Raw genomic sequence first — 57,671 nt, forward strand, 5'->3', positions numbered from 1 at the left:
GATCGCGGGACTTTACTGCGTTGGAGACAGCACATTTCCAGGGCAGGGTTTAAATGCCGTTGCCTTTTCAGGCTTTGCCTGTGCCCATCGCATTGCTGTGGATTTGGGATTAGAGCCAGGATTTTTGTCGCTCTAATCAGAGATGCTTAACAACTGCTGCTGAAATCACCCCTTTGGCAGCTAGAATTCCTGCGTTTGGATGAGGCTTCTGTTTCTCTGTAGCTAGACAATCAACCCATGAGAAATGAACACCGTTGTCTTATGACTGCGGAAAGATGTCATTGATTCAAAAAATGCTTAATTCTTGCGAGGGTTGAGATAGCTCTTTCTTTTGTATCAGTTTGTATCAGAAATTGCTTTCTAACCATACGGCATTTCTCAGGCGAACCCTCACAGAAAGCGACGCCCTTTCTCCCCATTTCCACTACAACCTTAGTTCGAGCTATGTTCAAACGATTTAAGTTTCTATTGACAGTCCTCTTCTCCACACTGTTAACCATTTCGGTGATGACTGCCTGTAATGCTAACCAAAATGCAGGAAGCGGCAGCGGCAGCAGAACGGTAACAATGGCAACTTCTGCAGACTATCCTCCCTATGAGTATGTTGATTCGAGTTCGGGAAGTCAGGAAATTATCGGTTTTGATGTTGACATTGCAAAGGAAATTACCAGCAGGCTGGGCTACGATCTGCAAATTCAAAATATTGATTTCAACGGTTTAGTTTCGGCACTGCAAACAAAGCGAGCCGACTTTGTGATGGCAGGCATGACTCCGACCCCAGAGCGCAAGCAAAGCGTTGATTTTTCTCGCATCTACTACGAAGCGAAAAACACGATCGTCGCCAGACAGGGCAGCAATTTCAGAACGACTGATGCGTTGAAAGGCAAGACCGTTGCCGTCCAGCTTGGTACGATTCAAGAAGGAGTTGCGAAAGATCTCAACGAAGAGAAAAACTTGGGCCTCAACATTAAGCCGCTTAACCGAATTAATGAAATTATTCAGGAATTAAAGGCAGGGCGAATCGAAGCAGCGATTGTTGAAGACACCGTTGCAAAGGGCTATGTTGAGTCCAATCCTGACCTGGAATTCAACACAATTCCCAACGCAGGAGAAGCAGGTTCAGCAATTGCTTTCCCGAAAGGGTCTGAGCTGACGGCTGAATTCGATCGCGTTCTGGGCGAAATGATTGAGAACGGCAAAGTAGAAGAGCTCGTAAGCAAGTGGTTTAGCACTTCTGTACCGGCAGCAAAATAGTGGAACTGGAGCAGGAGATCGATCGAAGGATTAGATTGAGGAAATTAAACATCGTCAACTCCGATGTAATTCTGAAAGTCTAAAGGAATGTTTGAAGAGTGTTCTCGGTTCTAAATTGCCCCTTAGACTTCCCAATCCTGGAGGACTTTGAGGACTTCTAGAAAACTTTTAGAGAGCTAGATTTCTTCCAGAATTGGCCTGTTAAGGGAGTAATTCGCAATCAGCACTGTTCAAACATTCCTGTTCAAACCTTCTTTGATTCTGGCGATCGGTTCCTGCGCTTTTAGTATCTAATTACTCGCTTTTTTGAGCCGATTTATTGGATTGTTTAGAAGTTATTTCTTGATAACGATTATTTGACAATGGAAATATCATCAGTCGATTGGACGGCTGGCATCCTCAACGCTTTTCAAATTGAAACTGCTGCCAGCATTTTTGGGCAAGCCGCTCCAACTAAATTTAGCCTTGATTTCTCCAGGATTGTTCCTAACATTCCATTTATTCTTCAAGGGATTGGAGTGACACTGGGGTTTACGCTGGTTTCTGCGGTGATTGGGTTTACCTGGGGAACGATTCTTTCGATTTTTAAAATTTCTACGTTTAAACCATTGCGCTGGTTTGCTGATTTTTATACTTCTGTCTTTCGCGGTACACCACTGATTTTGCAGCTTGCGATTATTTACTTCTCGACACCTCAGCTAATTGGCTATTCGATTCCTGCCTTCCAGGCAGGGGTAATTACGTTTTCACTCAATTCTGCTGCCTATAGCTCGGAAACGATTCGCGGTGGCATTATGGCAGTTGATAAAGGGCAGCGCGAAGCCGCAATGTCGATGGGTGTTGCCTACCCGCTTATGATGTGGGATATTATCTTGCCTCAGGCATTTAAAAACATTTTGCCTGCGCTAGTAAATGAAAGTATTGCCTTGCTGAAAGACTCGTCTCTGGTGTCTACGGTCGGTGCGCTAGACTTAATGCGGCGCGGACAAATTGTTGCGGCTGAAAAGTTTATTTTTTTTGAACCGTTAATTCTGGTTGGTTTGGTTTACTACGTGATGGTGATGGGCTTTACCGTGCTATCGCGCCGCTTAGAACGGAGGATGCGGAAAAGTGATTAGGACAGAATTTTTATCAAAATCATTCGGCAAGTTGAACGTTCTAAAAGATATTTCAACTGAGATCAAAAAGGGTCAGGTGGTTGCGATTATTGGCCCTTCAGGATGCGGTAAGTCAACCTTTTTGCGCTGTCTGAATTTGCTCGAAATGCCAACACGCGGACGCATTTATATCGACAATCAAGATATTACTTCTCCTAAAGTTGATATCAAAGATGTGCGTCAAAATATCGGCATGGTGTTTCAGCACTTTAATCTGTTTCCACACATGACTGTGCTGGACAATTTGACCTACGCGCCGACTAAGGTCAGAAAACTGCCCAAAGCTCAGGCACGGGAAAAAGCAATGGAGTTGCTGCATCGAGTCGGGCTATCAGAAAAAGCTGAAGTGTATCCTTCTCGTCTTTCGGGTGGACAAAAGCAGCGGGTTGCGATCGCCCGATCGCTGGCAATGGAACCTCAAGTGATGCTGTTTGACGAGCCCACTTCTGCGCTAGACCCGGAGATGGTGAAAGAAGTGCTGGACGTGATGAAGGCACTGGCACAAACCCAAATCACAATGGCGATCGTGACGCATGAAATGGGCTTTGCGCGAGAAGTTGCCGACCGCATTATCTTCCTTGATAACGGCAATATTGCTGAAGATGCGCCGCCGGATGTGTTCTTCTCTAATCCTAAGAGCGAACGCGCCTGTCAGTTTCTAGAGAAGGTGCTGTAGAGAAAGTGCTGTAGGGTTCGATTTGCCCTATCTCGTGATTAGGACAGTTTCCCACACCGGAGAGGGACGGCGATTACGGCGATCGAAAGATTAAACGCTGCTTTATATTCCGTTACGATGAGGGCATTGTTGGTTCCTGCTTGGCAGGAGGTCAGAACACATGAACGGTAATCTACGGATCGGTAGCCTGTTTGGAATTCCTTTTTTCGTCAACGCATCCTGGTTTTTGGTCTTCTCGCTTGTGACCTGGGACTATGGCAGTCAGTTAGGCGCGGCTTTTCCGCAGCTCGGCGTGTCTGCTGGGGTGCTGGGGCTGGTGACGGCTCTGCTGCTGTTTGCTTCGGTGCTGGCACACGAGTTAGGACATAGCCTGGTAGCCATGCGGCAGGGAATTCCGGTCAAGTCCATTACGCTGTTTATCTTTGGTGGACTGGCAAGTTTGGGTGAAGAATCGAAGACTCCGGCAGAGGCGTTCTGGGTTGCCGTTGCAGGGCCGCTGGTGAGTTTTGCGCTGTTTGGCATTTTTACAGCTCTAAATATCTTCACTGCTCTCCCCGCTCCACTAATGGTGGTGGTCGGTGTCCTTGCCTCGATTAATCTGGCATTAGGCATTTTTAACCTACTGCCCGGTTTACCTCTAGATGGCGGAAACGTGGTGAAGGCGCTCGTTTGGAAACTGACGGGTAAGCCCTACAAGGGAATTGCATTTGCCAGCCGTATTGGTCGCTTTCTGGGCTGGTTGGGGATTGGCATCGGTGGCTTGTCGGTGCTGGGCTTTATCCAATTCGGTAGTTTTTGGACGCTGCTGGTGGGCTGGTTCTTACTGCAAAATGCCGATCGCTATGCCCAGGCTGCTGCGGTGCAAGAACAGTTGAGCGGTCTAACTGCCGAAGATGCGGTGATTCCTAATAGCCCGATCGTCTCGTCTGAGATTTCGCTGCGGGAATTTGCAAATCAGTACATCATTGGCAATCCGGCAAACTGGCGGAGGTATCTGGTGACGGATACAAACGGTCAGCTTGTGGGTCAGGTCGAAGTGGATGCTATGAAGATGATCCCGACGAATGACTGGTGGGATATCTCGGTGCGGCAAATTATGCAGCCTATCACTCAACTAGAAACGATCGCCTCTGATCAGCCGCTGCTAGATGTAGTGAACCTGATCGAAGAGAAAAACTTGCCTGAATTAGTGGTGCTTAAGGAAGATAAGAAGCCTGCAGGTTTACTGGAGAAGTCCTCCATCATCCAACTTCTGCAAGACCGTGCTGCTGCAAAATCAGCTCCCCCTCAACCGATTCCGTCTCAGGCATAAGCGGACTTGCTCCGTAACCTTAATACTCACATCGCGCACTAATTGCGATCGCCCCTGTCTCTTTAGGCGGGGGATTTTTTATAGTCAATCCCTGATAGGGTTTTGATTTGGTTGAAATGACGGGTTGCTGAAAGCTTTGATTTATGGAGTTTTCGAGGTTCGATTGTACGAATTGACCGGGTTGTAGCATTTCTATAGTGGATGGCAAGAAATTTCATTTTGAATCCTGTCCCAAATCGAGACGGGTCAAGAGTTTGGTGGTTGCGCGGAAGGGAATTGGGGTTCAAATGGTGGAAAGGGCTGTCTTGCAAGAACTTCCGCCCTTGATGCAGGAATGCCACTCAAAACACCCACCTGTCCGCGCACCGTACCTGAAAACCCCAGTTCAGGGATTGCCTGCGATCGCTCCCCAAGCCTGCACGATCGTCAGCAGATCGGGAGGAAGCTGAGCGGCGACAAAATCAACGTATTGCGTTGTGCTGGTTTGGCTGCTGAGCGTGATGGTAATTGTGTCTGCGGTTGGTTGGCTGGGAGTATAGCTGAGGCGATCGAATAAGTGAAAGCCTTGCAGCAGCTTTTCAAATTCTTGGACTTGCGCCTGCGATATCTGATGAATGTGGGGCGGAAACGAGGACTGGTCTGCCCGCAGCAGCGATCGCATCACCTGACCGCTTTTCAGCAGAATGGTTTCATAGGTGTGTCCGGCAATGCCGCCGCTGGCGATCGAGCGAAACAAAACCTGCTCTTCGAGGGGAGTAGCCACTTCCGACAAAAACCGGACTCCCTCCAGGCTGGCAGTCGCAAAGCGATTTAAGCGAACCTGCGAGCCATCGTTGTTAGAGTGATAGACCCAGCTTTTGCCGTTTCCAGACACAACAACACGCCAGCCGAAGATAGCAATCTGGGAACATATTGCAGTCCCGGTTTCAATACCCAGACAGCCATCCCAGTTTTTTTGCTCAGCCTGAGTAATTTGCAGTTGATCGAGCGGAATTCCCGACTCCTGCGAAGCTGCCGATAAGATTCGATCGTTGACCTGCTGAGGTAAGGCACTCGATCCCGTGTGGCTTTCCTGCCGGATGGCTTGACCTGTGCTGTCGGTGCGGTAGATCCAGGTTTGCGATCGGTCTGTCACGGTGATGCGCCAACCCTGCACCAGTGCCAATAAGCAACTTTCCGCAGGTCCGCCCAAGCCCAGACAGCCATCCTGCCAGGTTTCTTTGGTAGCAGCAACCACTCGCAGACGCGAAGCCGGAATGCCAGTCTCACGGGCGATCGTCCGCCGTACCCGAATGCGAACCGATCGCGGAGCCTGTTCCTGAACACTGGGGCTGCTGGAGTTTTGGCCAGTGGGCAGTCCCGCTCTGATCGAGGGAAACGAAAATGCAGAAGCAAGCTCTGATGAAGTCGTCAGGAGTACGGCGGTTAAGCAGGCGATCGAAACCAGACGTGATGCAGATGAATGACGCATAACGGTTAAGCCTCTAGAAGGTGAAATCAGCAAGGTGAAATCAGCAAGGTGAGATCATCACAAAGTTTGACACTTGCTACCGTAAATCAGGTTCCACGCTTTGGCAAAAGCGGTTACAGAAATTGAATCAACCCATGCCAGCATTGGCCAAAAAAATTGCGATGATCGGGCACATCCGCCAGCTCCCTCCGTCTAAGGGGGTACAGGACAGGACTGAGACGCTCACCATTCGCAAAATTGGCAAGCCGCAGTCTGCCGGGTGCAATACCGCCGCTTGTAGAGCCTCTGTTTCTCTACGGCTTATTTTCGCTGCTCATGCGCGCAATGGCGCAACTACTCGGTATACAGAACACGGGGAACAGGTATGTCAAGCTTTGCTGGAGTCAATCTAAAACAGGCTAGACCCATTGCAGTAGACACTCAAACTCGCATTGCCACCAATCTCAGCGAGACTGGTGAGGGGATGCCGAATCAACTTTATCGGTTTCGTTTAAACCAACGCAGCAATCTTAATCTGCGAGTAAACAATGCAGAAGCAGGCGTAGAACTGTTGCAGGATAAAAATCGGAATGGCAAAGTCGATCGCAACGAGATTTTAGGGCGATCGGTTCAGACCCAAAAATTGCAGCAGCAGGCGAACGATTCTAGAAACGGAAAGTTAAAGCAGGAATTAAACCAGGGGACATACTTTATCCGCGTTTTGGGAAACGGTGAAGCGGATCAAAGTTATCGCTTTATGCTGTCGGCGATGCCCGTTCAGTCGAGGGGCAATTTAGCTCAATCAGGAACTCAATCAGGGTTTAATACCTGGTCAGCCACCCGCAACCAGAGCCGCCTGCGGCAATCTACCCCGGTTCCTTATCGTCTGCAAAGCAACGAAGCCGGACAGGTCTTTGTGCAACCCGACCCCAGCACCCGCAGCTTATCCCGCAACACTGCTGAGAGAGCAAACAATCTGCGCCCGGTACAGGCTTCTCCCGATCGCTGGAATGCCAGCTTTATTAACCGCACGCGCAGCAACGTCGCCAACTACCGCACCTATAACTTCAATCGGGCGGATTTCAAAACCGACTTAGGCAGTCAGGGCAACAATGGCACGGTCATCGCCCGACTCCGGCAGGATTACGGCATGGGCAGCCCCAACAAAAGCATTCGGACGCGGCATTTTGCGATGCAAGCTTGGACAAGGGTTCAGCTGGAAGAAGGCAAATTCTACAAAATTACCAGCCAGTCCGATGACGGCACTCGCTTCTTGTTTAAAAAGCCCGGCAACGACCAAACCGTTACTGAAATTGGCGGCGACTGGCGCAACCGCACTACGAAATCCGCGCCTTGGTCACAAACAATGGTGGCAGGCGAGGGCGGCAGCTATGACTTTTATGTGCAGTACTACGAGCGCGTCGGAGCTTCCACAATTAACATCACGCTGGAACAAGTTCAAGCCAGCAGCCGCGTCACTGCCAATTCTGCAATCAATCTCCGCAGCCAGCCCTCTACGGTAGGCAATACGCCGATCGGAAGCCTCGAAACAGGAACCAGCTTTTCTGTGGTGCGGCAGGTGCGTTCTGCTACCGATGCCAGCTATCCCAACTGGTATGAAATCACCACCAGCGACGGCAAACGCGGCTATGTGGCAGCCGACAGCAGCTTGATCGAGCTTGTGGGCAATAGCAATCTGGCGACGATCGGCACAGGTGCGCCCCCAACCAACAATCCTACGATTCCCGGTGGGCCCTTGCCTCCTCAGTCCCCCATTCCTCAACCTCCACTACCGGGCGGCGTTGGCGGAACCGATCGCAAAACGTTTAACTTCTCGACTACGTATCCCAGCAGTTATTCCTACTTTAAGCAGGATCTTGCAGAGATTAATAGCCCCAGCTATTACTCCGGCAGCTACAAGCCCATGATCGAAGAGCTGGCACTTCGCTATGACTGGCTCCAGCCTTCGGTTATTGCAGCGATCGGTTCGCGTGAGTCTGCTTGGGGCTTGCTGCTGGCTCCGAAAGGTCCGAGCGGCACAGGCGACGGCGGATATGGACGCGGTATTATGCAGATCGACGCTGAATTCCATCCAGAATTTATTAGCACAGGCAAATGGCGGGACCCCAAGGAAAACCTGACCTACGGCATCGAGAAAGTGCTGCGCCCCTACTACGACTACCTCGATCGTAATACCAACCTTCAGGGCATGGAACTGTTGCGGGCTGCGCTGGCTTCGTACAATGCCGGGCCGGGTAACGTGATGGCTGCCTACAATGCTGGACTCGACGTGGATTACTACACCACAGGTCGAGACTACGGAAAGGATGTACTCGATCGGGCGGGCTGGTTCCAGCTTCAGGGATGGGTATAGAGTAGACTTCCCGCATAAAGGCTCGCGCCCTTACCCTAAATCCCTCTCCCAAACGGGTAGAGGGATTCCCGATCCAGCTCTCCTTCCCTCAATCGCGCAACCCCTTACACCTCAACGGCAGCTTCGTTGACTGTCCGTGCTGCTTTGCCATTCATCGTTTCCTGAATGGGCGATTGTCCTGTATTGGGCTGAAGTACGAGAACGGCACAAGGGGCACGGTGCATTACATAATTGCTGACGCTGCCCAAAATTGCTTCAGTAAGTCCTGATCTGCCGCGCCGCCTCATGACGATCAAATCTGCGCCCCACTGTTTTGCTGCCTGACACAGCCCTTCTCCCGGTTCTGTAATGCGGTACTCAGAGGTGACGGAAACGTCAGCCTGCCGCGCGATTTGACAGTAGTGATATAGCAGCTCTTGCACCTGACGAGTTTGCTCAGAGAGGCGCAGCGATTCGACCTGATAGCTCTGGTGCATGATTTCGGGGGAAACGCCCATCTCGCCAGGGAGCGGCGGCACAAGCGTCATCACATCGGCAGTCACACAGTGAAACAGCATCAGCTTCGCCTGGTTTTGTCTAGCTAATTCCAGCGCATGGTCAAAGGCACTCTGGCTCAATAACGAATGATCGATCGCCACTAAAATTCGCTTGAAACTCATTTCGCGTCCCCCTTAGCAATAACTCAGAGCGATAACTGTTAGAGCAATAACTGATAGAGCAATAACTTGAACGACAAACGGCTTCCTTTACTCAAACCCTAGCGCAAGTGAAATCGCGACGATCGCCATTGTTACAAGGCTTATCAGGGCAGGGCTGATCAGAAACAGGGCTAAGAACGCCGGACGCTAAGAAGCCCGATTGCTCCCAGCAGCAGCAGTGCCCCCAATGCGCTCAACCCGCCAAAGGCTTCCCGAAACACCACGACTCCCAAAAGCGTTGCTGTCAACGGTTCCAGTAAAACAGCGATTCCCGCAACCGTTGCCTGAGTTCGGCGCAGACCGATCATATAGATCGCGTAGGCAATCCCGGTAGGAACCAGTCCCAGATACAGTAAAAACGGCATTCCCGCCGCCAGAGCAGGCAGCGACGGCGTGAGCAAAATTGCCGGGGTCAGCAAAATGGCAGCGATCGTAAAGCTCACCGCAGCAACCTGTAACGGCTCCAGCGTCGCCACTCCCACCTTGGCAATAATTGAGCCGATCGCGTAGGAAAGCCCGGCGCCCAGTGCCAGCAGTGCCCCCATCAAAAAGCGGCTGCCGTTCACTGTGAATGCTTCAGGGTTTGCCACCAGCAGCGCAGTCCCGATCAATCCCAGCACCAGAGCTACGCTGAGCTGTTTTGTCAGCCGCTCTCCCAGCCGCGTCACTGCCAGAATCGTGATAAACAGGGGCGAAGAGCAGATTGCCACCAGAGCCGTCACCGCTACTCCCGCCAGCGAAACGCCCCAAAAATAGCACACCTGATAAATTGCCATCGTCAGCCCCAGTCCGGCATAGGTCAAAAACTCAGACCTCGATCGCCAGCCCCGCAGCTTTCCCTGTTGACGCGCCAGCAGCAGCAAAAAAGGAGACGCGATCGCTAATCGCCAAAACCCTACCACTAAAGGGCTAAGCTGAGTCACGCTGGAGAGCAGCACCATCGTTGCGCCCGTTGTGCCCCAGGAAAGGGCGGCAAGGCAGATCAGCAGTAAGCCAAAGTTCATGAGCGATTGGCGAATATCAGCTCATTTATCTTAAAAAGAAACTCCCCAGGTAAACCAGGAGAAGATAGGCTTAATCGATCGATGCAAGGGAAATTGTTACCTCACTCCGTCACTTTGCCCTATCATTTCGCCCTGCCACTCAATCACCCAGCTAGACTTCTATTTTCGGCATTGCTGAATTGGAGTATGATTAGCCCCCCCAATTTTGGAGGAAACTGATCCTCAAAGTCCCCCAACCTTGGGGGATTTAGGGGGCGATGCAGGGTCTCAAGTTGTGTCTTCATCCTTCGATTCAGCAACGCCCTATTTTCAAAGCGGGTCTTTTCAAAGAGAAGCAAATCTTTTCAAAGCGGGTCTTTTCAAAACGGGTCTTTTTCACAGCAGATCTAATGCTAAGCGCAGATCTTAATGTTAGGCAGAGTTGCCCACTACACATAAAAAACAAAGGAGCGATCCGGATCGCTCCCTGTCTGAGTTTGAAAAACCAGGATTTGAAAAACCGAATCGTTGAGGAGATTGGCGAGTCAACTGGCTCAAGCCGCTTGCCCTATTCGACCTCGGCAGCCCCTTCCTGATTGGAGTTATCCCGCTCCATTTCATCATTCTCCTGCGAACCGCCACCCATGCGTCGTCTACCAAACCGTCCTGAATTGGTGCGCTTGCGAAACTTACGGGCGTAAGCCAAATTACGGAGTGCTTTTTCTTTTTTTTGATTTCGGCGTTTAGCCATTCTCAACCTCGTGGAATAACAACGATGTGAAGACCTAGGGTGTGAAGACTCAAAACGGGCTGAGTTTGATTTCGAACTGCCCGATCGAACTGCTGCTAAAAGTCTCCACAAAGAGTCCATTCTACCATAAGCTGACAGGGCTAGTCGATTTGCCCATCAGTTCCGGCAAGCGGCATGGGCGCGACTTCGCCAAGGAGAACGGCTTCACATTCCAGCTTCATCCTCAGCATTTGCAGCAATCTCCTTAGACACCCACCTCCTCAGACACCTGCCCCCTCAGACACCCACTGTGCTGCAAAGGCAAGAGCCTCTTCACGACTCGCAATTTTGCCTTCTGCCCGCGCCATCTGAAGCATCTCGAGCAGTTTGCCGATCTGGGGTCCGGCAGGAAGGTGCAGGGTCGTCATCAGATCCCGCCCGGTAACGATCGAGCTAGGGTGGGCGATCGGGTCATCGGGGGTTAGAAACCGTTGGATCAGGGGGGCGATCGTCTCTTGTGGAATTCCAGAGGCAACTGCTAAAACTGCCAGAGCCGGAAACGCTGCGCCAATACTGCGAAACAGCACATACTGATCGCGCTTTAACAGGTGAGCCAACCGATCGGGCTGGATCGAGTCTGGGTGGATCAGGGCAAAACTCTTGAGGACTGCCAGCACCGACTGCACCTCGGCTCGGCTGTATTTGAGCTGCCAGAGCTCCTGCTCGGCAAGTTCTAGGTCAGGGGCAACCAGGCATGCCAACTTTGCAATCTTGAGCCAGCTTCGCCCCGTGCCCGACAACCGCTGCTGATCTCGAAACCAGCCCAGCACTTCTAGACCCTGATCTGCCCAGCGCCGATCGAGTTCGATCGCGGCACGGTCGATTTGGGTGATCCATGCCAACCCCCGCCCCGTCGCGTGCGGCAACCAGGAGGAAAGCAGCCCATCCTGCCAGACCCGCACCAGCAGAGCAGTGCCTTTTGCGGTGCTGAGCAGATAGCTTAGCTCTGCCTGAACGCGCTCAGCAGCGATCGTTCCCAGTAAATCGGCAAGCTGCTGGATCGTTTGTTCGGTTTCGGGTTCTAGCGTGAAGTCGAGCTGTGCTGCCTGACGATATGCCCGCAAAAGACGCAGGGGGTCTTCCTTCAGGTTTTCGGGAGCCACCATGCGAATTAGATGACGCTGAAGATCTGCAAATCCGTGCAGGGGATCAAGCAATTGCTCGGTGTAGGGATTGTAGGCGATCGCATTGACCGTAAAGTCACGTCGTTGCAAGTCATCTTCTAGCCGATCTCCCACCTGCTGCGCGAAATCAACCGTTGCCTGATCGAACACGACCCGCGCAATGTGCCGATCGGCATCCAGCAAAACAAAACCCGCATGGTAGTGCTTAGCGATCGCTTTTGCCGTTTGGACTGCTCCTTCGGGCATGACAAAATCCAGATCTAGATACTCCACCTGGCGACCAAGCAGCGCGTCACGCACATTGCCGCCAACGAGATAGGTGGACGCAGGAAGCCATTCGAGGCTAAAGGGCCAGGTTTGAGGCGATAAAACAGATGCCGTCACAGGGAAAGATTGCTGAAGCAGGCTGGGCGAAAGTTCTAAGTAATTCAAAAATGGGTCAATCCAAACAACTAGACATCAAAAACAGGAGCAAGACAGATAGGGAAACGAAGGGCGATCGATCTCAGCAAAAACTGCTCGAAAAGACAGCGTGCTGCTAAAACTCCTCCTTTTCATTTTGAAACATCCGTCTTAAATCGCATCGGTTTTCTAGCAACTTGAGCTAGAGTAGCAGAAAAGGAGATTCAACCTGTATCCTGCTGCCGAAGGGAGGGAAGGGCGATGTGTATTTGCGTTAACTGCCACTATGTCGATCGCTGCATTACCTATCATGCGGTAGAAGAGGCGCATCAGCAGCCCCACCTGACTGAGTCTCCTGATTTTGATCCCATCAACCCGGAAATTAACGCTAACATTAACCCGCCTGAAGTGCGAATAGAAGGCGATCGCATTGTTCAGGATGGTGACTTTGGCTTTGAGTATGATGTGGTAGGATGCGCCAGCTTTAAGCGAGAAATGGGCAAATGGTCGCGCCTGCGCCCCGGTGAGCTTGTGCCAACGTGACTTAAGTTTATTTCTCCGATCGGATTTCCGCTTGCACGCGCTACGGCTCCACGCTGTTGGTTTCAATGGGCAGATGAATAGGATAGAGAAAGCGTCTCCCGTGATCCTTAGCTGAATGAGCTATTGCCTGAACTTTGCCTGCCCCAATGCTGAAACTGCTGGAACTAATCGCTTTTGCCAAAATTGCGGCAAACCGCTGCTTCTGGGCGACCGATTTCGTGCACTGCGGGTAATTGGACAGGGCGGATTTGGGCGAACCCTGCTAGCAATTGATGAATCCCTACCTCAGTCGGCTTCAGAGCAGCCTGAGCAGTTGGCGCAATGCGTCATCAAACAGCTTCTTCCCGAATCCCGGCAGTCGATCGAGCTGTTTCGTCAGGAGGCTGAGCGGCTGCGATCGCTGGGACAGCATCCCCAAATTCCGGCACTGCTGGCGCATTTTGAGCAAGCCGACGCGCTGTATCTGGTTCAGGAATTGATCGATGGACAAACGCTGGAGCAAGTCCTGAAAACCGAAGGGACTTTTGCAGAAGCGCAGGTTCGATCGCTGCTGGCGGAAATTTTGCCCGTGCTGCGGTTTATTCACGATCGCCAAGTGATTCACCGCGACATCAAGCCCAGCAATATTATCCGTCCCTCTGATGATCCGTATGATGAAAAGAATTCAGTTCAGAAGCAGCTATTTCTGGTAGATTTTGGTGCCTCCAAGCTGAACGCAGGCGATCGAAGCAAGCAAACCGGTACGCTGATCGGCAGTGCGGGTTATGCGGCTCCAGAGCAAGCAATGGGTAAAGCCGAGTTTTCCAGCGATTTGTATAGTCTGGGCGTGACTTGTGTGCATTTGTTAACCGGACTACACCCATTTGATCTGTATTCGGTGAGCGAAGATGCGTGGGTGTGGCGATCGTATTTGCCGAAGCCGATCAGCCTGGAACTACGGCGCGTGCTGGATAAACTGCTGCAAAAGGCAACTCGTCAACGTTATCGCCATGCCAGCGAAGTTTTACAGGACTTAAGAATAGAGGCAAATCCTTCTGCAAAGCCTGCTGCAACCCGGACCCTTCAGCCCGATCGCCAGCGATGGAACTGTGTGCAGATGCTCGAAGGACACGAAGGCGAACTGACTGCCTTGGCGATTGATCCCTCTGGGACTCTGCTCGCAACAGGCAGCAGCGATCGGGCGATTTATCTGTGGAATTTAGCGACGGGCAAACGGCTGTACAGCTTTTTGGGGCGATCGTTCTGGTCTGGTGTGGGACACCGCGATCGCATCACCGATCTGGTGTTTCATCCCGATGGGCAGACCCTGATCAGCAGCAGTGATGACGGCACGATTCACTTCTGGGCTCTGGAAACCCTGCGCCTGCTCGACACCCTGCCCGGACACGGTTGGGGAATTACAGCACTGCACTTGAGTCCCGATGGTTTAACGCTGGTGAGCGGCGATCGAGATGGGCTGATTCAGCTCTGGGATCTGGAGCGATGGCGATTGATCAGTCAGTTTCAGCAGCAGCGAGGGCAAATTAGCGGCTTTGTCCTAACGCCCGACGAGCGAATTTTGATCAGCAGCAGCGACGACAAAACCCTGTGTTTCTGGGACTTTGAAACCGACGAACTGCTGAAAAAGATTCGGGGTCATGCCGATCGCATTACTGCCCTTGCCCTCTCTCCCACGGGAAACACTTTGATCAGCGGCAGCAGCGATCGCACAATCAAGCTTTGGAATCGCCATTCCGCGGAACAGGTGAAGGTCATTGCTGCCCATCGCGCCAAGCTCAATGACTTGCAGGTCCATCCCGGCGGAGCCATGTTTGCCAGCGGCAGCGAGGATAGCACCGTGAAACTTTGGGACATTCGCACAGGCGATCGACTGGCAACGTTATCCCATCCGTGGTCGGTGAATGCGATCGGCTTTACGCCAGACGGAGCGTTGCTGGTGAGCGGAAGTGCGGATGAGGTGGCGAGGGTGTGGGAAAGGAGTGGGTAAGTAGGTGAGTGGATAAGTGAGTTAGGTGGGGAGGTAGATTCTGAAGGTGCTGCCTTTGCTAGGGATGGACTCAACCATGATTTTGCCGCTATGTGCTTCAATAATGCGTCGGGATAGATACAGTCCTAGCCCACTGCCCGCCCGCTTGTGTTCGCCCTGACGGAAGCGTTGGAACAGAGTTTCCTGGTCCGCTTCAGAAATGCCAGAGCCACTGTCGGAAACTTCAATTGCCAGATAGTGTTTCGTCTGAGGTTCACTCGGTAACAGGGGAACGTCTTGAACCTCATACTCACCTGGGTCGATCGGGTCTTCGGGCAGGGCAAGTTCTCCCGCATCGAGTAGGCGAATGCCGACAAAGCCCTGGTCGGTAAATTTGATTGCATTTCCCACCAGATTAGTGAGGACGCGCTGTAGCTCTAGACGATCGGCAGAAACCACACTGGAGCCAGGCGGCAGCGAATCGATATCGAGCTGGAATTTCAGCCCCCGATCTTCTGCCAAGGGTTTTAGCTCTTGTGCCACTTCCTGAATGAGCGGTTTTAAGTCGATCGAGGTGAAAATTAACGCTTTTTGTCCAGCTTCATGGCGATACACTTCCAGCAGCGTGTTGACCATTTGCAGCAGGTTTTTGTTGCTGCGGATCATGATCGATACTGCGTCTACCATGTCATTCGAGACGGTTCCAAAGGCTTCATCTTTCATCAGGTTCAGCATTCGATCAGCAGCCACTAACGGCGTTCTGAGATCGTGCGTCAGACGAGAGACAAAATCTTCGCGCTGGCGCACCATTTGTTCGCGTTCATCAATACTGTGCTTGAGGCGAAGCAGCGATCGAACCCGTGCTAGCAGTTCGTCCACGTCCACAGGCTTACGAATAAAGTCGTCGGCTCCAGCGTCCAATCCTTCCACCACGCTGGACTGTTCGTGAGCCGTAATCAGCAGGATCGGGATAAAGCGTGTGTTGCGCCGAACGCGCCGAGTAACTTCGTAGCCATCCATTCCCGGCATCATCACATCCAGCAGAATTAGATCGGGCGGCGACTTTGCGATCATCTCCAGGGCAGTTCGCCCATCTTCCGCCAGACTAATTTCATATCCTCGATCTTCCAGAATCGTCTGAACCAGAAACAGGTTGTCTTGAGAGTCGTCCACTGCCAGGATGCGATCGATTCTAGAAGGCTGCGTTCGTGACATGGTAGCTCTTGTACTAAATGATAAAGACACAACAAAATTTTCTTATCAGTAGCAATATTAAACAACTGACCAGAATTGTGCCTAGTTGCCTATTCTGGATTGGCTACTTAACCTTATAAGACAATTTTTAAGGCAATTTGTTAAGCGGGCTGCATCTCAAGTAAACGCATAAGCTCGTAAAGATTCACCCACAAATGCCTTAGAAATTCATCCGCATCAAGATAGAGAACCAGGCTTATCTCTTTTGAATCTGTCTTTTGGCATAGGCTTTTAGTTAGATCGCTCGAGGTTAGGTGTCAAGATGGGGCGGGAAGGTTGCGTTTGGAAGTTAAGTTTATTTGCGAATCTTGTTTTACTCCTTTAAAGCAACTCGCTCTGCTCTTAATCTTGCTTATTACTATCTTATAGTTTCATTCAAAATGGTTAGAGTTTTCTCTATCTTCGGAAGGAACGGGATTCAATGAATCAGAGATGATATTAATCTTCCAATCGAAGTGAGAAGCAGATTGAGAATTGGAATGATAAGCATAATCTACTTTTAGATTGATTCTCCCTGAGATTAATTCTATTTAAGAACAGTAAGAACAGTGAGTATCCTAAAGCGTGTTTCGCTTCGCCAGCAGGCTCTAAGCGTATGATTGTCCATCCGTCAGGATTCTGTTGTCATCAACTATTTCTTTTGAAGCGTCTTTTCAGGCTTTATTGGAACAACAGACTGGGCGATCGCTTCTTGCTGGGGCATTGCTCGCTCGGTAGAGTAGATCGGGCTAATCGTTCTGGGAAGATCAACCTGAAAGATTGACCCTTTATCTTCTTTGCTTTCAACCGTAATGTTTCCCTGCATCATTTGCACAAGGGAATGGGTAATCGCTAAGCCCAATCCCGTGCCCGAATGTTTGCGGCTAATCGTTTGCTCAACCTGCCGAAATGGTTCAAAAATATGTTCAAGATCGGCGCGTGCAATTCCAATTCCGGTATCGCTAACGGCAATAAAAATTCGTTCTGCTGCCGAATAATTTGCAGATTGACTGGCGAATCCATCGGATAATTCCTTTGGTGTGACACCAGATCTTCTAATTTCAGACCTTTCAGTTCCAGATTTTTTAATTTCAGATCTTTCAATTATCGCGCCGCCCTCCACCTGCACCTGCACCTCCCCCGCGGGTGTGAATTTGATCGCGTTTGAAAGCAGATTGCTGAGAATTTGCCGCAAACGAACCCGATCGTTCACAATTCGACAATTCGCTAGATCAATCTCAACCGTGATATTGAGTTGCTTTGTTTGTGCCAGCGATCGTAGCTCGGCAACCACTTCATGAACCACTTCTGCTAAATCGAATTCTTCTGCATGAAGTTCAAGTCGTCCTGACTCAAAGCGAGAAAAATCAAGGATTTCGTTAATTAGGGAGAGGAGATGCTTTGCATTACTGAGAATGCGCTTGGTCATGTCAGTTTGCTGAGCAGTGAGCGTTCCTTTGCTTCCTCGCAGCAGCATTTGCGAAAAGCCAATCACGGCATTCATAGGCGTTCGCAGTTCATGAGACAGGGTTGCGAGAAACTGCGATTTTAGCCGTGACGCTTCTAAAAGCTGTAGGTTTTGCAGTTGAATTTGCTGCTGCTGCCGCTCTAGTCTAAAATTTTGACGCAATAAAATCTCGTTGCTTTCTCGAAGCTGTTGATAAGCTAAAGCTGCCTCCATTTCGGCACGATAAATCCGAATTGCACTGCGAAGAATATGGGATAGTCTTTCAGGGGAAATTTGAGATTTTGCGAGATAGTCTGACGCGCCAGCTTTCATCAACTCGACTGCAATTTGTTCATCGCCCTGTCCAGTCAGCACAATTAAAGGAATTTTGATGCCCGCCTGACGAATTTCTTGAATCAGGGTCAGTCCATCTCGATCGGGCAGGCGAAAGTCTAGAAAGACGCAGTCAAACGGCTGAGCTTGAAGGGCGGTAAGAGTGCTAACACAGTCTAAAACTTCTACGATTTCTGCTGCTAAACCTGCTTTTTTGAGGGCACGTCGCACAGCCATTCGATCGACTTCATCGTCGTCAACAATTAAAATTTTAAGAGCATCATCCATAGCCTGTATTCCGCCAGCCTCTATGTTGTCCAGAGCGCTATCTTTTGTAGCAAAACTGCTCAAAAAAAGCTCGTTAACTCCTGAATCACCGCTCTTTAACCTGTAACTCAGAGCAGTTCGCAGAGTGCCCAGTATTTACTGAGCGCGATCATTGTTTCTGCAAAATTGACAAACGTTACAGGCTTGAGAATGTATCCTGCAACATTGAGATTGTATGCTTCAACGCGATCGCGATCTTGATTTGATGTCGTTAATACAATAACGGACAGTGGACGTAGTGCTGGATCAGACCCTAGCTCGTGCAGAAACTCGATACCTCCCATCTTGGGCATATTTAAATCCAGTAGAATCAGTCGTCGTTTTAGCGGAATTGCCAAAGGCTGATCGCCATTTTCACGCAGCATTGCCAAAGCTTCGATTCCATCCCCAGCGACATAAAGTGGATTAGTGATATTGTGCTTTTTAAAAGCGCGCTTAACGTTCATTACGTCCACTTCGTCATCTTCTACAAGCAGGATGTTCAGCAGGCGATCGTACATTTTGCGCTTGCTTTAGGATTATTTGAAGGAGAATATAAATTTTTGTAACTGGCTTAAGAATAGCCACAGCAGGCGATCCCCGGCTTCAACCACAGGAGTGAGTTTTTCCACTAATGAAAGTAAACTTAGGAAGTTCAAACTGTCGCAGCTCATATTTACACCCGAGCGGGCAGTAGCGCGCTGAAGAGCGTTAGACAGAATCATTAGACAGACCAGTTGCCTGACTCAAAGCGAGAAACGCTATATTTCCCCGAGAATAGGGTTTATCCTCATCGCAGAAAATATTACCTCTCCTGATGGACGCAAACTCCAGTTCCATCGTCCATACTGGTGATTATTCAGATTATTCAATAGAACTTTTGACGCATCGTAACGGGTACTAGCAATGAGTGAAATTTCTGTCGCTCTGGTTGAAGATCACGATCTTACTCGTGTGGGTCTCAGAACTGCCCTTCAACGTTATGAAGGCATTCGAGTGATTGGTGAAGCAGCAAATGCCTCTCAAGGCTTAAAGCTGTTGGAAAACGCGAATCCTGACGTTGCCATTGTCGATATTGGCTTGCCCGACATGGATGGCATTGAGCTAACCCGGCAGTTCCGTCAGTTTCAAAGTGAGCATGAAGACAACGGTACAAGAGTTTTGATTCTGACCATGCATGATAGCGAAGAATCCGTTCTGGCAGCATTTGCCGCAGGAGCAGATTCTTACTGCATGAAAGACATCAGCACAGAGCGACTGGCAGAGGCTCTCAAAGCAACCTACGGCGGCAACTCCTGGATCGATCCAGCGATCGCGACGATCGTTCTTCGTCAAGTCCGGCAGGCAAGTCCGGCAGGCGGCATCAATGAGGAACTAAAGAAAGTTTCGATCGGCGCAGTCGAGCCAGAATACGAGCAAATTCTAGAAAGCTATCCACTGACGGAGCGAGAACTGGAAGTTCTGGAGCTAATTGTTGCCGGATGCAGCAACGCCGCGATCGCCGAAAAGCTCTACATCACTGTTGGAACTGTAAAAACTCACGTTCGGAATATTCTTAACAAGCTGTGTGCCGATGACCGAACTCAGGCAGCCGTGCTTGCGCTGCGATCGGGTTTGATCGGCTAGCTTGTCCATTCCATTTCCTGCTTGCGTCGAAACGGCTCCAAGCTAAAACTCCAAAAACTTGCTGACCCATAAACCTGTTCTGCAAAGGGCAGGTTCTTTTTTGGGCGTTGCTTCAATTTCTGCTGTTGCAGTAAGGATTAAAGCAGGCAGAAACGCTTAGCTTAGCGATCCGCACATACAAATTCGCTCATACAAAAAAGTAGACCTTTAACAATGCTCTGTTTCAGGTCTACCTTCATGCTGATTTGTTTTTCTAAAGCTTGTTCGGCGTGACCCGCTAAGCCAGCTTACTGTCCGAGCAGATGCAGGATATTCGAGAATACATCAATGTTAGAGACGATGCCATAGGCAAACAGCGCGCCGCCGACTCCACCGAGGAAGAAACCGCCTGCATATTCATTCCAGCCTTCGGGTTGGAAATAGTCTGCGGGGGGATTGGGGGTCGTAATCGTCGCAACCGGACGGGGAGGAATGCTGGAGGCGTAGAGGGAAATTGCCAGGGTGGAGATGACGATCAAGCCGAGCGTAGACAGCAGGGCAACGGTTCCGCCCACTTCAGTATCGCGGAGCGGGTTGAACTCATAAAAGGGTCCAACAATCCAGTAGCCGTGTGCCAGACCAACTTCTAAGCCCCGGCGAAGTGGGGACAAACCCTGACGATAGGCAGGCAGATTGTTAATGTAGGCTTTAACGAGCGGTGAGGCGTTAATTGGCGTTTCCAGGTTGCCAATCTGCGGATTGTTGGCAGCGGGGTGAACGACTTCCTGATTGCGCGGATCACGGGGACGATCTTTAGAGCGATCGATCGATTCAATTGCTTGCACCATAGTTTTCTATTGCTTGTATTTAGTGTTGGGGCTAATCATAAGGAGATTTAACGACGAAATCTTCCTTCTTAAGCGACAGAAGCAATCTACAAACATCGGCAAAAAGAGAGATTGTCTATTCGCTCAAGGATTCTCTTTCTTTTGTTCCTTCTCCGCTCAGAAAAACGATGAATCCCCCTCTCGCCAAAAACCATGGTTTTCCAGGAAAGGGGGACTGCAACAGTAACTTTTAACCGCTGCTGCGCTATGCCCCTACAGGCCTATGCTCGTACCTATGCTCGTACGGCAAAATCGCCTGTGCTGAGGTTGCGGCTTGCTAGCGTCGGTTTATCCAGCGTGGCAAACAGACCACCGCCGCCAAATCCTGCATCAGAACCGTTTGCATTGTAGTACAGGTTGCCGGTTGACCGAATGTAGGTAATCAGCGAGTCGCTGCGTTTTGCCTGCCGTAGACGCTCGACCGACTCAAACGAAACCCGCCGCCCCAGTTCAGTAAAGGTGGTGCGATCGAGAATAATTTGATCCAGATTTCGCTTAAAGTCGCGCACCCTATCCACACCCATTTCTGCCTGGTTAAAGGCTTTTCCGATGTCAAAGATAAAGGTATCTTCGCCATTGCCGCCCCGCAGAATGTCATTGCCGCTGCCGCCGACCAAATCATCTTCGCCGCTTGCACCGACCAGCGTATCGTTGCCTGCCTCGCCTAGCAGGTTGTCATCGCCCGACTGACCGTTCAGATTGTCATCGCCTGCGCCGCCGACCAGCGTATTGTTGAGGGAATTGCCGACGATGCGATCGTTACCGCTGCCGCCGATGCCGTTCTCGATCTGGTTTGCGGCGTTCAGGGTTAGCGTCAGGTTGGGGTTCACTATCTGAGCTGAGGTAATGCCTAGTTCGATCGCGATTGCCTGAGTCGAAGTCGAGAAGTCGAGCGTATCGATTCCGGCGGCGTCTGTCAGGGTATCGCTGCCCAGGGGCGTGTTTGCCGTAAAGCTATAGCTATCATTACCCTCGCCGCCATTGAGCGCATCGTTGCCTGCCCCACCGATCAAGATATCGTTGCCGCTAAGCGCATTGATCGTGTCATTGCCGCCTTTGCCGTCGAGAATATTGGCTTCGGCACTGCCGCCGATCGTGTCGTTGGCCTCTGTGCCGTTGACATTGCGATAGCCCGCGACATTGGTATTGGCAGGGGGAGTGCTGTTGAGCACCAGCGTTCCAGCAGCCAGGTCAACCGTGATCGAAGACAGCCGCTCCAGCGAAGCGTCGATCGTCTTCGTCGCATCATTTAGCGAAATCAGGCTTGTCTGGTTCAGGAAAACGGCAATGTTGTTTGTGCCAAAGGTAGCCGTTGCCAGGTCAGGTTTGCCGTCGCCATTAAAGTCGCCGATCGCCAGTCCATTCGGTTCTGATCGAGGTCCAGTCGACAGGGCGATTGGGGGGTTAAACGTACCGTCACCTCTGCCCAGCAGCACATCTAGGGCGTTAGAGCTGCTGTTTGCCGTGATCAGATCCAGCTTGCCGTCCCCATTGACATCTTGATTGGCGATCGTGTAGGGCTGAAGTGCCCCGATTCCAAGGACAACTGTTGTGGCAGGGTTGAATCCGCCTGCGCCGTTGCCCAGCAGCACCGAGACGTTATTGGAGCCGTAGTTTGCCGTCGCCACGTCCAGTTTGCCATCACCGTTAAAGTCGCCTGCGGTAAGCGAAAAGGGATCGGTTCCCGTGGCAAAGGTAACAGTTTCGCCAAACGTACCGTCGCCTCGCCCCAGCGCGATCGCGATCGCATTTGCGCCTGCGGGGGGTGGAGTGGAACCGCCTGTTGCAGCGTTTGTGGTGACCAGATCCAGCTTGCCGTCGCCGTTGAAGTCAGCCGTGATCGCTGAGGTGGGATTCACGCCGATCGCAAAGTTGTTTGGGATGCCAAAGCCGCCTGCCGGGTTGTTCAGCAGAACGGTCACTAAGTTTGAGCTAGAACCCACCGTTGCCAAATCAGAACGACGATCGCCATTAAAGTCTCCTGAGACGATCGAAATTGGTCCTGCGCCAACTGGGGTACTTCCCGCCGCCGTGAAGGTTCCGGTTCCCGTGCCCCGCAGCAGCGAAACAGTGTTACTGCCTCGATTAGCAACTGCCAGATCTAAACGCCCATCGCCATCAATGTCAGTCGCAGTCAGGGCGTAAGGGTCAGATCCAACTATGAAAGAACTGGCGGGACCGAATGTGCCTGACGCTGTGCCCAGCAGCACCGAAACGCTGTTCGAATTGCTATTTGTCACCGCCAGGTCTAGTCTGCCGTCACCGTTAAAGTCGCCTGTCACCACATCGAGCGGCTGTGTACCAACGGGAGAATTTGCGGCACCGTTAAATTGAAGCGGAAAAGGATTTGTGCCAATAGCCATAATACTTTACTCCTCAAACGTGATGAAGTGAAAATAAGGACGAGCTTTAACAAAAGTCGCAGCTCGGTCTTAACATTTTGAAAAACGAATCCTGAAGAATCGTAGACAGTTAGAGAAACTGGTTCTTAGTTATCCGGGGACTAAAGTGCGGATATCAATTTGAAGAACCATGAGGAAGAAAAATTTAAGGTTGAGTGAATAGAGGGGTAAGAGGTTCTAACGTCAAAATTTGAGCAATTTCGTCGGTTTGTAATCCTAACGCCATCGATCGCCTCACCTGGGGCAAAAGTTGAACGTCATAGAGTTCTGTTACGACGCCTTCGAGCTTCAGCCAATGAGCAATTTCGCCGCTTTGTAGATCGATTGCCAGAACGCCACAGCTTGCTTGTAACTGGTTGCGAGTGAGCTGTTCATCTAACGCCAATCCAGAAAATGTGCGATCTCCCCTAGCTTTAGACAAGCCTACCAGCGCAAAGTTCCCGAAAAATGTTAAGCCTCGTAAATATCCGGGGCAAAAGGCGATCGGCTCAAACTTCCCGGTCTGGAGATCCACCAAGCCAAACTCGCCCGTGCCTGACTGAAGTAACCAAAGTTTTCCTCGATAGCAGCGCGGCGAATGGGGCATTGATAGCCCAGTGCAGAGAATTTCACTGGTCCGCAAATCAATCACGCAGCCCCCGTTCTGGCGATCGTTGCGCCATCCTTCTGCAAGAGCCGACTGGCTGCAAGCAGTTGCATAGCCCGGCATTCCGTCTTCTGCTAACGCCAACCCGTTTAAGTGACAGCGATCTTCATTCATCACCTGAGAGATAAACGGCGGCTTCCAGAGCGGCACACAGCTATGGCGGGAACTGACCGTGGCGATGCAGTTTAGTAAGGTACTGACAAACAAGATTCGCCCAGTGCGATCGACCACGACATCATGAATATCCAGATCGCCCGTCGTGTAGGCAATGCGCGGCACAAATAGGCGATCGTAGCCGTTGTAAACCTGTCCCGGCTGCAACACATTATCAAACTGCCAGAGCTGATAGCGAGAGCTAAGATAAAGCCGCTCAGAGCCAACCGCAAATAGCCCCATCGCCCGCTCAAATAACCGCTCAAACCCGGAAACACCTCCGTTCGGATTTTGCCCGATCAGCAGCAGTCGAGAACTCTGGTAAGTGGTAATTGCCAGACTGAAATTTTGCTCTCTGAGCCAATCGGCAAAGCTGCGCGAAGCGAGAATCTGAACGGGTAAAGCTTGCGGCTTCGGTGAATCAGGCATTTCAAGGGTTGGGGCGATCGACGGATCAAAAACAAAACACTAGCCAAAATAAGCAGGGGCATTTCCCGGCTTCCATTTGATATTGCAGCCAATGCTTGGCTTTTGCTCAGAAGCGATCGGCTGTTGTGCCAGCACTGCCTCGATCGCCCCTCGTAAATCTTTCCCGGTTACAGGTAAACCATTGCTGGGGCGGCTGTCATCGAGCTGTCCGCGATACACAAGCTGACGATTGGCATCAAACAAAAAGAAGTCGGGTGTACAGGCGGCGGTATAGGCTTGCGCGACTTCCTGCGTTTCGTCATAGCAGAATGGAAAAGTGAAGCCCAGTTCGACTGCCATTTGCTGGAGGCGATCGGGCGCATCGTCAGCATAGCTTGCCGCATCGTTTGCGCTGATTGCCACAATGCCTAAGGGAGAATTGGCGTAGTCCTGCCCCAGTTTTGCCAGCTCGGTTTGAATATGCTTCACAAACGGGCAGTGGCGACAGATAAACATAACCAGCAGTGCGTCTTTACCCTGAACGGTATCGAGGCTAGTCATTTCGCCTGATACGACATTGGGCAAAGCAAAGGCGGGGGCGGCTGTGCCAAGGGCAAGCATGGTGGATGCAGTGAGTGCCATAAAGAGTCCTTTTGCTAATTCCTGCTTTCGGGTGAATTGTGAAGGGAAACCAGCTTTGTTACAGTCCACTACAACGATACGCAACGGTTCAGACAACTTCCAATAATTTGCTTTAAAATCAGGATTTTTAGATGGCTATTTCTTTGTTGAAAACCGCTGGAGAAGTGTCAGAGATTCTACGTTTCCCCCTAAATCCCTCAATTTTAGAGAACTTTGAATCTCAAAACTGAGAGGGTGGATTTCTTCCAAAATTGGGAAGTGAGAGGCAATATAAGGAATTAGTCTGAACTTAAAAACTTGCAATTTAGTTCGAGTGTTTCATCGATCGAAGAGATGTTGAAAGAGCTATCCCTGCAACTTCAACCGCCCGCTAGTCTCCTAATTCTAGGGGAACTTAGACCTCCTTCAGACTCCAAAGTCTCCCAAAGTTAACCCCTTGAGGAGGCGTGTAGAACCTCTAATACTTTTCGAGCAACCCCTCCGGGGGAATTCCTTCGCACCGCGAGCCTGCCATTTTTACCTATGCAAGGATTTATTGTTTCCCTGATTATTTTCGCTGCCGTTTTTGCCGTTTTCAGCTTAGGGCTGAATTTGCAGTGGGGCTATACCGGACTAATTAACTTTGGTCACGTTGCCTTTATGACGATCGGTGCTTATACGACTGTGCTGCTGACGCTTCAGGGTGTGCCGCTCTGGGTGGCAACGCTAGCGGGTGCGGCAATAGCAGCTTTACTGGGACTATTAATCGGCTTTTCGACGCTGAGGCTTCGAACGGATTATTTGGCAATTGTGACGATCGGTGTCTCTGAGTTAATCCGGCTGGTTGCGGTGAATGAAGACTGGCTGACGCGGGGCACCTTTGGGATTCAGCGGTTTGCCCTGCCGCTTGCCGGAGTTAATCCGAGTTTGCCTGTGCGGGTGCTGATGGTCGCGGTTTTTGGCGGCGTGATTGCGCTGAGCTACTGGCAGGGCTGGAAGTGGCTACGGCAGCAGCTTAAGTCGATCCCGCAGTCTGCGCTGGTGAATACGTCGATCGCTGCTCTGGGCTATGTGACGTCGCTGGCTCTCCTGCTGTATGGAAGCGGCATCATTGCCCGTCAGCTCAAATTCTCGAACGCTTTGCCGCCGATCATCCTGGGAATTGGGCTGTTGGTCGGTCTGGCTGCAATCATCGCTCTTTATGTCTGGCTGGCAAAGAAAATGTCCGATCGCTTTCCTGCCTGGACGAGCGGTTTGACGATTGTGATGACGGGTATTCTTGCAGGGTTGGGCCTCTGGGCATCGAGCTATGCGATTCGATCGCTTTATGACTACAGCAGCAATCCCCCGAAGAATGGGCTGATGTTTGTGTCGGTGCTGATTGTAGCGTTGCTTTACTGGGCACTGGAGCGGCTAGCGCGATCGCCCTGGGGCAGAATTTTGAAGGCGATTCGGGAAGACGAGGAAGTTGCCAAGGCACTGGGCAAAAATGTGTTCTGGTATAAGCTGCAATCCCTGATGATTGGGGGAGCGATCGCTGGAATTTCTGGGGCGATGTATGCCTGGCAGCTAACAACGGTGTATCCCGATAACTTTCAGCCGATCGTTACCTTCAACGCCTGGACAATGGTGGTGCTAGGCGGGGCAGGCAGCAATGCAGGCGCAATCCTAGGTGCGGCAATCTTCTGGGCATATCAGACGGTGACGCGCTTTATTTTGGAAGACATTGTGCCGCTGGACGATGCCCGGCTGGGCGCATTTCGGGTGATGCTGATCGGGCTACTGCTGATGGTGCTGATGATTTGGCGACCGCAAGGCATTTTGGGCAAAAAGGAGGAACTTACCCTTGGTCGATAATTTTTCGGAGCGATCGATGGGGCGATCGGCAACGGCTTTTGCGCCCCTACTAGCTGCAAACGGGCTCTCGAAAAGCTTTGGCGGTATTCATGCGGTGGATAATGCGTCGATCGACGTGCTTCCCGGCAGTATCACGGGGCTGATTGGTCCGAATGGAGCGGGCAAAACAACGCTGTTTAACCTGCTGTCAAATTTCATTCGTCCTGATCAGGGGCAGGTCATTTTTGACGGTTCTCCGATTCATCAGCTCCCGTCCCACAAGATTGCTCAGCAAGGGCTGGTTCGCACTTTTCAGGTTGCCCGTGTGCTGTCTCGCCTGTCGGTGATGGAAAATATGCTGTTGGCAGCCCAGCAGCAAACCGGGGAGAATTTCTGGAACGTCTGGCTGCGACCGGGGCAAACCGCAAAAGAAGAGCGACAGCAGCGGGAATATGCCAGCGAAATTCTCGCCTCGGTGGGTCTATCGCATATGGCGCAGTCCTATGCTGGGTCACTTTCAGGCGGACAGCGTAAACTCCTGGAAATTGCCCGTGCAATGATGGTGCGCCCCAAAATGATTTTGCTGGACGAGCCTGCTGCCGGAGTCAATCCGACGCTGATCAACCAAATCTGCGACTACATCCGCTACTGGAATCAGCAGGGCATGACTTTTCTAGTGATCGAACACAATATGGACATGATTATGTCGCTGTGCGATCGAGTCTGGGTGCTTGCCGAAGGACGCAATCTTGCCGAAGGAACGCCCGCCGATATTCAGCGCGACCCCAAGGTGCTGGAAGCCTATCTAGGGCAGTAGAAGACGAGAGTGCCACCCGTCCTAAAGCATTACGCTTGCGAGGAAACGCGAACTCTGCTCTCAAAGTCTCCCTTTTTATTACCGGGAGAGATTTAGGGGAATCTCAACCCCTTGAGACCTCTACCAAAAAGCTTCTCAGCCATCCGCTTCGATCGGTAGGTAGCGATCGCTTCGCAGTTTCCTAACGGGGCAATCGCCCTACTCACCGTTCCGCAATCTGCCTACGCTTCGCTGAGTTCCGGCTCTACGGGCTCGTGTTCCACCACAAACACATTCGAGTAGAGATTGGCGATAATCTGCTTACCCTGCTGGGTTAATTCCAGATAGCGTAAGCCATCCTTCACATAGGGATAAACACCATTCCAGTAAAACTTGGGATAGTTTTTTCGCAGGTCACCCGGATGCCGATAGCCGAGGGATTTATTCACCCCGGTTTCCTCGAATTCATAGAACAGGGCACTAATTTTTTTCAGGTAGCGCGGGTCGCTGAGTTGCCCGATCAGGTCTGAAGCGCGAATTAATCCTGGATAGTTGAGGGTGTCCTGATGGTCTTCGGCTTTGGGTACTGGGAAGCGCGTCAGTTCAATATTTCGCTTCACTCGCTCGGCATCGATCAGGCTATGTCCACCAAACCGCTCATCGACGAATAGTTTGGCGCGATCGACATGGTAGGGAGTCAGCCCTGCATCCGAGGAACCAGGAGGTAAATGCACCATTTCCCCATCTTTTCCGGTTGCGTACCAGCCTTCTTGATCCTGCCGACACACGCCTTTCACATAGCCAATGTCGTGGCAGACCAGCGAGATAACGAAGTGCAGCCAGTCCTCGCAAGACACGCCGCCTTCACGAATGTGCCGCCCCCGCAAAATCTCCTGCCCGACCAGCGTGACTAGAATCGTATGCTCAACATTGTGGTAAAGCGCGTCGCTGTTGGCAATGTTCTCTAATGCCATTGCCCCAACCCAGCCAATGATGTCTTCGTAGTCGTGCTTCCAACCGCCATAGGTGCGGCGATAGCCTTCCTTCAACTGGGAGACAAAGTGATCAATCAGCAGTTCTGTGGCGTTAAACATGGAAGTTTCTTGGCGTGGGAAGCAGGGAAAACAGGATTTGCAGAACAAGATAAGCGAACACTGACCACCGAGCAAATGGCTGCTTTGGATGTTGCTTTAGTATGCCCAAAGGAAGGGTGCCGATCGCAGCTATAGTTACCCTATCGCATCTAAAAACAAAGAGATGTGAGCTGATGCAACAGTTTTACCTTGATTTTTCCTAAACAGAATCCATCACAAAATGTCCTGCACCATTTGAATCAGGCGATCGAGATGCTGCTCACAAAAGGCTTCTGCTTGGGGCAGAGGAATTCCGCGCTCGATCGCGTAGGTTTCGAAGGCGTTGTAGATCATTGCCTCTGCGATTTCATGCTCTTCCTGTCCCACTGCCCAGCGATACTCGATGCAGCCGCGAATGATCTGCTCCACAAGCTGCCGCTCGTACCGTAAATCGGCAATCAGCTGATCAGCGATTCCTTCGGAGTTGTGCTCTGTGCCAAACGACTGATCAGAATCCATCAAGAATTTATCTCAGAACTGCTCAATACGGCTGCTGCGACTGAATCATTGCGCTGATAATGCGATACAGCACCCTTGCGCCCACGTTTCCATTCCATTCGCTAGTGCCAGGAGCAACTTCGCACAGATCAAAGCCAATGACCTGCTTGCCCGATCGCGCTAATTGCTTTAGCAAATAGGTAATTTCAGAAAATTGCAGTCCGCCCGGAACCGGAGTGCCTGTGTGGGGACAGAGCGACGGGTCGAGTCCATCGATATCAAAGCTGACATAGACTGTATCGGACAAATTCGAGAGAATGTCTTCGCAGATCAAATGCCAGGTTTGTCCCGTAAACAGCCGCTCTTTTAGCGTCCAGTCGTAAAAGGGAACAATGCGATCGGCTGAATTTTGGATGCGATCGGCTTCCATGGGAGAAAGATCGCGAATGCCCACCTGCACCAGTCGGCTGATTTGGGGCAGCTTTAGCGCATTGTCCATGATCGATGCATGGGAATATTCAAAGCCTTCATAGGCCACTCGCAAATCCGCATGGGCATCGATGTGCAAAATGCTGTACTCGTCGTAAATTTTTGCCAACGCTTGCATCAAGCCCAGCGGCGAACTGTGATCGCCACCCAGCACTCCCACTTTTTTGCCGGACATGAGCAGCTTGGTTGCTTCTGTTTCCAGCCAGGAGTTTAAGTCGATCGAAGCTTGATTAATTTCATTGATCAAATCCGTCCAGGCTTCCGGCGATTCGCCTTGTTCTAGGGCAGCAATATAGTCTGTGGCTTTGGTGCGAAGGGCATCGTTGCGATCGAGCCACTGGGCAGACACTTCCTGAGCCGCCACGCCCACTTCCCAGATCCGAATTCCTTCCGGGTCATGCAGGTCAAGCTGGGTCGAGGCATCAATCACTGCCGCAGGTCCGCGTGCGGTTCCCGCTCCATAGGAAACGGTGACTTCCCACGGCACCGGCACAACTACCACTTTTGCCGTTTCGGTCGTATAGGGCAAGCCAAAAATATTTGCCGTTTTGCTGCCCACTCCGTTGGGATCATAGCCAGCAAGCAATGTTTCAGAATCCGCAGAAGCAAAGTTGACCATAGGACGTTATGAGTAGGATAGTTACTGCCCACCGATTGTTTTACCGCAGCAGACAACTTTGTTGAATGTTGAATTTGCGTTGAATCGCATCGAATTGTGTGTGATTCGTAGGATGGGTAAACGAATTGTTGTGAGAGGATTGTTTGAAACGTCGTAGCTGCGACCCGCCTCCAGCTCTCGAATGCTGGGAAACCGAATTAACTTTATGACTCTCAAAGTCCCTTATTCGTGGGAGATTTAGGGACAATGCAGGACACCTGCGACTCCTCAAACCTCCTCCTACTACAGCGTTCAAGGTGTAACCCAGATTCAATCATTGATATCGCGGCTACACCCAACCCACCCTACGGTTGATTCATCTTTGGAATTCGCTACACCAGCAGTTCCCGCACAAAGTTCGGCAGGGCAAAGGCAGCAGAATGCACCATTTCATTGTAATATCTCAGCCGATGATGCTCTGAGAACTGGTGCGCTCGTTCGGTGTCAAACGATTTCAACGGATGGGCACTCCCTTTCGAGGCATAGGCAAAGCTCCACATTCCAGTCGGATAAGTGGGAATGTATGCCAGATAGGAATGCACCTGACCCGCGCCAAAAATATCGCGATGACACTGAAACACGGACTGAAACACCGCAGCGTTAAACATCGGCGATTCGCTTTGTGCCACCAAAATACCATCGTTGGTCAGGCAGCGATGTACCTGATGATAGAATTCCGCGTTGAATAAGCCTTCCGCAGGCCCAACCGGGTCGGTAGAATCAACGATGATCAGGTCAAAGCGGCGATCGTCGCAGTTCTTGACATACTCAATTCCGTCTGCAACGTGAATTTTGAGCTTCGGATGGTCAAGGGCAGAGGAGATTGTCGGCAGATATTGCCGGGAAGAATCAATTACGTCTTCGTCGATTTCGACCAGGACGACTTCTTCCAGGTTTTCGTGCCGCAGCAGTTCACGCACCGTGCCGCCATCGCCGCCGCCAATCACCAGTGCCCGCTTGGGATCGGGGTGGGTCAGCATCGGCACATGGGCAATCATTTCGTGGTAAACAAACTCATCCTTTTCGGTACACATAATCATGTCGTCCAGGATGAGCGTATTGCCAAACTTGTAGGTCTGGTAGATTTTGATGTCTTGATAAGGCGACTTTTTGCGATACAGCAAATCGCCAGAATGTCGCAAAGAAAAAGCACAGTCTTCACTGCGCTCTGTCAACCAAACATTACGGTTGTAGTGGGGCGCGATCGGAATAGGAGCAGGGGTGAGTGGAGTAGTCGGAACTTTCTGCTGTTCCTGAAGCAAACGGTAGGAACCGCGCCACATTTCGGTTGCAGAGCCGTATTCTGCCTCAAACGCTTCCTTGAGCAAATGATAAGCCGTCCAGGTATCAACACTGTCGCCGCAGGTAAAGAGGTCAAGCGATGCAAAGCCGTATTCAGGCCAAGTGTGAATTGCCAGATGGCTTTCCTGAATCACTACCACTCCCGACACACCAAACGGCTGAAAATGATGAAAGGTAGAGTTAAGAACCGTTGCGCCTGATTCTTTCGCTGCGTCGATCATACTCTGCTCAATGTGCATTACATCGTTGAGTTTTTCGGCGGCACAGCGGTAAAGCTCAATCACAAGATGTCTACCCAGTGCTTCCATTTATCACCTTCCTTGGGAAAAGCTAAAAGTCACAAACCTCTAATATTACCGTAGAAAATTCCCCTTGACCGAAGAGAGTAACAGGTTCTTATTAAATCTATCTAAGGGGGTCTATCGATCGGTTCGTACTAAATAGCCCATCTCGTCAACCACCAGCGGTGTTTCTGGAAAATCGCTGCGCGTCAAGTTTCGCACCAAAATCACGCTCTGAAAATAATCGTCCAGATAAGGAATACCGTAGCGATCGAGCGCGACCGGAAGCACTCTGCCAGAAATAAACTCCCCTTGCGGATCTAGCTCTATTTGCAGCACCATCGAATAGCCCAACGCACCCACGGTAGATAGCGTTCCGTAGCCCATAAAATTGCCGAGTGAATAAGCAATCAATCGATCGTTATAAAGCTCGACCGCTCTCGGCACATGGGGACCATGACCCAAAATCACATCCGCGCCCTGATCGATCATGAAGCGGGAAAATTGCAAGATGTTGCCACGATTTTCGCCAAAGAAATACTCGGTTCGATCGCTTACACGAGTTTGATCGCTGCCTTCTGCGCCCGCATGAACCGAAATAATCACTAGATTGGCATTTTGAGAGGCTTCCTGAACGAGTTTTGCAGCCGTGTCTAAATCGTGCATTGAGTTATGATCGCTGAAATAGCTAAAACCAATCCAGGCGATCGTTGTTCCTTTCACTGGTGTATAAACAATTTTTCCTTTTTGTCCGATTGCTTTCATCCCGGTTTGTTCAATTTGGGCGATCGTTTCTGTAAATCCCGGCTCGCCAAAATCAAACGTGTGGTTATTCGCAACGTTTAACACATCAAATCCCATTTCTTTAAGCATTTGGGCATACACAGGCGGCGTGCGAAAGGCAAACGTCATTCTCTGACTCGTATTTTTTGCGCTGTAGGGATAAGTCGTCAACGTGCTTTCAAAATTGCCAAAAGTGATGTCGGCTTCCCCCAGAAAAGGCTTAATTTTGCCAAACAAAAGCTGAGTTTCCTGCGCTAGTGCTTCTCCCGGTTCTGCGGGTAAAAGACTGCCCTTAGAATTGCTGCCCGGAATCAGATCACCGACTGCACTAATCGTAATGCGATCTGTTTTTGGAGAAACGGGTATGAGTTGATGCGTCGGCGAAGCAAGTGGGAACATTGCGACAGCCTGATTCACCCCTGGAGAAATTGAGGTCAGGGTCAGTTGTTTCACAGTTCCCCAGGCGAGTCGTTGCTTTACCTGCATTCGATTGAGCAGGGCATGGGTGACTGTACCTAGAATCACTCCCACCGTCAATCCCACAATAGCCAAACGCATAAACGAATCGGTGCGATGATGTTTTCTTGTTTCCCGCTTCATTCGTTCGATTTCCTGGTTTCCTATAATTCGCCCTGCTATCGCTGCACCCGTGTTTTGTCTGGCACGGAGAGTATCTGATAGTATATCTAAGATGTATTAAACTAATTCGTTTTCTACCCGTTCAAAACGTTATTTATTGTGGCTTACTTGTGGCTTAAACGGGCGTTGCTTAATGGGTAATAGGGATCTTCAATTTATGCAGAAGACCTCATGATTGCGATCGCGCTCACCACCATACTCACCCCCACGGATGAAACGCGATTTTCAAAGCAGATTTAGTCATTCATGCATTGCGATCGAACTGTCGGTACTTATTAGATATTGCTGTTGAGTATCACGGTTGGATACTACTGCAAAGCTCAAACAACTGCTTAACAAACGATCGAAACAGGTAATCAAAATTTGTCTTCTATCGGTAGGTTGAGATGTTGAATGTGATTTTGGTCACATGACCGCGTAGGAAATGATTTTTTCTGCAAATATCTCTACTTGAAGGGCTTCTCGCTAAAAACCAATTAATTCAAGCAGTTCAGCTTTAGTGTTTGATTAAATATGCCTTTATCCGAGGATGTTCTGAGTTGAAGCAAAGCCGTAAAAGTACGGACTGTATCAAAAAAAAGTCTAATTTTAGACAATTACACTGACTGTTTTTTTCGTCGCAGAACAAACACTAGCAATGCCCGTTCTTAGAGCAGAGACAGTGCGTATGCGATCGAAAGATTTCAGAGCTGCTAGTACCGCTAAAGTTCTAATGGCTGAGGACAGCAGCACCGGACGGCTCAATTCTTTGACCCCGGAGCGGCTTTACAAAATTCACTCCCAACAGCGCGGCTGGCTGAACCTTTCCTTATCCCGACTTCAGGCGAACGCAAATCTTGAACTGTTCAATCAGCAGGGCAAGCTGTTGAGTCAGTCTAGCCAGCCTGGGCGCACCAGCGAAACCATTCGCCGTGAGGTCGGTCCTGGAACCTACTATGTGCGAGTTTCGCGCCAGCAAGGCAAAACGCGCTATCAATTGAAGCTCGACCAGGAACCCGTTCAGGTCGGTCTGGCCAACCTACAGCTTCCTCTGCCTCAAGCCCCAGATCCGATCGTCCAATCGGTGTTAGACATCACCAATCAATATCGAGCACAGGCAGGGTTGTCGCCCTTGCGCTGGAACTCTGTGTTAACGGCAACCGCGCTGGCTCATAGCCAGGACATGGCGTTGAATGACTTCTTTGGTCACACCGGTTCGAATGGCTCTTCGCTATTTGATCGATTGCGGGCAGCAGGCTATGGCTACGACAGTGCAGGAGAAAACGTAGCAGCAGGCTATGCAACACCAGAGAACGTGGTGCAGGCATGGATGCAGAGTTCTGGTCACCGAGCTAACATTCTCAACCCAGAGTTAACGGAACTGGGAGTCGGATTTTTCTTGATGGAGCAAGACTCCGGTACAGTTCAGTCCCGCTACTACTGGACACAGAACTTTGGCACACCTGCGTAAGGCGGCTTCAGGTCGGCAGGGGCTTTGAGTCTTCCTGCTGCAAAAACGATGGAAGTTCGACACTGCTCAGCGATCGCTTTGCCTTTACAGGGCGGAACGGATGCAAAAGCGGTGAGGGCGCGTTTGGGTTAGCAGCCAGGGCTGGAATAGAGCTTTTCTGCGTGGCTGGTTCGGTGGGCGGTGTTGAAATTTGAGGTTCTGTTACACCAGTTTGTGGCTTCGAATTGAGGGGGGCAGAAGTCGAGGAAGGATTGATTGAGGGAGGATTTAAGGGTTGGGCAGGCTGTTCTGACTCATCGAAATTGAGTGATGCAAACGCTGTCAAATCGCCTGTTAAACTTGCTTTGACTACCTCTTCTGGAGCAACCTCAATCAGTCGCGCCAGGTCTTGCCAGAGGGCATCTTCCGCTTCGGACATTGCAGAAGCCAGCAGGCGATCGGCGTCAGAAACAATCACGTCATCGGGGTCAGCAATAGACTCAACTAGCGGCAATTCAACAGCCATTATTTCAGGAGATTCGCCCTGCATTGGCTTGGTTTCTGCCATTTCTGCTTCTGCCGCTTCTGTACTCACGGTTTGAGAACTTACGGTTTGAGGACCCACCGTCTGAGACAGCAAAGCCTCCACAAAGTGATCGGCGAGCGGTTGAACGACGGCATCCAGTTGGGTCAGCAGATCGGGCGACGGCAAGATTCCAGCCGAGGTCTTTAGGTCGTAGCTAATTGAGACAGGAGGGGCTGGCTCTAAGGCAGTAGCTTCTGCGGCAAACTGCGAAGCGATCGGCTCTGCTTGAGGTTGAGCGGTAGTTTGATCAGCCTCAACAAACACTTCCTGCTCTTGGAGCTGATCTTCTGCGGTATCTGATGCAGTTGCACTGAGCGGAGCAAGCACCGGGAGCTGAACTGTGATTGGATTGGAGCGGACAGGTTCTTCAATCGCCTTTGGTTCTTCGATCGGAGCAATTTCAGACAGGAGTTCTGCGACTTCAGCCGCTGCCTGATCTGCCTCTAGGGAAGCCAGTTCATCCGCACTCTTGAACCGCTTCATCCAGGGAAGCAGCGACTCTTGCAGGACAACAGGCTTTGACCAGGGTTGAATCTGCTGTGCTTTGGGCAGGAGGAGGCTATCGATCGGGGGAGCAATCATTTCTGTGCTGGAGTCCGTTTGCGGCATCGGCATCTCCAGACATTTTTCGAGCGCGGCTTTAAACTGAAGTGTGTATCGCTGCTGACGTTGAAGCCTTGCCTGCAAATCGCGGCAGGTTCCTTCGGACTGCACTAAGGACTGCACCTGTTCGTTGTATCGCTGCTGAAGTAGGGCAGCCTCCCGCTCAAGCTGGGCAGCTCGCTCCTGGCTACTTTCCAGTTCTGCCGTAAGCGTTTCGATCAGGATGTGCTGTCGCTGGTTGGTTTGATGGGCAAATTCAAGCTGGCTAAACAGGTTGGCAATCTGTGCCTGAGCTGTTGCCAGATCTTCAGACTGGGGAGTAGCAAACGCTTCAGGCGATCGTTCGATTTGTCCTTTTAGGGCTTGTTGACTGCGTTCCAGGGCTTCTTCAAGCTGGGAAACGCGATCGAGCAGCACCCCATTACATTGATTTAATTCTTGAATCAGGCTGATCAAATCAATCAGGTTCGGCGGCTCAGATGACTGGGGAAGCTGTTCTGACAGAGCAGCCGTGAGCGACTCAGAAATCTCGCTTGCCGCAGGCTTTCCTGATGCTGACCCTGGACTGGCGATTGCTGGGCTAACCCCGCTCGACGGGCTAACGACTACAGGCGCAACATAAGCGTTAACCGGGGCCGTAAGGGGAACTTCTTGCGACGCTGACTCATCTAACGCTAAAGGCTGCACGTCTGGCGATTCGCAGGTTGCTTCGGTCTTTGCCAGTTCAGAATCGGTCAGTTCGGGAAAAGGATTCCACCAGTCTAGGGAAGATTCTAGTCCTGGTTCTGCCTGAGGCTTCAAAGGGAAATTCGGTTCACTCATAGCTTCCACTCACAAGGGCACGCATCACCTAAGCTCAATTTCACCGCACGGCAGACTCCGTCCGGCTAAACTCACACCATCTTGATCGACACAGACTATTAGGAAACAACACATCTGAGAAACAGCACACCAATCCTCAAATCTTGCCGAATTCGCTTGAAATAGGGAAGATTTCCTCTACTTCGGCTGTTCAACTTTCTTCAGATCACCCAATCTCAGTCCAGCCTGCCGCACACGCTTCACTGAGACTCTTAACTTAGTAACATAGAAAATCGGTTTAGCAACAGATTTATAAGTTAGTTAATGGTGTTGCCCGACTGCCGCTCATCTTACTGCCGCTCATCTTATAGTTAAGGACTCGGTTAAGCAAGTGGCTCGATCGTCTGGCGCAGCCACTCCGCTGAATTGACTTGACTCCCCTAACGTAAAGCCGATCGCAATACTTCCTGATGAATCAGCGCTCGATCGACCGTTGCCTGAATTTGAGCTGGATTCAGGGCATCGCCATTGGCAAATAGCTCCAGCCAATCATGGGTTAACGCGCTCGCCGTCGTCGGCAGGGAGTCCAGCGTCGCACCTGACATTTCAAAATCCTGCATGAGTTGGCTCACCTTGGGATCATAGCTGATGGCATAACAGCGACACTCCGCCGCCGCCGCCATAATCAGCGCATGAAGCCGCATCCCGATCGTCATCTCTACTCCTTGAAACAAGCCTTTGAGCTGCTGAGGATCGATCAGCGTCAAAATACGGCTCACGCCCGGAAGTTGCGGCTGGATCGCTTCGGCGATCGCGAGATCCTGGGCGGGCTGAAACGGAACGAGCAAAATACAGGTTTGCGTTGCCTTCTGAAAATCTGCCAGGGCACGGGTTATCAGCGTCAGGCGATCGGGTGTAAGGCGCGAGTGGGAGCGCAGGGCAACGGCAACCCTGGGCGCAGGCAAATCCCACAAACCCGGAACGGGCAGGGATTTCAGTGCCCAGACTGGATCGGGAGCCAGGGTCAGCGGCACTTGCCAGGAATCTACCTGTGAAGCCGACGCACTGTCTCGAACACTCACCGCAGTACAGCCTCGAAAAGACTGACGTGCCAGCCAGCCAGAGATCGATCGCCGTAAGGGACCCACACCCTGTGCCCAAGCGATCGTGCGTAAGCCCATCTGCTGGGCTAGCAGCATCAACCCCCCATAGTAAAAGGGATTTAGGGCACTGGTGGCATCTTGCATCAGGCTTCCGCCGCCCCAAACAAACGCATCTGCTCGGCGAAATGCTTGAACGATCGCAGGTAAGGATTTGCGCGGTACCGCTTCGACCTGATACTGCTTCTCAGTTTCGATCGGATTGCCAGAAAGTACGATCGGCTCAACGTGAGCAGGCAGCATTTGCAGCAGCGTTGCCAGCAGTGCCTCGTCGCCGCCATTTCCCATACCATAGTAGCCGCATAGTACTGCCCGCATTTTTGACTTCCCCTGGGTGCGTTTCTCCTAAAACAATACTGGAGAGAGGGGGTGGATGGGTGGATGGGTAAATGGGTAGGGGAATGAGGAGTAGGGATGAGGAGTGGGGATGTGGAGGAGTAATCGCGTATCCACCCTGCTATCGGGAATTCCCAAACCGCTGCAAATATTCCCACCCGCGCTGTGCCCACACGCGATCCCGTCCGGTCTTCTCTGCGATCCACTGAGCAACTTTGGGACCAGACCAGCTTCCTCCATCGGGAGCCGTGCCCTGAAGCACCTGTCGGAGTTCCTGCTGCTGTTCAGGGGTGAGCAGCGATCGGGGGGTAGGGGGTTGGCGTTCTTTGATGCGATTGCGGACGGATTCCGGTCCCTCGCTGTTGTAGCGGCGCACGATCGTTTTGGCGTAGTCGTAGTTCAGCCCAACCAGTTCTGAGGCTTGCTTGATCGTCCATTGTTGTGCCACCAGCAGCAGCAAATGCCAGCGACGTGCTTCAATCCGGTCTTTGGTTTGCTTATAGCGATTCTTTAACTCTTCCAGCGTCAGGTAAGATTCCAGGCGAACTTTAGGGGACATAGCAGGCATAGACATTGGGGCTGAGGAATGAATGGAGAACAAGGAAAGGTGTGAATCACAATGCGAGAATCAGGAGAGCAGGTCAACGCGACTCTCCGTAGATTCAGCAAAGTATTTCGTAGTGAAGATTACATCACTACTTTCTTCGATCGAAATTCCGTTGTCTGCTTTAGCAGCAGTTTTTTATGCAATCACCCGAAATTATGAAGCCTCTGTAATTTTTCGCAGGTATTTTCCTCAGGTTTGGTTCGCTTTGATTCTGGTTCGCTGCTAGATGGGCATTGAGAAACGGATAGAGCCTGGTTCGGGCTCGCAAGCTACAATACAAACTGATTGTTTTATCCATGCCCCCTCATGCACGCCCTTTCGATTCCCACCTGGATGATTCATGTCTCCAGCGTGATTGAGTGGATCGCCGCCATCTGGCTGATCTGGACTTATAGCGAGGTAAGCCGCAATTCTGCATGGCGTGCCCTCTCGTTTGGGATGCTGCCTGCGCTTATTAGCGCGATGTGTGCCTGTACCTGGCACTTTTTTGATAACAGCCCTGCGCTGGAATGGCTGGTGATGCTGCAAGCTGCAACTACGCTGATTGGTAATTTCACCCTGTGCGCTGCAGGCTGGTGGATCTGGCAAAGCCGTAAGGACACCCCGATCGCATGACTCCCGAAACCCTATTTGGTCTATCCCTGTTCCCCTATCTTGGTTTCCTCTGGTTTCTCACTCGTTCGCACCAAATGCCCCGGCTTGCCCTGATTGGCTTTTATATGACGCTGGTGTTTGTGGGTGTGACGATTCCTGCGGGAATTTACGCAAAAGTAGCTTACGGTGAAGCTCTTGCTAATGTGGACTGGTTGCATGGCAGTGCAGAGTCATTTTTGACGCTGGCAAATGTGCTGGTAGTGCTGGGCTTTCGTCAGGCGATCGTGCAGGTAACTGCCCAGAGGAGTGCCCCAAGGAATGCCAAGCTAGAGGAGAAGGGCTAGGGAAAAGCGGCGATTTTTGTAGAGTGCGATCGCTTCAGAATGTAGTATCCAGCCTATGATTAAATTTAAGATTTAGGCTAGAGCAATTACTGTGCTAAAAGAATTTTTCTCAAGGAAGTGCTGAGGTTAATGCTAAGGAATGCCAAGGTTTGATGCCAAGCTGTCAAACTATCCAGAGCATTGAACTGGCTCTATGTTGAGAAACGATGTTGAGAAACATTGAAATTGTCCGCTGGAGCGTGGGTTCCCGTTGGGAGAATGACTGGGGCAATTCATGATCTTGTCGCTGCCCGATTTACGTTACCTTCTGCCCGTTACACTGCCTGGTTTGGGCATCTTGAGGTTAGGAGGAAAGATTAGGAAACAACCCTTCGCCTGAGTGCACTACCCGCTATGATTTGCTGTCTCAATCCTCACTGCAAGAAACCGCTCAACTCCGCAAGTGAAACAATCTGTCAAGGCTGCGGCGATGCTCTGATCCGCCTGCGAGGTCGGTATCGGGCAGTGCAGCCACTCGGACAAGGTGGATTTGGCAAGACGTATTTGGCAGTTGACGAAGATCGACTGAACAGCAAATGTGTGATCAAGCAGTTTTCGCCGCAAATTCAGGGAACGAAGTCTTTGGATAAGGCGGTTCAGCTTTTTAACCAGGAAGCGGTACGGTTGGACGAACTGGGTGAGCATTCCCAGATTCCAACGCTGCTAGCGTATTTTGAGCAGGAACGCTACCTGTATCTGGTGCAGCAATTCGTCGAGGGACAAAGCCTGCTGCAAGAAATGCGGCAAAATGGGGCGTTTAGCGAACGACAGATTCGGGATGTGCTCTCGGATGTGTTGCCCGTGCTGCGCTTTATTCATCGCCATCAGGTGATTCACCGAGATATTACGCCTGCCAATATTTTGCGCCGTCAGTCAGACGATCGCCTAATTCTGATCGATTTTGGCGTTGCCAAGCAAATTAACGAAGAGTCTGCCGGAGAGCAGGGAACCCGAATTGGCACAGAAGGATATGCGCCAATGGAGCAGTTTCGCGGCGGCAAGGCATATCCTGCCAGCGATCTCTATAGTTTGGGGGCAACCTGCCTGCATTTGATGACGGAAACTCGACCCGACAACCTTTATGACCCGCTCAACGGCTGCTGGATTTGGCGAGAATATTTGCGTAATGACAAGAAAACGCTGGTGAGCGATCAACTTGCCCACATCCTGGACTATATGTTGAAGGATCTGGTCAACGAACGCTATCAGTCTGCCGATGAGGTCATGCGTGACCTAAATGCCGACTCCTTTTTCCCCACGGTGGCGCAATTGCCTTTGGCGAGAACTGCAAAGCCGCCCATTCAGCCTGTTGGCTTGGGGGGACAGCCGATCAGTGCTCCCAAACGAGCCACCGTACCGCCTGCTATAGCCAGTAAACCGCCTTCGTCTAGACCCCCTCTGTCTAAACCGTTTGCCTCTACTCCGCCCACTCCAAAGCCACCTCAGGTGCAGCCGCCCTGGGAGAGTTTGCCTGCGACACCCAATTCGGGTCAGCCTAACGTGATTTCGAGTCGGGGCAGCAATCGATCGTCCCGCGCAATGCACATTCTCACCGGACACGCTTCCTGGGTAACGTGCGTTGCTATTGGCTCCAATGTTCAAAAAGTGGCAAGCAGCAGTCTGGATGATACAGTGCGGATCTGGGATGCCGTGACGGGTCAAGAAATGTCTATCCTGAAAGGGCATAGCCGGGGCGTCAATACGATCGCCCTCAGTCCTGATGGCAAAGCCCTGATTAGCGGCAGCGATGACTACACGCTTAAAATCTGGAATGTCAGTACGGGTACGCTGCTGGGAACCCTGACGGGTCACAGTCGCGATGTCAATGCCGTCAGTGTTAGCCCCGACAGCAAACTGTTTGTCAGCGGCGGCGAAGACCGCACGATCCGCATCTGGAGTCTGACTACGGGCGCATTAATGCGAACTCTGGGCGGTGAAACAGGCATGATTCGAACGCTGGCAATCAGTCCCGATGGCAAACTGTTGGCAAGTGGTGCACTGGACAACAAAGTGCGGCTCTGGAATCTGACCACGGGCAGCCCCCTCCAGGTTTTATCGGGACACCTCAACTCGATTAATTCGATCGCCTTTTGTGCAGATGGCAAAACGTTGGTTACAGGCAGCAAAGACAAAACGATTCGCGTCTGGAACTACCAGACCGGGGAAATGCTGCGATCGCTGGCTGAACACACTCGTGATGTGAATGCGATCGTGATTACGCCAAACGATCGATTGCTGGTCAGCGGCAGCAGCGATACAACCATTCGCATCTGGGATTTAGCAAGCGGTCGAGTGCTAATGACCTGGGCAGATCACGCCGATGCTGTAAACTCCCTGGCGATTAGTCAAGACGGTAAGCTGCTGGTGAGCGGCAGTTCAGATAAAACGGTGAGAATCTGGCAGTTGCCAACCTGAAAACTGTTCGATCCTCCTGAACTCCCTGCAAGAGGGATTTGAGCCTATCGTTCTAATATGCTCATCAATTTGCCTTGTGCAAAAGGAGCAGGGACGATCGGTGTAGATCTTGCCCATCGATCTACAATCAACACAGCCTGAACATGATTGCTAAAAACCTGTTTAGGGCGATTACTCCTTCGGGGAACTGCGAAGCAACTGGTTTTGAGGCAGGGAAGGAGGATTGTACAGAATATTCCTACCTAAACCCTTGAATTAGGCTCTTATACAGAATCATTTCCGTCTAAGCAGCTAAAGTGAGATCCTATGCGGAGATATTTCAGCCTATATCGCTGCCCAGGGATCTTAGGCAGAAACATTCAGTCTAATAACTTGTTATGTTGCCAAACCTCAGTAGGGAAAACGTTTTCACGATTACTGTTAAGCTTTAGCAATAAGTTATTTTGAGGTGCATAGCAAATAGTCACAATTAACCGTTTACCGCTTCATAGTCTTCCCAAGCTGCCTTCACACCAGCCTCTATAATCAAGCTCAAATCACACCCATACTCTCCAGCACAGCTAAAAGAACCAAGTTCTAGGATAAATAACTCCCCTTCCGACTCACAAATATCTACTGTGTAGAGCAATTCTGGATACCAATTAACCTGCTTTAACACTTCAGCAAGGTAATTTACTAAATAGCCACCTTTAATTCTCTCGTCAATTCTTTCCTCTCCAATCAGGTAAAGAGAACCAGTGATGATCTCGTCTTTGTAAACAAAAAATCGCCACTCCTTAGTAATCGATCGCTTTCCACTCACGAGTACTAAAGTTGTTTCATCTCGTCTTAACTCACTTCCTAAAGTTTTAATGGTATTTAGAACTTGAATGTTAAACACACCAGCACGGAACGACTTCATATTGCTGTCAGGTCTAATAAAAAGCTCACCGTTGGACTGGAAATATTCAAGAATTTCTTCTCTTCTTCTGATTAGCTCACCTAATGGAAGAATGAAATACTTGTTGTTTAGCAAATACTGACCGAAATAAGCATAGTAGGTCGTACAACGGAGATTCTTCTCATCCATATATGCTCCAGGAATCCAAGAAGTTCGTAGGACATCTCGACCTAGATTTAGGGTTCCTCTAAATAACACACATTCGTGATCTGAAAAGTATTTGTTTGCTTCTTCAGGTCGAAAGTCAAGATATCTAACCTCTTTGTAGAAATAGTTCTGCCTTTTTAACTCCTCTAAAAATTGCTCATCAGCATCAGAGACATATCTTTCAATTAGCCAGTTTACTTTTTCCATACCTGTCCGCGTTTGCTGTTGTTACTAGATTCTGCCTTTCATTAAAGAATGGTAGTACTATTTAAACCTGTAGGTGAAAGAGTTAGAGTTGTGTTGATGCAGCAGCATAACCAGTCGGTTGCAGCGGACATCTGTTTGTCCCTATGCCAAGTTTAAAGATACTTGCTGCCGTTGAACCGGGTCGTTAGGCTATTCAAGCTATTGATTAGGATGTAGTTGAGAAGTTATCTGCTGATGTGCGAAGTTATGCTAAGCTGCACCCTTAAAAACACCGGAATTTTGGTTAATTCTATGAGTCACTATGAGCCAGCAGACTTATCTGAAAGTACCTTTTGTTTGGGAAGAGCCTAAGCCGCTGATTGAGGTTCCTTCTCGATTAAAGTTCAAAGCTGCTAAAACACTGGACTATGAGGTATTGCTTTCAGTAGTTGCTGAGGTTATGGAATCATCAATCGATGCCAGCGATCGAAAACAAGTTATGGAACGCGGTTCTCGCGAAGTTGCCGAGCAGTTTCTAGCCGAGTCGAAAGATGGATTCTCGTATCGAGATGAATGGTGGCAGATAGGGCTTAGTAGCGATGATAGAGTCATTGGGTTTGTTTTCCCTGTGATCTATCAAAATGGTGCTAAAAATGGTTTGGAAGAAGCAACTATTTATTACATCGGGGTTTTGCCAGAATATCGTGGGCTGGGCTTTGCAACCGATTTGCTGTTAAAAGGAACGAGGGTATTGCAAGATGTAGGAATCTGGAGGGTGTTCTGTGATGCAGACGTAAACAATATCCCAATGATTTCTACCTTTGAACGAGCTGGATATCAGCAGCACAGTGAACCTTGGCAACGTCCTCTGTAAATACGCAAGATGTAACACCGACCGTTGAGAGGTTATCTGTGAGTATTAAAGGGTATCTGCGGCGGGTAATGGGCAGCGTTATGTCGCAGACTTCAGAGTGAGGCGATGCTTGAGTTTTATCTGTCCCTATTCTTAAAAAAAGCATTGTGATTTCTTTATAAAACACTATTGCGAGGCTAAATAAGGGATATCTAAGTTAGCCTAAGCACCAAACTTTGATCTCAAGCCCACTATATGAATTCTCCTAAGAAGAAACGGTTTGAAGATTTTGGTCCCTACTCTCATTGGAACTGGCAAGCTCAATTAGAGAAAGGTTTACCTAACTCTGCTGTAGAGATTGAATTATTTAGTGATGCTTGCTTTAGAAGTACAGAGGTTGAGCATGGTCCATACTTAGTAATGAATGCTGAACCTTTTCCACCAATAGAACCTCGCCAATCAATGCATGGTCGGCTCATTCTTCGATGTGAACATTATCTAGATCCTAATCAAGATCCAACTATCCATCCTCGCAACACAGATACATCAAGATATCATGGAGGAACCCTGCGTGATGAAATAGCAGCCCTATATTCTCTCTGCATGGGTGTGCGGTTAAAGGCTGGTGGCGTAGTTCGAGAGTTTTCACACGGGAACGAATATGGTCAACCTCGCATTCCACGACCAGATGAAACCCCAATATTTTTCCCTCCTCATGATAGGAGGTATATTCTGCCATTTCATCCAGCCGAGCATAAGTTAGAGGCAATGCAAGAGCAGATGAACTTGTATATTCTTCTGCAACCTCAACAAGCTTCTATTCTGATTCGCTCTGCTAGGCTTTATCAAGATGCAGTGTGGTTAGCAGAGAGCGACCCTGAAATTTCCTGGCTCTTATTGGTGTCTGCGATTGAGGTAGCTGCTGGCCATTGGTACGCTGAAGAAAACCCTGATATTAAAAAACAGCTAGAGCATCTCAAGCCAGAGCTATTCCGGGATCTGAATGATTTAGAGTGTGATGGATCAAAAGCTATCGAAATTGTTAGTCAACATCTAAAAGGGCTTTTAGGAGCAACTAATAAATTCAGACAATTTCTTGCCAGGTTTAGACCTCAAGAGCCACTTCCTAATAGACCAGTCCGGTGGCAGGTGGATTGGAGTCAATCATCCTTGGAAAAGGTATTCAATAAGATCTATAGTTACCGCTCCAAAGCATTGCATGGAGGTACTCCATTCCCTAAACCTATGTGTAGGCCCCCAACACGCGATTATCAGAATCAGATGTTGACAGAACGCCCAGATGTTGGGTTAGCTGAGTCATCACTTGGAGCATCTTGGAAGACAGAGGATGTTCCCATACATCTCCACACATTTGAGTACTGAGTACATAGTAAGAAATTCCTTGCTGAACTGGTGGCGAAGCATGATTGAAATTCATTCAGATAAATGTCCTAGTGAGCAGCATAACAACCCTGGTGTAATGGATTGACCCAATCCGCTTGTGGTGTCGCGAAGATCTCGGCAACCGCTGACCAGGAACGTTAGGCAAACCTCACACAACGTTACGATGCACCTGAAGTGGCAACCGATGACCAATCATGCCATTCCTCAAAGCAATGCGAATGAAATCATGGTTAACGTTGATCAGCTCGATCGCCTCTTTCACGATTCTGATTTCCACCCGACAACATTCTTTATAATGAAAGTTGGGTTTACAGAGCTTGAGAATGTCCACTGAACTCCAGACCGAGATCCAGACTGAGATTGCTGCTGCCGTTGAGAAACGCCGTAACTTTGCGATTATTTCCCACCCGGACGCCGGAAAAACAACCCTCACCGAAAAGCTGCTCCTCTACGGGGGTGCGATTCACGAAGCGGGAGCGGTGAAAGCTCGGCGGGCGCAGCGTCATGCGACTTCGGACTGGATGGCAATGGAGCAACAGCGGGGGATTTCGATTACCTCGACCGTGCTGCAATTTCAGTACGACGACTACTGGATCAATCTGCTGGACACGCCGGGACACCAGGACTTTAGTGAAGACACCTATCGAACACTGGCGGCGGCGGACAATGCGGTGATGCTGGAGGATGCGGCGAAAGGTCTAGAACCCCAAACCCGTAAGCTGTTTGAAGTTTGCCGAATGCGCGGCATTCCAATTTTCACCTTCTTCAACAAGCTCGATCGCCCCGGACGGGATCCGTTTGAGCTGATGGACGAAATTGAGAAAGAGCTTGGGCTGAAAACCTATGCAGTGAACTGGCCCATCGGCATGGGCGATCGCTTCAAAGGCGTGTTCGATCGACGGGAGCGCAAGATTCACCTGTTTGAGCGATCGGCGCACGGCAGCCGTGAGGCAATAGATACGGTTGTAGATCTGGGTGATCCGCGTATTGAGGATCTGTTGGAAACTGATTTGTACTACAAGCTGAAGGAAGACCTGGAACTGCTAGAAATGGCGGGCACAGAGTTTGACCTGGAGGAGATTCACGCAGGCGAACTCACTCCGGTATTTTTCGGCAGCGCGATGACCAACTTTGGGGTAGAGCTGTTTCTCAACTCCTTCTTGGACTATGCCTTGAGGCCCGGTTCGCGCCGCAGTACATTGGGCGAAGTGCAGCCGACCGAGCCAGAATTTACCGGGTTTGTATTCAAGCTTCAGGCGAATATGGACCCGCGCCACCGCGATCGCATTGCCTTTATTCGTGTCTGCTCTGGCAAGTTTGAGAAAGATATGGTCGTGAGCCATGCGCGATCGGGCAAAACGGTGCGGTTGTCTCACCCGCAAAAGCTGTTTGGGCAGGATCGAGAGTCGCTGATGGAAGCGTATCCGGGCGATGTGATTGGTCTGAACAATCCGGGCGTGTTCGCGATCGGCGATACAATCTACAGCGGTCAGCGACTAGAGTTTGACGGCATCCCAATGTTCTCGCCGGAGCTGTTTGCTTATCTCAAGAACCCGAACCCGTCGAAGTTTAAGCAATTCCGCAAAGGGGTGAGCGAACTGCGGGAAGAAGGCGCGGTGCAGATTATGTACTCAGTAGACGAGGCAAAGCGCGATCCGATTTTGGCGGCAGTGGGACAGCTTCAGTTTGAAGTGGTGCAGTTTCGTCTGCAAAACGAGTATGGCGTTGAAACCCTTCTGGAACCGTTGGGCTTTAGCGTGGCGCGATGGGTTGAGGGCGGTTGGGAGGCACTGAATAAGGTTGGTCGCCTATTCAATACGGCAGCTGCAAAAGATAGCTGGGGTCGTCCTGTCTTGCTGTTCCGCAACGAGTGGAACTGTCAGCAAGTCGAAGGCGACCACCCGGAGCTGAAGCTGAGAAAAGTTGCGCCTGTGGTTTCGGGGCAAGAGCCGGAATCGATTTAAGGGAGTTGGGGCGATTGCGGCTGGCTATGATTGTTCTCAGTGACTAATCTCTCTTCCCGCCGATCGCCTTTCTGCCTAATTAAAGATTCGTTGCGGTAAAAGCTTCGGCTAATCTTGCAGCATCAGCAAGAATGCGGGAGTGACCTATGCGCGAAGAGATGCACTCAGACGCTCGCGATCCGGGCGAGTTTACAGGCAATATGCCTCCTGATTTGGAAGACGAGGCAACCGAAGAAATTATTTACGATGATGATGTTCCTCAGGGGCTTACAGAGTCGTATGGGACGGGCGTTCAAGAGCTGCCAGGACTGAACATTGGCGGACGCACCATGAACGATCGCCGTAACGGAACTCCTGAGGACTATGAGCAGGTTGTAGGCGGCGATATTGACTCTGATCCTTATCAAGCCAGCACGGTTGGCGATGAATCGGTGGGCGGCACAGTGAACACGCCCGATATGGATATCGTGGACGAAATTGGCGCAGCGGTGGGGCTGGAAATGGACGATCGTGCCTTTCTGCGAACCGAAGACATTCTGGAGCAGCGTGACGATCGCCGCTGGGAGCTTGACCCCGAATCCTCTGAAGATTACGGTGTGCGGCGGCAAGACCGGGAAGAAGTATAGTGATGCAAAGCAGTCTCCTTGTTCAGAAATAGGAGTTGCCCGGAGAAGCATTGAACCCGATTTAAAACTTGAATTCCGGATCGAGACGCTGTAGAAGTTTGGCCTATCCTCAGCATTGGAGTAGTGATAAAAACATGCGACTTCCACCCGCTGTATTGGGGATAGCAGACGTACCACAGCCCACCGCTTTCGTAAGTGGTTCCCATCAGTCGGAATCAATGGTCTCCTAAATTATTGCCTCCTAAATCAACTGCCTCCTGAATCAACAGTGGAGCCTGAGCCAGTGCAGAACTTTCGTAGGGGACGCACTGGTTTTTAGCGAGATGAATCATTTCACACAAGCAATCTGTGTGACAACATCAATTATCTGTTCCCCTTTCGGCGGTTCGTCTGAAACTGGGTAATGCACGATCGCTGGACAAGACCTCACCTTATCAATTAAGCGATCGACCCCACTCGTGATAGCAAACCATCCTTGCAGTAATCGGTTAGGAAGGGCGATCGATCGCCGTCTTTTGTCCACAGAATTGGGAAAAAACTTTCGTCCATGGTGGTGTCGTTGACCCGCTTATAGCGTCCATAGATGTAGCCTGCTTTGTTTGTGGGATGGAACTGCGCGTTAGAGGGAAGCGTATGCAGTCCAATGCTGTGAAACACGCCTTCGGTGCGGGTCGTTTTACATAAGCCGTGCCAGGTGCGTCCGGTATGAAAGGCGCAGCCACCTGCAGGAACTTCCACGAAAACCAGTTCTGGTTCTGTCACGCCTGCATTTTCTGCTGCCTGCAACATTGCCCAGCGATAGTCCTTTGTGGGGGCATGGAATTCGCCTTCCACGTTCACCAGATCCCATTTGTGGGAGCCTCTGGCATAGACCAGGGTTCCATCTGCGGGAGTGGCATCGTTGAGCGCGATCCAGCAGGTCACCATTGCAGGAGGATTTAGATAATCAATATATGCTCCGTCCTGGTGTAGCGCAATTTCCTTTGCACCCGGCGGCTTCATCCATAGACTGTCTTGTCCAATTCTGGCTCCATCCCAGCCCGCCAGCGTTGCTGACAGTCGCCCAATTTCCGCCGACAGTACCAGACTAGCGATCGTCAAATCACACTTCCAGCCATTACAGATTTCCCGCGTGATATCCGGCAAACTTAGCCCTGGTCGCCAGTGCCACTCATCGGGATAAATGCCTGTCTCAAACTGACCGTGAAACAGTGGCTCTATGCGATCGACTAACTGCTGAGCAAAATCCGGCGGCAGAAAGTTTTCCAGAATTAAAAATCCGTCTTCCTGAAACTGCTGGATCTGCGCCTCGGTAAGTTGAATGGGTTGGTAAGTCATCGTTTTTGCTGGCGTGAGGGTGAAGAGAAACGAATAAGGCGATCAGACAGGGTTGGGTGATGCGATCGAATGCTGAACGCGACTGGATGAGAGGTTGTTTAAACGACCGCCCTGTTCCGAACCACCCCCCTAGCCCCCTATCTTGAGGGACACTAAGCCAATCACGCTCACACTCAAAGTTTCCCTTGCTCTTTTAGAGCGGCAAGTCAAAAGTTGGGGAATTGAGGGGGCAATGTAGGAGATAGGCTACTTTTCAAGCAACCTCTCAAAAATAAAGTTCACCACGATCTTTACTGAAAATCCTTACTTGTTATAATAAGCTCACTCGTCCGAGAAAGTGTATTTCTGGCTACGTCCCACGACACTTTTTAAGTATTGTTTTTAAGTATTATTTATCTTTGTCGATCAATTTCATCGAGCATATCCATCGTCTGATTGCTTGAGTTTTTTTCGCTATCTTCTAAATTCTTGATTTTGATTAAGTTCATCGCGATTTGATATTTATTCAGTTCACGTTTCAATTCTCCTATTCTTCAACAATTCATGACATCTCAAACCTTAACCACTGTTGAAGCAGGCTATTTGCATATTATCGCTAGCGACTTTGATGCCCGTCCTATGACTAATGTAAACCAGGGAGTGCGATCGGGCTATGAGCCAGATTTGGTAAGGCTTGTGTGCGCTCGACTGGCCTTGGAACCTGTGTGGCATAATTTACCCATGAATGAGTTTTATAGCCGTGCCCAGAGCGGTAAATATGACGTGGTCTGGTTTAATCAGGCAATCACCGAAGAGCGACAGGAGTGGGTCGATTTTACCCGTCCTTATGGTTTGTTTGATGAAGCAGTTTTAGTGCGATCGAACAGCGCAATTCATACGATCGCAGACCTGGCTGGATTAAAAGTGGGCGGCTTGGCAGACAGCACCAATATTGCCCTGGTTGAGACTTTCTCTGACGCGATCGCTGTTCCCTTTCCCGGCAGCGACAAAGTGCTTCCCGAAATGCTAGCGGCACTGCGATCGGGTGAAATTGACGCAGTAATTGATGATGAACTGGTGCTAATTGTCCCCGCGGAGGAAGACCGTTCTCTGCGCGTTGCGTTTACGCTGCCGACTCAGGTTCCGTTTGGGATTGGCGTTAGAAAAGGACAAATTGCGCTGCGGGATGCCCTCAATGAAACGCTGGAGGCTCTAATGGCAGATGGCACTATGGCACAGCTCTGGACAAAGTGGATTCCCTGGAAACCGTTTCCGTTTGGTCAATAACGATTTGATCAATGATGATTTGGTCAATGACGATCGCAGGAACAGGGAGAAAGAAATCTAAAACTCGTATTGTGAGATACAAACTTGTTATAACAATTTGAGTTTAGTAGACACCAGAGGAACGGTTCAACTTTAGATTCGCAAAACTTCGCAACACTTCTCAACCAATACGCTTTAACTACGCTCTAACAATAGGGGGGAGGACGATCGGTGACAGGCATTTTAACAAAGCTTGAGACATTAACCGACGTGGAAGCATACGTTTCTGCGGATGGACGAGATGAGCAGGTTCAACAGGTTCGCGCCAAAATTGATCAGCTTGGCATTCAATACATTTACTACCAGTTTATTTCCGTCACGGGGCGCGTTGTGGGTAAAGGTGTTCCCGCCGATCACTGGGAATCGATCGCCGCAAAAGGCATTCAGTTGGTTTACGGCTCTACGGCAAATCTGTTTCTCGATCGCTATCGCAACTACATTGGCTATGGTCCTGAAGCGGCTGAACTGGTTGCCATTCCCGACCCGGAAACCTTTTGTCAGTTGCCTTGGGATAAGCGAGTGGCGCGGGTGTACTGCGTTTGTTTTCGCAACCGGGAAGAAGAAGTTGATCCGGGCGCATTCCTCACCTCCGACTGTCGCGGCAACCTGAAGCGTATTCACGCTCAATTTCAAACCGAACACGGGCTGCATTTACGACACGGCTGCGAACCCGAAATGATGTGGCTGAAAAAAGGCGCAGACGGTCAACCGGTGGGCGGCGTGACGAAGCCAAACTGCTATCACATCGATCAGTTTGAAGAACTGCGTCCGGTGTTTTTGCGCGTGATTGAATACGGCCGGGCAATGGGTCTGGATATGATCCAGGGCGACCACGAAGACGCACCCGGACAGCTCGAACTGAATTTCACCTACGACGATGCGCTGCGGACGTGCGATCGCCTCACCACGTATCGCCAGATCTGCGCCCAGGTTGCCCGCGAGTTCAATCTGATTGCCTGCTTTATGTCGAAGCCGTTTATGGGCGTGTCTGCTTCTGGCTGTCATCACAATCTTTCCCTCTGGCGCGATGGCGAAGAAACGCTGAATCCGTTCGGCATGGAAGACCTGCCCGGAATGCCCGAAAACTTCACCTACCGCAAAGGCGGCGAAAATACCTTTATGCCCGTTCCGGAAGGCTCGAAGCGAATACCGGGGCCGACCGGGCTGCACTGTATCGGCGGCGTGATCGAACATTTGGGCGCCCTCACGGCGATCGGCTGTTCGACAGTGAATTCCTATCGACGGCTGTGGGATACCGGGCTTTGGGCACCCGTTTACTCCGACTGGGGTTATCAGAATCGCACCTGTGGCCTGCGGGTTTCAGCTCCCGGTCGGTTTGAGTATCGCGCTGTTGATTCGATGGTCAATCCTTATCTGATGGCATCTGCGCTCCTGAAGGCGTTCGACGACGGCATCAAGCGCAACCTCGACCCCGGCGAACCAGAACAGCGCAATCTCTATGAGGCAATGGAAGCCGGAAAGCAGGTGAAAAAGCTGCCGATGTCCCTGGGGGAAGCCCTCGATCGCCTGGAAGCCGATGAGGTCATTCGTGCTGCAATGCCTGGAGAAATGTATCCGCTCTATGCCTGGTACAAGCGCGACGAGTGGGAAAGATTCCTGGCAACCACCAGCAATTGGGATATGGAAACCTATCTCGACTGTTTGCCCTAAACCCTAACGAACGCTGCTCAACGGCCAGAATCCAGAATAAGGCCAGAATAAACAGTTGGGCGGCAACGGGACGGTAGCGTATGGCAATGCCTCAAAATTACGTCCCCATGCAAAACGAGCCAGTAACTCGCGAGTGCAAGCCTGGCTGCTAACTTTACACGTTTTGGTGGTTGATTTTAGGTTGTGGGATTTAAAAGGGAATTTCGTCGTAGTCTACCGGGTCAGCAGCAGGTGCAGCGTATGCAGGGGGTTTGCTCGATTCTGCTTTTGCCGATTTGCCGATCGCTGGCTTGACGGTGGGAGTGGGCGCAGCAGGGGTGGCTTTAGGGGTTGATGCAGCAGGGGCACTGGGGGCACTGGCAACGGTGGTTAGGGTAGCATCTGCGTTGACGTGATGAATGCGCTGCGCGGTGAGTTCTGCCCGCTTTTCTTTGAAGCCTTCCTGACGATCGATTGTATTCATGTTGAGTCGCCCTTCAACGATGATGCGATCGCCCTGGTGATAGCGTTCCTGGATTTCCTGCGCCAGGTTACCCCAGCCGACCACTTTCAGCTTTGAGGGCGGGTCGTCGTCACGCAGCCCGGGGAACTGCACCCACATTTCGGCGATCGGTGTTTGGTTATCCGGGGTGTAGCGCAGTTGCGGGTCTTGGGTCACTTCTCCCATCAAAATGCAGCTATTCATAGGTCAGCAGGCTCCTGACTGTACAAATGTATTACTTTGGGTTACTATCTTACTTTAAACCAGGAGAATGGGGATTGGTATAGAAAAATCAAGGTTAGATAAGTTTGTTCATCCAAGCCTGCGCCCCGAGCCTGTGCCAAGCCAGACATCTCTGCATTGCCCCTTGGTTTCCTGGTTCTGCTCTCCTCGATTCGCTTCCTATTCGGATAAATCCATCAGGTCAACCGGGCGATCGTCGTGACTATGCGCCTGATCAACAAACTCCTGCACGTAGGCACGATATTCCCGCAAGGTTTCATCGACCCAGTTGCGATCGAAGCTATCGGCATAAAGATGCACCACGGGTTCTCCGGCATCGGGCAGCAGCAGCACCCAGCTATCGCGATCGGGGCTAAAAATTTTCACGCCGTCGGTCAAATCGAGCGGGCTGGAGGAGCGGGTTTCAACCAGATGCCGCATCAAGGCTCCTTTAGCTGCCCAGGGACAGCGTACGGTGAGCGATCGGTGACAAACGCGCGGCAGCTCTGCCCGAATTTGTCCCAGAGTGCGGGGGGTGCGGTAGGCGTCTTGCTGCTGAAGCGAGAGCAGTTCGAGCAGCTTGGCAATGCAAAACATGGCATCAAAGCCGGGGTGCATTTGCGGGAAAATAAACCCGGTGTCGCCGCTGCCGCCCAGTACCACGTTCGGATTCGTGTGGCAGGCTTCCATCAGCGCAGTTGGGTTAGCTTTGGTGCGAATCACTTTGCCATCATGACGGCGGGCAATTTGCTCGACTACGCTGGAGGCACTCACCGGAACCACAACAACGCTGCGTGGGTGATCCATCAGCATCAGGTGAACCATCAGGGCAGTTAGCATTTCGCCGTGAATCGTGTTGCCAGATTCATCGACTAGAATGAGCTGTTCGCCGTTAGCAGAAACCTGAACGCCTAGATTCCCTTTCAAGGCTTCTACCACATGACCGAGCTGGCTGAGCAACGCTTCGCGATCGGCAGTCGATGGAACCGTATGGCTAAGGCTGGCATTCAGCACCACCGCATCGCAGCCAAACTTACCCAGAATTTGCGGCAGCACGGCTCCGGTCACGGCATACACATAGTCGATCACGATTTTGTAATTGCCATTTCGCATCGCCTCGGCATTCAGCATTCGCTCGAAGCAAGCACTATAAATTTCGGTGGTTTGCGTCACAGTGGCAACGTTGCCAATTTCCTGAATCTGCGCCCGCCGAAAGTCTTCTTTGAAGTATGCGCCTTCGATCTTCTTTTCTCGCGCTTTGGAGAGGTTAATGCCCTTATTGTCAAAAAACTCGATCAAAATATGATCCGATCGCTCAGGATGCATCCGGACATGAATGCCTCCGGCAACCGCCAGCGTGGGAGTCACCGTTCGCGCAACCGGAATTGCCGTGGCTTCCAAATTTTGCACATTCACCCCGACTGACATTAATCCTGCAATGAGCGATCGCGACACCATGCGCGAAATCGGACGCTGATCGCGAGAGACAATCACCTGCGAACCGGGCTTCAGCGTGGAACCAAAGGCAGCTCCTAATCGCACCGCAAACTCTGGGGTGATATCGACATTTGCCTGACCAGAAACGCCCCGCTGTCCGAATAAGTTGCGGTGGGCTGCGTGTCCCCAAATCAGATTCATGTTCAGGGTTGCGCCCGGTTCGATTCGTTTGCTGGGCCAGATACGAACATTTGGACTCACGAGCGATTCTTCGCCCACCGTGGAAAGTGAGCCAACCACTGCACCCTCTAAAACGTTTGCCCGCCGATCGATCCGGGTTCCCCGTGCCGCGACACAAGCCCGGAGCTGCGCCTCTTCGCCCACAATCACGCCATTCCAGATGATCGGACGCTTCAGGTTGGCATCGTTACCAATGATCGAGTTATCGCCAATCACGGTTCCGGCAGAGATCTGCACCCGTGCCCCGATGCGGCAGTGATGTCCGATTAAAACGGGCGACTCCAGCCGTGCCGAGGGATCGATATGGGTGTTTTGTCCGACCCAGATTCCGGGCGATCGTTCCGGGTAGTCTAATTCCAGCTTCACCTCTTGGTTGAGCGCGGCATATTGCGCCTGACGGTAAGCGTCCAGATGTCCGACATCGCACCAGTATCCTTCTGCCACAAAGCCATACATCGGCTCGCCTTTCTCCAGCAGCAGCGGGAACAGGTCTTTAGAAAAATCGGTTTCCTGGTTGGGCGGCAGGTAGTCTAAAACTTCCGGCTCCAGAATGTAGGTTCCGGTATTCACCGTGTCTGAAAAAATTTCGCTGCTAGAAGGTTTCTCCAGGAATCGCTGAATCCGGTGCTGTCCGTCGGTGATCACCACGCCAAATTCGCTCGGGTTCGGCACACTAGTGAGAATTAGCGTTGCTTTCGATCGCCGTTCTTTGTGGAACTGAATCGCTGCCGTCAGGTCAAAGTCGGTAATACAGTCGCCGCTGATCACCAGGAATGTTTCGTCTAAAAGCTCTGCGACGTTTTTAACGCAGCCTGCCGTGCCCAGGGGCTGATCTTCCTCGACTGCGTAGGTCATCTGTACCCCAAACTCACTGCCGTCCTGAAAATAGTCGCGCATGACATCAGGCAAATAGTGCAGCGTCGCAATAATCTCGGTAATGCGATGACGGCGCAGCAGATTCACAATATGTTGGGCGATCGGACGGTTCAGCACCGGAACCATTGGCTTGGGCAGGTCACAGGTCAATGGTCTCAGCCGGGTTCCTGACCCCCCTGCCATCAGCACTGCTCTCATACTTCCCTCCTTGAATTTCGCCGACTCGGTAAGGCATGGCTAACGCGATTAGCTACTGCATCGAGCTTTTTTTAGTCTCCTACAGTCCATCGGGGTTGGGGTGTCCGTCAGGAGAGATTCTAAAGTGTGCGCAACAATTGTTAATAGTTAACGAAGGCAAAACTAGATAATTGCGAAGCCGTCGCAACCTATAGCAGGAGTTCAGGTTGCTAATTTACACTTGAAGGAAAGCTTTAGGTTCAAAGAAGGCTAAATCAATGCTAAATGTTCTGGTTTTCTTGGCGATCGGGGTTTATGTGGGCGGTGTAATTAAGTTCTGGAGAGGGTTCCACCGTACTAATTTTAGCAGTGGAAGACTGTACCTGGCGCTACTGTGGCCCCTGCTGATTTTGGGCAATCCCTCTTATCGACAAAACTTCCGCCGTGCTTTGAGAGGCTAGTTTTTTCTGACAAAACGCATTCATTGACCTGTTTTTCCCAGTGTGAATCTTCCTTGATCGAAGGATGAGGAGGCTTGAAGTGTGGCAAATTCCCTACATTGCCCTCTCTATTTCCCTTTGGCTCCTCATTAGGGGGCTTTGAGACCATTATTATCCTGAAGGGCACAGCAACAAGGCATGGCAAAAGAGAAAGGCAAAACGGCGGGTAGTGGACTGGGCGATATTCTGGGCAAGCCATCGGGTGATTGGCAGCCTCAAATCGAGGCAGTGATGCTGCGGTTTAACCGGGAATATCGACGGGAAGCGATCGATCTACCGCCAGAAGTGGAAGAAATGCCGATTTTTCGAGAGTGGGCAACCGGACAGCTCACAAGTCGGCTCAATTCGCCTTTTTGGGAAATTGCCAAGCCACAAAAATCACAAAAATGCCTGGATATCGGCTGTGGTGTCAGCTTTTTGATTTATCCCTGGCGCGACTGGGACGCTTATTTTTATGGGCAGGATGTCAGCACCGAAGCACAAGATATTCTCAACACACGCGGACCCCAACTCAACTCGAAGCTGTTTAAGGGCGTGCAGTTGGGCGGAGCCGATCAACTCAAATACGACCCTGCTTTCTTTGATCTGGTGATCGCCACTGGGTTTAGCTGCTATTACCCGATCGCCTACTGGCAGCAGGTTCTCACTGCTGTAAAGCGAGTGCTGAAGCCTACCGGGTTTTGTGTCTTCGATGTGCTAATTCCTGATACGCCGATCGCCGAAAACTGGGCAATCCTGGAAACCTACCTGGGCGCAGAAGTCTTCCTCGAATCGCTAGACGGCTGGAAAAAGGCGATCGAATCCACGGGCGCAAAGATTGTGAAAACGCAGCCGGGAGAAGTGTTTCAGATGTATAAGGTGAAATTTACCTGAGGATATTTGAGTCGTGTAAGCGGTGCGACATTGCCCCCTCAATTTCCCAACTTTTGACTTACTGCTCTATAAAGAGCGAGGGGGAACTTGCAGCCTTCAGGAGAGTTAGATTCCTCCCAGAATTGACCTGCTAAAGGAAGCGGCTCAGCGTGAGCTAGTCAATCCATTGAATCTTGCCCATTGCCTCTGAGACTTGCTGAAGTTCTATGCCGGGAAAAGTGACGATCGGGCGATCGAGGGTTGGCACTCCTGCGAGAAACGCACCGTTCAGCAGCAAGACAGTTTCGGGGTTGAGTTTTCCAGTGGGCTGAAGCCCCATTTGGGTCTGAAAGCTGCGAGTCGCGGTCTGAAGAGCATCGGGCATAACGGATTCAGACTGCGCCAGGTAGCCC

49 protein-coding genes and 1 pseudogene (2 of these 50 running past the window's edge) are annotated in these 57,671 nt (G+C 50.8%); 24 read left to right on the forward strand and 26 right to left on the reverse strand.

Features of this window, described 5'->3' with window-relative positions; genetic code table 11:
* The 5 genes and pseudogenes from crtH to NDA02_RS09715 all read left to right on the forward strand — a co-directional run.
* Nucleotides 1-136, forward strand: partial view of a carotenoid isomerase gene (crtH, locus tag NDA02_RS09695; protein ID WP_199296737.1) — the 3' portion only. 1,424 nt of this gene lie to the left of the window's left edge; only the last 136 of its 1,560 coding nucleotides appear in the window; its start codon lies off the left edge, out of view; the stop codon is at nucleotides 134-136.
* Between the two features lie 308 nt (nucleotides 137-444).
* Nucleotides 445-1,254, forward strand: a complete 810-nt coding sequence (locus NDA02_RS09700) for a transporter substrate-binding domain-containing protein (protein WP_190793598.1) — start codon at nucleotides 445-447, stop codon at nucleotides 1,252-1,254.
* Between the two features lie 461 nt (nucleotides 1,255-1,715).
* Nucleotides 1,716-2,372, forward strand: a pseudogene (locus tag NDA02_RS09705) (amino acid ABC transporter permease); the annotation flags it as partial.
* Nucleotides 2,365-3,087, forward strand: a complete 723-nt coding sequence (locus tag NDA02_RS09710; protein ID WP_190793600.1) for an ATP-binding cassette domain-containing protein — start codon at nucleotides 2,365-2,367, stop codon at nucleotides 3,085-3,087. The pseudogene NDA02_RS09705 and the gene NDA02_RS09710, both read left to right, overlap by 8 nt.
* 160 nt (nucleotides 3,088-3,247) lie before the next feature.
* The gene (locus NDA02_RS09715) at nucleotides 3,248-4,399 is read left to right on the forward strand and encodes a site-2 protease family protein (RefSeq protein ID WP_190793601.1); all 1,152 of its coding nucleotides are present in this window, start codon (nucleotides 3,248-3,250) and stop codon (nucleotides 4,397-4,399) included.
* A 385-nt stretch (nucleotides 4,400-4,784) separates the two neighbouring features.
* Here the strand turns inward: NDA02_RS09715 and NDA02_RS09720 are convergent, their stop codons facing one another.
* Complete coding sequence (locus NDA02_RS09720) at nucleotides 4,785-5,870, reverse strand: hypothetical protein (RefSeq protein ID WP_190793602.1); 1,086 nt, start codon at nucleotides 5,868-5,870, stop codon at nucleotides 4,785-4,787.
* 364 nt (nucleotides 5,871-6,234) lie between these two features.
* Between NDA02_RS09720 and NDA02_RS09725 the strand changes: the two genes are divergently transcribed.
* Nucleotides 6,235-8,223: an SH3 domain-containing protein gene (locus tag NDA02_RS09725; protein WP_190793603.1), complete on the forward strand. Its 1,989-nt coding sequence runs from the start codon at nucleotides 6,235-6,237 to the stop codon at nucleotides 8,221-8,223.
* Between the two features lie 104 nt (nucleotides 8,224-8,327).
* Here the strand turns inward: NDA02_RS09725 and NDA02_RS09730 are convergent, their stop codons facing one another.
* The 3 genes from NDA02_RS09730 to NDA02_RS09740 form a co-directional block, all read right to left on the reverse strand.
* A complete protein-coding gene (locus NDA02_RS09730; protein ID WP_190793604.1) occupies nucleotides 8,328-8,882 on the reverse strand; it encodes a universal stress protein in 555 nt (184 codons plus the stop codon).
* Between the two features lie 170 nt (nucleotides 8,883-9,052).
* Nucleotides 9,053-9,925, reverse strand: coding sequence for a DMT family transporter (locus tag NDA02_RS09735; protein WP_190793605.1), 873 nt, complete (start codon nucleotides 9,923-9,925; stop codon nucleotides 9,053-9,055).
* A 547-nt stretch (nucleotides 9,926-10,472) separates the two neighbouring features.
* The gene (locus NDA02_RS09740; RefSeq protein ID WP_190793606.1) at nucleotides 10,473-10,655 is read right to left on the reverse strand and encodes a hypothetical protein; all 183 of its coding nucleotides are present in this window, start codon (nucleotides 10,653-10,655) and stop codon (nucleotides 10,473-10,475) included.
* A 41-nt stretch (nucleotides 10,656-10,696) separates the two neighbouring features.
* On the opposite strand from NDA02_RS09740, the gene NDA02_RS09745 reads away from it, so the two are divergent.
* A complete protein-coding gene (locus NDA02_RS09745) occupies nucleotides 10,697-10,903 on the forward strand; it encodes a hypothetical protein (protein ID WP_190793607.1) in 207 nt (68 codons plus the stop codon).
* 12 nt (nucleotides 10,904-10,915) lie between these two features.
* On the opposite strand, the gene NDA02_RS09750 is transcribed toward NDA02_RS09745, so the two are convergent.
* Nucleotides 10,916-12,250, reverse strand: coding sequence for a CCA tRNA nucleotidyltransferase (locus NDA02_RS09750; protein WP_242067504.1), 1,335 nt, complete (start codon nucleotides 12,248-12,250; stop codon nucleotides 10,916-10,918).
* Nucleotides 12,251-12,481: 231 nt separating this feature from the next.
* Between NDA02_RS09750 and NDA02_RS09755 the strand changes: the two genes are divergently transcribed.
* Nucleotides 12,482-12,763, forward strand: coding sequence for a Ycf34 family protein (locus tag NDA02_RS09755; RefSeq protein WP_190793608.1), 282 nt, complete (start codon nucleotides 12,482-12,484; stop codon nucleotides 12,761-12,763).
* A 115-nt stretch (nucleotides 12,764-12,878) separates the two neighbouring features.
* On the forward strand, nucleotides 12,879-14,750 hold the full coding sequence (locus tag NDA02_RS09760) for a serine/threonine-protein kinase (protein ID WP_190793609.1): 1,872 nt from the start codon (nucleotides 12,879-12,881) through the stop codon (nucleotides 14,748-14,750).
* A gap of 21 nt (nucleotides 14,751-14,771) precedes the next feature.
* Here the strand turns inward: NDA02_RS09760 and NDA02_RS09765 are convergent, their stop codons facing one another.
* From NDA02_RS09765 to NDA02_RS09775, 3 genes are all read right to left on the reverse strand, one after another.
* Entirely contained in the window at nucleotides 14,772-15,944 is a 1,173-nt protein-coding gene (locus NDA02_RS09765) for a HAMP domain-containing sensor histidine kinase (protein ID WP_190793610.1), read from the reverse strand.
* A 670-nt stretch (nucleotides 15,945-16,614) separates the two neighbouring features.
* The gene (locus NDA02_RS09770) at nucleotides 16,615-18,030 is read right to left on the reverse strand and encodes an ATP-binding protein (RefSeq protein WP_190793611.1); all 1,416 of its coding nucleotides are present in this window, start codon (nucleotides 18,028-18,030) and stop codon (nucleotides 16,615-16,617) included.
* Nucleotides 18,031-18,137: 107 nt separating this feature from the next.
* Complete coding sequence (locus tag NDA02_RS09775; protein ID WP_190793612.1) at nucleotides 18,138-18,569, reverse strand: response regulator; 432 nt, start codon at nucleotides 18,567-18,569, stop codon at nucleotides 18,138-18,140.
* A 385-nt stretch (nucleotides 18,570-18,954) separates the two neighbouring features.
* Here NDA02_RS09775 and NDA02_RS09780 point away from each other — a divergent pair, with 385 nt between their 5' ends.
* On the forward strand, nucleotides 18,955-19,674 hold the full coding sequence (locus NDA02_RS09780; RefSeq protein WP_190793613.1) for a response regulator transcription factor: 720 nt from the start codon (nucleotides 18,955-18,957) through the stop codon (nucleotides 19,672-19,674).
* Nucleotides 19,675-19,961: 287 nt separating this feature from the next.
* Here NDA02_RS09780 and NDA02_RS09785 read toward each other — a convergent pair whose 3' ends face one another.
* The 4 genes from NDA02_RS09785 to NDA02_RS09800 all read right to left on the reverse strand — a co-directional run bounded on the left by NDA02_RS09785 (nucleotide 19,962) and on the right by NDA02_RS09800 (nucleotide 24,791).
* Nucleotides 19,962-20,501 carry a photosystem I reaction center subunit XI gene (locus NDA02_RS09785; RefSeq protein WP_190793614.1) on the reverse strand — a complete coding sequence of 180 codons (540 nt, stop codon included), beginning with the start codon at nucleotides 20,499-20,501 and terminating at the stop codon, nucleotides 19,962-19,964.
* Nucleotides 20,502-20,773: 272 nt separating this feature from the next.
* Complete coding sequence (locus tag NDA02_RS09790; RefSeq protein ID WP_190793615.1) at nucleotides 20,774-22,903, reverse strand: FG-GAP-like repeat-containing protein; 2,130 nt, start codon at nucleotides 22,901-22,903, stop codon at nucleotides 20,774-20,776.
* A gap of 184 nt (nucleotides 22,904-23,087) precedes the next feature.
* A complete protein-coding gene (locus NDA02_RS09795) occupies nucleotides 23,088-24,170 on the reverse strand; it encodes a TIGR03032 family protein (RefSeq protein WP_348254860.1) in 1,083 nt (360 codons plus the stop codon).
* Between the two features lie 39 nt (nucleotides 24,171-24,209).
* Nucleotides 24,210-24,791, reverse strand: a complete 582-nt coding sequence (locus NDA02_RS09800; RefSeq protein WP_348254862.1) for a thioredoxin family protein — start codon at nucleotides 24,789-24,791, stop codon at nucleotides 24,210-24,212.
* A 522-nt stretch (nucleotides 24,792-25,313) separates the two neighbouring features.
* On the opposite strand from NDA02_RS09800, the gene NDA02_RS09805 reads away from it, so the two are divergent.
* Together NDA02_RS09805 and NDA02_RS09810 are read left to right on the forward strand one after the other, a co-directional pair.
* Nucleotides 25,314-26,627 carry a branched-chain amino acid ABC transporter permease gene (locus NDA02_RS09805; RefSeq protein ID WP_190793618.1) on the forward strand — a complete coding sequence of 438 codons (1,314 nt, stop codon included), beginning with the start codon at nucleotides 25,314-25,316 and terminating at the stop codon, nucleotides 26,625-26,627.
* Between the two features lie 16 nt (nucleotides 26,628-26,643).
* Nucleotides 26,644-27,423, forward strand: coding sequence for an ABC transporter ATP-binding protein (locus NDA02_RS09810; RefSeq protein WP_190793627.1), 780 nt, complete (start codon nucleotides 26,644-26,646; stop codon nucleotides 27,421-27,423).
* 221 nt (nucleotides 27,424-27,644) lie between these two features.
* Here NDA02_RS09810 and NDA02_RS09815 read toward each other — a convergent pair whose 3' ends face one another.
* The 5 genes from NDA02_RS09815 to NDA02_RS09835 all read right to left on the reverse strand — a co-directional run bounded on the left by NDA02_RS09815 (nucleotide 27,645) and on the right by NDA02_RS09835 (nucleotide 33,086).
* Complete coding sequence (locus tag NDA02_RS09815) at nucleotides 27,645-28,496, reverse strand: Npun_R2479 family HD domain-containing metalloprotein (protein WP_190793619.1); 852 nt, start codon at nucleotides 28,494-28,496, stop codon at nucleotides 27,645-27,647.
* A gap of 213 nt (nucleotides 28,497-28,709) precedes the next feature.
* A complete protein-coding gene (locus tag NDA02_RS09820) occupies nucleotides 28,710-28,997 on the reverse strand; it encodes a hypothetical protein (protein WP_190793620.1) in 288 nt (95 codons plus the stop codon).
* A gap of 19 nt (nucleotides 28,998-29,016) precedes the next feature.
* Nucleotides 29,017-30,081: an agmatinase family protein gene (locus NDA02_RS09825; protein ID WP_348254864.1), complete on the reverse strand. Its 1,065-nt coding sequence runs from the start codon at nucleotides 30,079-30,081 to the stop codon at nucleotides 29,017-29,019.
* A gap of 371 nt (nucleotides 30,082-30,452) precedes the next feature.
* Nucleotides 30,453-31,730: a polyamine aminopropyltransferase gene (gene speE / locus NDA02_RS09830; protein ID WP_190793622.1), complete on the reverse strand. Its 1,278-nt coding sequence runs from the start codon at nucleotides 31,728-31,730 to the stop codon at nucleotides 30,453-30,455.
* A gap of 111 nt (nucleotides 31,731-31,841) precedes the next feature.
* Nucleotides 31,842-33,086: a CapA family protein gene (locus NDA02_RS09835; protein WP_348254866.1), complete on the reverse strand. Its 1,245-nt coding sequence runs from the start codon at nucleotides 33,084-33,086 to the stop codon at nucleotides 31,842-31,844.
* A 706-nt stretch (nucleotides 33,087-33,792) separates the two neighbouring features.
* On the opposite strand from NDA02_RS09835, the gene NDA02_RS09840 reads away from it, so the two are divergent.
* Entirely contained in the window at nucleotides 33,793-34,575 is a 783-nt protein-coding gene (locus tag NDA02_RS09840; RefSeq protein WP_348254868.1) for a CAP domain-containing protein, read from the forward strand.
* Nucleotides 34,576-34,582: 7 nt separating this feature from the next.
* Here the strand turns inward: NDA02_RS09840 and NDA02_RS09845 are convergent, their stop codons facing one another.
* The 3 genes from NDA02_RS09845 to NDA02_RS09855 all read right to left on the reverse strand — a co-directional run bounded on the left by NDA02_RS09845 (nucleotide 34,583) and on the right by NDA02_RS09855 (nucleotide 38,599).
* Complete coding sequence (locus NDA02_RS09845) at nucleotides 34,583-36,565, reverse strand: hypothetical protein (RefSeq protein ID WP_348254870.1); 1,983 nt, start codon at nucleotides 36,563-36,565, stop codon at nucleotides 34,583-34,585.
* Nucleotides 36,566-36,984: 419 nt separating this feature from the next.
* The gene (gene csaB, locus NDA02_RS09850) at nucleotides 36,985-38,022 is read right to left on the reverse strand and encodes a polysaccharide pyruvyl transferase CsaB (RefSeq protein WP_190792390.1); all 1,038 of its coding nucleotides are present in this window, start codon (nucleotides 38,020-38,022) and stop codon (nucleotides 36,985-36,987) included.
* Between the two features lie 139 nt (nucleotides 38,023-38,161).
* Nucleotides 38,162-38,599: a helix-turn-helix domain-containing protein gene (locus tag NDA02_RS09855; RefSeq protein ID WP_190792391.1), complete on the reverse strand. Its 438-nt coding sequence runs from the start codon at nucleotides 38,597-38,599 to the stop codon at nucleotides 38,162-38,164.
* Nucleotides 38,600-38,953: 354 nt separating this feature from the next.
* On the opposite strand from NDA02_RS09855, the gene NDA02_RS09860 reads away from it, so the two are divergent.
* The 3 genes from NDA02_RS09860 to NDA02_RS09870 all read left to right on the forward strand — a co-directional run bounded on the left by NDA02_RS09860 (nucleotide 38,954) and on the right by NDA02_RS09870 (nucleotide 42,039).
* Complete coding sequence (locus NDA02_RS09860; RefSeq protein WP_190792392.1) at nucleotides 38,954-39,262, forward strand: DUF2499 domain-containing protein; 309 nt, start codon at nucleotides 38,954-38,956, stop codon at nucleotides 39,260-39,262.
* The gene (locus NDA02_RS09865) at nucleotides 39,259-39,585 is read left to right on the forward strand and encodes a DUF3593 domain-containing protein (RefSeq protein WP_190792393.1); all 327 of its coding nucleotides are present in this window, start codon (nucleotides 39,259-39,261) and stop codon (nucleotides 39,583-39,585) included. Before NDA02_RS09860 ends, NDA02_RS09865 begins: the two co-directional genes overlap by 4 nt.
* Nucleotides 39,586-39,978: 393 nt before the next feature.
* Entirely contained in the window at nucleotides 39,979-42,039 is a 2,061-nt protein-coding gene (locus tag NDA02_RS09870) for a protein kinase (protein WP_348254872.1), read from the forward strand.
* A gap of 469 nt (nucleotides 42,040-42,508) precedes the next feature.
* Here NDA02_RS09870 and NDA02_RS09875 read toward each other — a convergent pair whose 3' ends face one another.
* Nucleotides 42,509-43,333, reverse strand: a complete 825-nt coding sequence (locus tag NDA02_RS09875) for an ATP-grasp domain-containing protein (RefSeq protein ID WP_190793229.1) — start codon at nucleotides 43,331-43,333, stop codon at nucleotides 42,509-42,511.
* A 301-nt stretch (nucleotides 43,334-43,634) separates the two neighbouring features.
* Between NDA02_RS09875 and NDA02_RS09880 the strand changes: the two genes are divergently transcribed.
* Together NDA02_RS09880 and NDA02_RS09885 are read left to right on the forward strand one after the other, a co-directional pair.
* Complete coding sequence (locus NDA02_RS09880; protein ID WP_190793228.1) at nucleotides 43,635-44,186, forward strand: GNAT family N-acetyltransferase; 552 nt, start codon at nucleotides 43,635-43,637, stop codon at nucleotides 44,184-44,186.
* A gap of 234 nt (nucleotides 44,187-44,420) precedes the next feature.
* The gene (locus NDA02_RS09885) at nucleotides 44,421-45,548 is read left to right on the forward strand and encodes a hypothetical protein (RefSeq protein WP_190793227.1); all 1,128 of its coding nucleotides are present in this window, start codon (nucleotides 44,421-44,423) and stop codon (nucleotides 45,546-45,548) included.
* 169 nt (nucleotides 45,549-45,717) lie between these two features.
* Here NDA02_RS09885 and NDA02_RS09890 read toward each other — a convergent pair whose 3' ends face one another.
* Nucleotides 45,718-45,846, reverse strand: a complete 129-nt coding sequence (locus NDA02_RS09890; RefSeq protein WP_277879226.1) for a hypothetical protein — start codon at nucleotides 45,844-45,846, stop codon at nucleotides 45,718-45,720.
* 46 nt (nucleotides 45,847-45,892) lie between these two features.
* On the opposite strand from NDA02_RS09890, the gene prfC reads away from it, so the two are divergent.
* Nucleotides 45,893-47,533: a peptide chain release factor 3 gene (gene prfC / locus NDA02_RS09895; protein WP_190793226.1), complete on the forward strand. Its 1,641-nt coding sequence runs from the start codon at nucleotides 45,893-45,895 to the stop codon at nucleotides 47,531-47,533.
* A gap of 200 nt (nucleotides 47,534-47,733) precedes the next feature.
* Entirely contained in the window at nucleotides 47,734-48,159 is a 426-nt protein-coding gene (locus tag NDA02_RS09900; protein ID WP_190793232.1) for a DUF6335 family protein, read from the forward strand.
* Nucleotides 48,160-48,597: 438 nt separating this feature from the next.
* Here NDA02_RS09900 and NDA02_RS09905 read toward each other — a convergent pair whose 3' ends face one another.
* Complete coding sequence (locus NDA02_RS09905; protein WP_190793225.1) at nucleotides 48,598-49,497, reverse strand: phytanoyl-CoA dioxygenase family protein; 900 nt, start codon at nucleotides 49,495-49,497, stop codon at nucleotides 48,598-48,600.
* A gap of 543 nt (nucleotides 49,498-50,040) precedes the next feature.
* Here NDA02_RS09905 and NDA02_RS09910 point away from each other — a divergent pair.
* Nucleotides 50,041-50,763: an ABC transporter substrate-binding protein gene (locus tag NDA02_RS09910; protein ID WP_190793224.1), complete on the forward strand. Its 723-nt coding sequence runs from the start codon at nucleotides 50,041-50,043 to the stop codon at nucleotides 50,761-50,763.
* A gap of 210 nt (nucleotides 50,764-50,973) precedes the next feature.
* On the forward strand, nucleotides 50,974-52,473 hold the full coding sequence (locus NDA02_RS09915) for a glutamine synthetase (RefSeq protein ID WP_190793223.1): 1,500 nt from the start codon (nucleotides 50,974-50,976) through the stop codon (nucleotides 52,471-52,473).
* A 190-nt stretch (nucleotides 52,474-52,663) separates the two neighbouring features.
* Here the strand turns inward: NDA02_RS09915 and NDA02_RS09920 are convergent, their stop codons facing one another.
* Together NDA02_RS09920 and NDA02_RS09925 are read right to left on the reverse strand one after the other, a co-directional pair.
* Nucleotides 52,664-53,158: a single-stranded DNA-binding protein gene (locus tag NDA02_RS09920; RefSeq protein ID WP_190793222.1), complete on the reverse strand. Its 495-nt coding sequence runs from the start codon at nucleotides 53,156-53,158 to the stop codon at nucleotides 52,664-52,666.
* A gap of 198 nt (nucleotides 53,159-53,356) precedes the next feature.
* Complete coding sequence (locus NDA02_RS09925; RefSeq protein ID WP_190793221.1) at nucleotides 53,357-55,927, reverse strand: mannose-1-phosphate guanyltransferase; 2,571 nt, start codon at nucleotides 55,925-55,927, stop codon at nucleotides 53,357-53,359.
* Between the two features lie 257 nt (nucleotides 55,928-56,184).
* Between NDA02_RS09925 and NDA02_RS09930 the strand changes: the two genes are divergently transcribed.
* Together NDA02_RS09930 and NDA02_RS09935 are read left to right on the forward strand one after the other, a co-directional pair.
* Nucleotides 56,185-56,367, forward strand: coding sequence for a hypothetical protein (locus tag NDA02_RS09930; RefSeq protein WP_190793220.1), 183 nt, complete (start codon nucleotides 56,185-56,187; stop codon nucleotides 56,365-56,367).
* A gap of 177 nt (nucleotides 56,368-56,544) precedes the next feature.
* On the forward strand, nucleotides 56,545-57,279 hold the full coding sequence (locus NDA02_RS09935; RefSeq protein WP_190793219.1) for a class I SAM-dependent methyltransferase: 735 nt from the start codon (nucleotides 56,545-56,547) through the stop codon (nucleotides 57,277-57,279).
* 154 nt (nucleotides 57,280-57,433) lie between these two features.
* Here NDA02_RS09935 and NDA02_RS09940 read toward each other — a convergent pair whose 3' ends face one another.
* Nucleotides 57,434-57,671: the 3' end of a cysteine peptidase family C39 domain-containing protein gene (locus tag NDA02_RS09940; RefSeq protein WP_190793218.1), read on the reverse strand. 875 nt of this gene lie beyond the right edge of the window; only the last 238 of its 1,113 coding nucleotides appear in the window; the start codon falls outside the window, past its right edge; the stop codon is at nucleotides 57,434-57,436.

This window comes from Leptolyngbya sp. ST-U4, assembly GCF_039962215.1.
GTDB lineage: Bacteria > Cyanobacteriota > Cyanobacteriia > Elainellales > Elainellaceae > Leptolyngbya_A.

Excerpts from the sequence above, each read along its gene's own strand:
- NDA02_RS09700 (WP_190793598.1), top strand. The coding sequence starts at position 445 with ATGTTCAAACGATTTAAGTTTCTATTGACAGTCCTCTTCTCCACACTG.
- NDA02_RS09715 (WP_190793601.1), top strand. The coding sequence starts at position 3,248 with ATGAACGGTAATCTACGGATCGGTAGCCTGTTTGGAATTCCTTTTTTC.
- NDA02_RS09720 (WP_190793602.1), bottom strand. The coding sequence starts at position 5,870 with ATGCGTCATTCATCTGCATCACGTCTGGTTTCGATCGCCTGCTTAACC.
- NDA02_RS09725 (WP_190793603.1), top strand. The coding sequence starts at position 6,235 with ATGTCAAGCTTTGCTGGAGTCAATCTAAAACAGGCTAGACCCATTGCA.
- NDA02_RS09730 (WP_190793604.1), bottom strand. The coding sequence starts at position 8,882 with ATGAGTTTCAAGCGAATTTTAGTGGCGATCGATCATTCGTTATTGAGC.
- NDA02_RS09735 (WP_190793605.1), bottom strand. The coding sequence starts at position 9,925 with ATGAACTTTGGCTTACTGCTGATCTGCCTTGCCGCCCTTTCCTGGGGC.
- NDA02_RS09740 (WP_190793606.1), bottom strand. The coding sequence starts at position 10,655 with ATGGCTAAACGCCGAAATCAAAAAAAAGAAAAAGCACTCCGTAATTTG.
- NDA02_RS09755 (WP_190793608.1), top strand. The coding sequence starts at position 12,482 with ATGTGTATTTGCGTTAACTGCCACTATGTCGATCGCTGCATTACCTAT.
- NDA02_RS09760 (WP_190793609.1), top strand. The coding sequence starts at position 12,879 with ATGAGCTATTGCCTGAACTTTGCCTGCCCCAATGCTGAAACTGCTGGA.
- NDA02_RS09765 (WP_190793610.1), bottom strand. The coding sequence starts at position 15,944 with ATGTCACGAACGCAGCCTTCTAGAATCGATCGCATCCTGGCAGTGGAC.
- NDA02_RS09770 (WP_190793611.1), bottom strand. The coding sequence starts at position 18,030 with ATGGATGATGCTCTTAAAATTTTAATTGTTGACGACGATGAAGTCGAT.
- NDA02_RS09775 (WP_190793612.1), bottom strand. The coding sequence starts at position 18,569 with ATGTACGATCGCCTGCTGAACATCCTGCTTGTAGAAGATGACGAAGTG.
- NDA02_RS09780 (WP_190793613.1), top strand. The coding sequence starts at position 18,955 with ATGAGTGAAATTTCTGTCGCTCTGGTTGAAGATCACGATCTTACTCGT.
- NDA02_RS09785 (WP_190793614.1), bottom strand. The coding sequence starts at position 20,501 with ATGGTGCAAGCAATTGAATCGATCGATCGCTCTAAAGATCGTCCCCGT.
- NDA02_RS09790 (WP_190793615.1), bottom strand. The coding sequence starts at position 22,903 with ATGGCTATTGGCACAAATCCTTTTCCGCTTCAATTTAACGGTGCCGCA.
- NDA02_RS09795 (WP_348254860.1), bottom strand. The coding sequence starts at position 24,170 with ATGCCTGATTCACCGAAGCCGCAAGCTTTACCCGTTCAGATTCTCGCT.
- NDA02_RS09800 (WP_348254862.1), bottom strand. The coding sequence starts at position 24,791 with ATGGCACTCACTGCATCCACCATGCTTGCCCTTGGCACAGCCGCCCCC.
- NDA02_RS09805 (WP_190793618.1), top strand. The coding sequence starts at position 25,314 with ATGCAAGGATTTATTGTTTCCCTGATTATTTTCGCTGCCGTTTTTGCC.
- NDA02_RS09810 (WP_190793627.1), top strand. The coding sequence starts at position 26,644 with ATGGGGCGATCGGCAACGGCTTTTGCGCCCCTACTAGCTGCAAACGGG.
- NDA02_RS09815 (WP_190793619.1), bottom strand. The coding sequence starts at position 28,496 with ATGTTTAACGCCACAGAACTGCTGATTGATCACTTTGTCTCCCAGTTG.
- NDA02_RS09825 (WP_348254864.1), bottom strand. The coding sequence starts at position 30,081 with ATGGTCAACTTTGCTTCTGCGGATTCTGAAACATTGCTTGCTGGCTAT.
- speE (WP_190793622.1), bottom strand. The coding sequence starts at position 31,730 with ATGGAAGCACTGGGTAGACATCTTGTGATTGAGCTTTACCGCTGTGCC.
- NDA02_RS09835 (WP_348254866.1), bottom strand. The coding sequence starts at position 33,086 with ATGAAGCGGGAAACAAGAAAACATCATCGCACCGATTCGTTTATGCGT.
- NDA02_RS09840 (WP_348254868.1), top strand. The coding sequence starts at position 33,793 with ATGCGATCGAAAGATTTCAGAGCTGCTAGTACCGCTAAAGTTCTAATG.
- NDA02_RS09845 (WP_348254870.1), bottom strand. The coding sequence starts at position 36,565 with ATGAGTGAACCGAATTTCCCTTTGAAGCCTCAGGCAGAACCAGGACTA.
- csaB (WP_190792390.1), bottom strand. The coding sequence starts at position 38,022 with ATGCGGGCAGTACTATGCGGCTACTATGGTATGGGAAATGGCGGCGAC.
- NDA02_RS09855 (WP_190792391.1), bottom strand. The coding sequence starts at position 38,599 with ATGTCCCCTAAAGTTCGCCTGGAATCTTACCTGACGCTGGAAGAGTTA.
- NDA02_RS09860 (WP_190792392.1), top strand. The coding sequence starts at position 38,954 with ATGCACGCCCTTTCGATTCCCACCTGGATGATTCATGTCTCCAGCGTG.
- NDA02_RS09865 (WP_190792393.1), top strand. The coding sequence starts at position 39,259 with ATGACTCCCGAAACCCTATTTGGTCTATCCCTGTTCCCCTATCTTGGT.
- NDA02_RS09870 (WP_348254872.1), top strand. The coding sequence starts at position 39,979 with ATGATTTGCTGTCTCAATCCTCACTGCAAGAAACCGCTCAACTCCGCA.
- NDA02_RS09875 (WP_190793229.1), bottom strand. The coding sequence starts at position 43,333 with ATGGAAAAAGTAAACTGGCTAATTGAAAGATATGTCTCTGATGCTGAT.
- NDA02_RS09880 (WP_190793228.1), top strand. The coding sequence starts at position 43,635 with ATGAGCCAGCAGACTTATCTGAAAGTACCTTTTGTTTGGGAAGAGCCT.
- NDA02_RS09885 (WP_190793227.1), top strand. The coding sequence starts at position 44,421 with ATGAATTCTCCTAAGAAGAAACGGTTTGAAGATTTTGGTCCCTACTCT.
- prfC (WP_190793226.1), top strand. The coding sequence starts at position 45,893 with ATGTCCACTGAACTCCAGACCGAGATCCAGACTGAGATTGCTGCTGCC.
- NDA02_RS09900 (WP_190793232.1), top strand. The coding sequence starts at position 47,734 with ATGCCTCCTGATTTGGAAGACGAGGCAACCGAAGAAATTATTTACGAT.
- NDA02_RS09905 (WP_190793225.1), bottom strand. The coding sequence starts at position 49,497 with ATGACTTACCAACCCATTCAACTTACCGAGGCGCAGATCCAGCAGTTT.
- NDA02_RS09910 (WP_190793224.1), top strand. The coding sequence starts at position 50,041 with ATGACATCTCAAACCTTAACCACTGTTGAAGCAGGCTATTTGCATATT.
- NDA02_RS09920 (WP_190793222.1), bottom strand. The coding sequence starts at position 53,158 with ATGAATAGCTGCATTTTGATGGGAGAAGTGACCCAAGACCCGCAACTG.
- NDA02_RS09925 (WP_190793221.1), bottom strand. The coding sequence starts at position 55,927 with ATGAGAGCAGTGCTGATGGCAGGGGGGTCAGGAACCCGGCTGAGACCA.
- NDA02_RS09930 (WP_190793220.1), top strand. The coding sequence starts at position 56,185 with ATGCTAAATGTTCTGGTTTTCTTGGCGATCGGGGTTTATGTGGGCGGT.
- NDA02_RS09935 (WP_190793219.1), top strand. The coding sequence starts at position 56,545 with ATGGCAAAAGAGAAAGGCAAAACGGCGGGTAGTGGACTGGGCGATATT.